At 49.9% G+C, this 55,006-nt stretch carries 37 protein-coding genes (1 of these 37 running past the window's edge); 32 read left to right on the top strand and 5 right to left on the bottom strand.

Annotated elements, in window-relative coordinates; translation table 11 throughout:
- Positions 1-270: 270 nt before the first annotated feature.
- Entirely contained in the window at positions 271-747 is a 477-nt protein-coding gene (locus AC0YN4_RS29870) for an NUDIX domain-containing protein (RefSeq protein ID WP_475837512.1), read from the bottom strand.
- 140 nt (positions 748-887) lie between these two features.
- Between AC0YN4_RS29870 and AC0YN4_RS29865 the strand changes: the two genes are divergently transcribed.
- Entirely contained in the window at positions 888-1,805 is a 918-nt protein-coding gene (locus AC0YN4_RS29865) for an ornithine carbamoyltransferase (RefSeq protein WP_475837511.1), read from the top strand.
- 62 nt (positions 1,806-1,867) lie between these two features.
- On the opposite strand, the gene AC0YN4_RS29860 is transcribed toward AC0YN4_RS29865, so the two are convergent.
- A complete protein-coding gene (locus AC0YN4_RS29860) occupies positions 1,868-2,743 on the bottom strand; it encodes an NAD-dependent epimerase/dehydratase family protein (protein ID WP_475837510.1) in 876 nt (291 codons plus the stop codon).
- 379 nt (positions 2,744-3,122) lie between these two features.
- On the opposite strand from AC0YN4_RS29860, the gene AC0YN4_RS29855 reads away from it, so the two are divergent.
- Together AC0YN4_RS29855 and AC0YN4_RS29850 are read left to right on the top strand one after the other, a co-directional pair.
- On the top strand, positions 3,123-5,315 hold the full coding sequence (locus tag AC0YN4_RS29855) for an ABC transporter ATP-binding protein (RefSeq protein ID WP_475837509.1): 2,193 nt from the start codon (positions 3,123-3,125) through the stop codon (positions 5,313-5,315).
- A complete protein-coding gene (locus tag AC0YN4_RS29850) occupies positions 5,315-5,821 on the top strand; it encodes a DUF1854 domain-containing protein (protein WP_475784580.1) in 507 nt (168 codons plus the stop codon). Before AC0YN4_RS29855 ends, AC0YN4_RS29850 begins: the two co-directional genes overlap by 1 nt.
- Positions 5,822-5,868: 47 nt before the next feature.
- Here AC0YN4_RS29850 and AC0YN4_RS29845 read toward each other — a convergent pair whose 3' ends face one another.
- Positions 5,869-6,867: a GntR family transcriptional regulator gene (locus AC0YN4_RS29845; protein ID WP_475784579.1), complete on the bottom strand. Its 999-nt coding sequence runs from the start codon at positions 6,865-6,867 to the stop codon at positions 5,869-5,871.
- A 648-nt stretch (positions 6,868-7,515) separates the two neighbouring features.
- Here AC0YN4_RS29845 and AC0YN4_RS29840 point away from each other — a divergent pair.
- The 17 genes from AC0YN4_RS29840 to AC0YN4_RS29760 all read left to right on the top strand — a co-directional run bounded on the left by AC0YN4_RS29840 (position 7,516) and on the right by AC0YN4_RS29760 (position 38,295).
- Positions 7,516-10,800 carry a S8 family serine peptidase gene (locus AC0YN4_RS29840; protein WP_475837508.1) on the top strand — a complete coding sequence of 1,095 codons (3,285 nt, stop codon included), beginning with the start codon at positions 7,516-7,518 and terminating at the stop codon, positions 10,798-10,800.
- Positions 10,801-10,845: 45 nt separating this feature from the next.
- The gene (locus AC0YN4_RS29835) at positions 10,846-15,018 is read left to right on the top strand and encodes a S8 family serine peptidase (RefSeq protein WP_475837507.1); all 4,173 of its coding nucleotides are present in this window, start codon (positions 10,846-10,848) and stop codon (positions 15,016-15,018) included.
- A gap of 80 nt (positions 15,019-15,098) precedes the next feature.
- Entirely contained in the window at positions 15,099-15,665 is a 567-nt protein-coding gene (locus AC0YN4_RS29830) for a TetR/AcrR family transcriptional regulator (protein ID WP_475837506.1), read from the top strand.
- 204 nt (positions 15,666-15,869) lie between these two features.
- On the top strand, positions 15,870-17,429 hold the full coding sequence (locus AC0YN4_RS29825; protein WP_475837505.1) for a response regulator transcription factor: 1,560 nt from the start codon (positions 15,870-15,872) through the stop codon (positions 17,427-17,429).
- On the top strand, positions 17,426-19,147 hold the full coding sequence (locus AC0YN4_RS29820) for a sensor histidine kinase (protein WP_475784574.1): 1,722 nt from the start codon (positions 17,426-17,428) through the stop codon (positions 19,145-19,147). Before AC0YN4_RS29825 ends, AC0YN4_RS29820 begins: the two co-directional genes overlap by 4 nt.
- A gap of 181 nt (positions 19,148-19,328) precedes the next feature.
- On the top strand, positions 19,329-20,270 hold the full coding sequence (locus AC0YN4_RS29815) for an ABC transporter permease (protein ID WP_475784573.1): 942 nt from the start codon (positions 19,329-19,331) through the stop codon (positions 20,268-20,270).
- Positions 20,271-20,358: 88 nt separating this feature from the next.
- The gene (locus AC0YN4_RS29810) at positions 20,359-21,195 is read left to right on the top strand and encodes a carbohydrate ABC transporter permease (RefSeq protein ID WP_475837504.1); all 837 of its coding nucleotides are present in this window, start codon (positions 20,359-20,361) and stop codon (positions 21,193-21,195) included.
- A gap of 70 nt (positions 21,196-21,265) precedes the next feature.
- Complete coding sequence (locus tag AC0YN4_RS29805; protein WP_475837503.1) at positions 21,266-22,918, top strand: extracellular solute-binding protein; 1,653 nt, start codon at positions 21,266-21,268, stop codon at positions 22,916-22,918.
- Between the two features lie 76 nt (positions 22,919-22,994).
- Positions 22,995-25,355, top strand: a complete 2,361-nt coding sequence (locus AC0YN4_RS29800; protein ID WP_475837502.1) for a hypothetical protein — start codon at positions 22,995-22,997, stop codon at positions 25,353-25,355.
- Positions 25,352-28,720: an endo-alpha-N-acetylgalactosaminidase family protein gene (locus tag AC0YN4_RS29795; protein ID WP_475837501.1), complete on the top strand. Its 3,369-nt coding sequence runs from the start codon at positions 25,352-25,354 to the stop codon at positions 28,718-28,720. The genes AC0YN4_RS29800 and AC0YN4_RS29795 overlap by 4 nt, the downstream gene beginning before the upstream one ends.
- A gap of 26 nt (positions 28,721-28,746) precedes the next feature.
- Positions 28,747-31,302, top strand: a complete 2,556-nt coding sequence (locus tag AC0YN4_RS29790; RefSeq protein WP_475784568.1) for a GH116 family glycosyl-hydrolase — start codon at positions 28,747-28,749, stop codon at positions 31,300-31,302.
- 191 nt (positions 31,303-31,493) lie between these two features.
- Positions 31,494-32,189 (top strand): copper homeostasis protein CutC, encoded by a 696-nt coding sequence (locus AC0YN4_RS29785; protein WP_475784567.1) that lies wholly within the window; start codon positions 31,494-31,496, stop codon positions 32,187-32,189.
- Positions 32,190-32,223: 34 nt separating this feature from the next.
- On the top strand, positions 32,224-33,228 hold the full coding sequence (locus tag AC0YN4_RS29780; RefSeq protein WP_475784566.1) for an asparaginase: 1,005 nt from the start codon (positions 32,224-32,226) through the stop codon (positions 33,226-33,228).
- A gap of 24 nt (positions 33,229-33,252) precedes the next feature.
- Complete coding sequence (locus AC0YN4_RS29775) at positions 33,253-34,125, top strand: sugar phosphate isomerase/epimerase family protein (protein ID WP_475784565.1); 873 nt, start codon at positions 33,253-33,255, stop codon at positions 34,123-34,125.
- Positions 34,126-34,174: 49 nt separating this feature from the next.
- Positions 34,175-35,458: an alpha-L-fucosidase gene (locus tag AC0YN4_RS29770; protein WP_475784564.1), complete on the top strand. Its 1,284-nt coding sequence runs from the start codon at positions 34,175-34,177 to the stop codon at positions 35,456-35,458.
- 11 nt (positions 35,459-35,469) lie between these two features.
- Complete coding sequence (locus AC0YN4_RS29765; RefSeq protein WP_475837500.1) at positions 35,470-36,960, top strand: arylsulfatase; 1,491 nt, start codon at positions 35,470-35,472, stop codon at positions 36,958-36,960.
- A 192-nt stretch (positions 36,961-37,152) separates the two neighbouring features.
- A complete protein-coding gene (locus AC0YN4_RS29760) occupies positions 37,153-38,295 on the top strand; it encodes an acyltransferase domain-containing protein (RefSeq protein ID WP_475837499.1) in 1,143 nt (380 codons plus the stop codon).
- A 375-nt stretch (positions 38,296-38,670) separates the two neighbouring features.
- On the opposite strand, the gene AC0YN4_RS29755 is transcribed toward AC0YN4_RS29760, so the two are convergent.
- Positions 38,671-40,749, bottom strand: a complete 2,079-nt coding sequence (locus AC0YN4_RS29755; protein WP_475837498.1) for a copper amine oxidase N-terminal domain-containing protein — start codon at positions 40,747-40,749, stop codon at positions 38,671-38,673.
- A 245-nt stretch (positions 40,750-40,994) separates the two neighbouring features.
- Here AC0YN4_RS29755 and AC0YN4_RS29750 point away from each other — a divergent pair, with 245 nt between their 5' ends.
- Positions 40,995-41,372, top strand: coding sequence for a nuclear transport factor 2 family protein (locus AC0YN4_RS29750; protein WP_475837497.1), 378 nt, complete (start codon positions 40,995-40,997; stop codon positions 41,370-41,372).
- 73 nt (positions 41,373-41,445) lie between these two features.
- On the opposite strand, the gene AC0YN4_RS29745 is transcribed toward AC0YN4_RS29750, so the two are convergent.
- Entirely contained in the window at positions 41,446-42,957 is a 1,512-nt protein-coding gene (locus AC0YN4_RS29745; RefSeq protein ID WP_475837496.1) for a peptidase G2 autoproteolytic cleavage domain-containing protein, read from the bottom strand.
- A 225-nt stretch (positions 42,958-43,182) separates the two neighbouring features.
- Here AC0YN4_RS29745 and AC0YN4_RS29740 point away from each other — a divergent pair, with 225 nt between their 5' ends.
- The 11 genes from AC0YN4_RS29740 to AC0YN4_RS29690 all read left to right on the top strand — a co-directional run.
- Positions 43,183-44,079 (top strand): phosphotransferase, encoded by an 897-nt coding sequence (locus AC0YN4_RS29740; protein ID WP_475784558.1) that lies wholly within the window; start codon positions 43,183-43,185, stop codon positions 44,077-44,079.
- A gap of 16 nt (positions 44,080-44,095) precedes the next feature.
- Positions 44,096-44,812: a hypothetical protein gene (locus AC0YN4_RS29735; RefSeq protein WP_475837495.1), complete on the top strand. Its 717-nt coding sequence runs from the start codon at positions 44,096-44,098 to the stop codon at positions 44,810-44,812.
- 99 nt (positions 44,813-44,911) lie between these two features.
- Positions 44,912-45,811 (top strand): SPL family radical SAM protein, encoded by a 900-nt coding sequence (locus AC0YN4_RS29730; RefSeq protein ID WP_475837494.1) that lies wholly within the window; start codon positions 44,912-44,914, stop codon positions 45,809-45,811.
- Positions 45,804-46,607, top strand: coding sequence for a class I SAM-dependent methyltransferase (locus AC0YN4_RS29725; RefSeq protein WP_475784555.1), 804 nt, complete (start codon positions 45,804-45,806; stop codon positions 46,605-46,607). Before AC0YN4_RS29730 ends, AC0YN4_RS29725 begins: the two co-directional genes overlap by 8 nt.
- Before the next feature lie 140 nt (positions 46,608-46,747).
- Positions 46,748-47,287, top strand: a complete 540-nt coding sequence (locus tag AC0YN4_RS29720; RefSeq protein ID WP_475784554.1) for a sigma-70 family RNA polymerase sigma factor — start codon at positions 46,748-46,750, stop codon at positions 47,285-47,287.
- Positions 47,280-48,620, top strand: coding sequence for a DUF4179 domain-containing protein (locus tag AC0YN4_RS29715; RefSeq protein ID WP_475837493.1), 1,341 nt, complete (start codon positions 47,280-47,282; stop codon positions 48,618-48,620). The genes AC0YN4_RS29720 and AC0YN4_RS29715 overlap by 8 nt, the downstream gene beginning before the upstream one ends.
- Before the next feature lie 120 nt (positions 48,621-48,740).
- Positions 48,741-50,330, top strand: a complete 1,590-nt coding sequence (locus AC0YN4_RS29710; protein WP_475837492.1) for a stalk domain-containing protein — start codon at positions 48,741-48,743, stop codon at positions 50,328-50,330.
- Between the two features lie 30 nt (positions 50,331-50,360).
- The gene (locus tag AC0YN4_RS29705; RefSeq protein ID WP_475784551.1) at positions 50,361-51,278 is read left to right on the top strand and encodes an aminoglycoside phosphotransferase family protein; all 918 of its coding nucleotides are present in this window, start codon (positions 50,361-50,363) and stop codon (positions 51,276-51,278) included.
- A gap of 41 nt (positions 51,279-51,319) precedes the next feature.
- The gene (locus tag AC0YN4_RS29700; RefSeq protein ID WP_475837491.1) at positions 51,320-52,336 is read left to right on the top strand and encodes a phosphotransferase enzyme family protein; all 1,017 of its coding nucleotides are present in this window, start codon (positions 51,320-51,322) and stop codon (positions 52,334-52,336) included.
- 264 nt (positions 52,337-52,600) lie between these two features.
- Positions 52,601-54,211, top strand: a complete 1,611-nt coding sequence (locus tag AC0YN4_RS29695; RefSeq protein WP_475837490.1) for a copper amine oxidase N-terminal domain-containing protein — start codon at positions 52,601-52,603, stop codon at positions 54,209-54,211.
- Positions 54,212-54,438: 227 nt separating this feature from the next.
- Positions 54,439-55,006 carry the 5' portion of a phosphotransferase gene (locus AC0YN4_RS29690; RefSeq protein ID WP_475837489.1) on the top strand. 422 nt of this gene lie beyond the right edge of the window, so 568 of the gene's 990 nt are visible here — the first part of the coding sequence; it begins with the start codon at positions 54,439-54,441; the stop codon falls past the right edge of the window.

Here is a 55,006-nt window from a genome sequence, read left to right as displayed (position 1 = left end):
CTAATCGGTCGAGGGCTTATCCTACGAACATCTGCTCGGATGTTCAACTTCGGACAACAATCAGCTAATGAAAACCTTCGCAAAGGTTCGTATCCAGTTTTCAAGGCGTAAACGGAATAGATTTGAAAGCATCCTTGATGAGGGTGCTTTTTTTGTTGTTTGTAATCTATAAAAAGTGCATGTAACCTACAATATTCTGGCCTACCCATTCCTGTAGAAATACTTTATTAAAGGGTTGGTTCTGGGGAGTAGTGCAGGCCTTCTCTATTGTTAGTTCATATCGCCGACATAGCAGTGACGTGGTTTATTGCCGTTAGCAACTTCAATTAACTGAGGAATTAATGTCTTCGGATAGAAGGGGAGATTCGCTATTTCGTGAATGGATATCCATTCTGCTCCGATTTGGTCAGGATCGGGATTGGAGGGAGTTGAGGTGAGCCTGTTGCTCGATTGGATGCCGCATAAGAAAATGGGACTGACGATATGGAGATTGTTATTATTCGTGCTGGCATTATCATGATTGGCACCGATAAACTCTCGCAGGAACAGAAACTCTTTGACACTTACGGTTAGCCCCGTCTCTTCGAGTACCTCGCGACGCACGGCTTGTTCGATCGTTTCGCCAAACTCTTGTTTGCCGCCGGGGAGGATATAAGACTCCTCTCCAGTTGCATCATCTCTCTTATGGATCGTTAGAATCATATTCTGACTCAGAATAACGGCTTGTACCCCTACACTAATCTGCACCTGTTGTGCGCCTCCTTGTGTTTATTTCTACACATCTACCGCTTATACTCTTAGTTCTACAGTTGACGTGGATAGCCTGCCTATCATAATATTGTATTTATATACGTTGTTATGTATAAGTATTCATTAGGGGTGAGCTCGTGAAGCATTTGCTATCCTTACAAGAATTTAGTCCAGACGTTCTGCAGTCCATCATCGAAATGGCGGTTGAGATCAAGGGGAACCCCCAGCGCTATGATCACGAATGCGATAGAAAAGGCCTTCTTATGTTATTTCGGAAGACGTCGACTCGAACCAACTTATCCTTTCAGTCCGGCATGAATCAATTAGGTGGATATGCAGTGACGCTGGATTGGGACGCTAGCAATTTCAGCATTTCTCCCATACAATATGAGGCCAGGTATGCATCAAGAACCTGTGATGTCATCATGGCAAGATTAAAGAACCATTCCGATCTGCTTGAACTAGCAAAGTACTCTAAGGTCCCGGTAATCAATGGTTGCTGCGATAAATATCACCCTTGCCAAGCGCTTGCAGACTTGATGACCATTTATGAGGTAGCAGGAACATTCTCGGGAGTGACACTCACCTATGTCGGTATACATAATAATGTGGCTAATTCATTGATAGCTGGCTGTGTCACTTTGGGAATAAAGCTGCTGCTGGTGACCCCTATTATAAACACGCCGTCATGGGATGAAGAACTGATGCAGAATGCCTGCCAGAGCGGGTTTGTCGAGCACGTAAGCAGCTTGTCTGAAGCAGCCTCCAGGTCTGATTTCGTATATACGGATACATGGGTTGATATGGAGTTTGTCCAAGAAAGTCGTTACGAAGAGGAAAAGAATCGAAGAATCGAGCAAATGCTCCCCTTTCAGTTAAACAGAAAGAACCTTAGTGGCTACTCTCCTTATATCATGCATGATATGCCTATTCATCCCGGGTTCGAGATTGAAGAAGAGTTGATTGAGTCCGATAAGTCAATCATCTATCAACAAGCGGAGAACAGAATGCATGTTCAAAAGGCGTTACTGCTGCATGTACTGGATAAGAGTTGATTGTATAATAAGGGCCGCCTCAAAAGTTGCGATGCATACTTAGGAAGCGGCCTTTGATATGGTTATAGATCTGCTGGTAATTCGGATGGTACGAAGAGGCTGGCTACATCGATTCCGCGTTCATCGCGGATCTTGAGATCACGTAGGAACTCAACAAACCCGGTCGCCGGCTTCCAGCCAAGCGCTTGCTCTGCTTCGGAGAGGTCGTGCTGCTCAACAGAGCCTGGCAGGCTGATTGCATATTTCTCGATTAACTGACGTGCGCCGGGCACTTGCGCTTCGCACCAGTCGGGGCCAAGCTCACGGAAGTTGTTCACGACTTCCTCAGGCATGCCGTGATTGGTATGTACAATTGTGCAGAAAAGTCCGATATCCCGATTAAGGGCGGCCTTCACGGATGCTACGGTAGCAGCGGCCACATCTCTGCGGTCGACGCCATTGCGGAGCAAACGTGATCCGAATTCTAAGTAAGGACGAGGAATGAATTCATGATAGCGAAGCATGGCGATCGATGCACCGGTCATCTCGTGATAAGCCCTGCACAAATCTTCTCCGATTACCTTCGAAACGCTGTATACGGAGCCCCACCCGTAGGCCATTGAAGAAGCGTATACGATGGATTGGATACCTGCTTGCTTACATGCTTCCAGGACGTTGAACGTACCATCCACATTCACAGCAAAGATCGTTTCATCACTTACTGGCGGATTATGAGCGCAATGCCATGCTGCCAGATGAACGACAGCATCCATTCCTTCTACAGCGCGGCGAACATCGCCGGCTGTACGGCTGTCACAGCGAACAAATTCCACACCGGAGAAATCTGCCCCCGCCGGAGGCGACACATCTGCCATACGAACCGTATATCCCGCTTGAATAAGCGCTCTGCTAATCGCTTGCCCGCCATTGCCGGAAGCACCGGTAACTAATACTTTCATTATGGGAATCCCTCGCTTCTATGTTCTGATTCTAGCATTATAGCATGAGCCTGCCTTTGTATACCCGGTACTTTAGTTCGTCGATAGGGAGAAAAAAGTTCTAATACCCCTGTGGGATTTAGAATCTCCGATGGTATTGCAGCATCCACAGTCTATACTATCATTTCGGAGGCGGAGTGGTACTTGCTAGAATGTGTGGTATCGTGCGAAAAGTGGGGATATTTTTGCGCATAGTCATAATTCTGGTTAAAGTTTACAAAGAAAGAAGGAATTATAAAGTGAATATAGAACATATATTCGTAGTGGCCGACTCGAAATTGGATTGTCGGGTCTAAATTGGAGTCAGCCCAATAATTGTTTGGAGACACAGGAGGGCACCATGTCGATTCAAGACCAGCTTCCGGAAGTACTGAGGAAGCAACTAACGTCTGAACTTCTGTTCAGCGCCAAGACCGATCTGCTGCAGGATGGCCGATTCGGAGAGCAATGGATAGCTGTCACGGAGCAAGACATCGTGGTATGGCAGCAAGACAAGACGCAGCTGCTCAAACAGCCGTTAGCGGAGCTGAAGGATGCGCGGGCTGTAAGTGCAATCGGTGGAGGCACGCTGCTGGCTGACACGGGCAAAGGACCGGTCGTGATCGCGCGTTATACAGCTGCACAATCGCCGGTGTTCGGTTTTGCGGCGAAGCTGCTCGGCGCGATGGCGAAGAACGAGGAGCGTCCGGTGCTTTCGGAGCGCGAGCTTCCGCGAAGCTGCCATAGCTGCGGCAACCCGCTGTCTGAAGGGACGCAGATCTGCCAGATATGCACACACAATGGCAAAGTAGCCGCTCGAATGCTGAGCTACACCAAGCCGTATAAGCTGCAAATGATAGCTGCCGCTTGTCTATTAATCACAACAACACTCGTAGAATTGGTACCGCCTTACTTAACGAAGGTCATTATCGATGACGTCCTTGGCCCTAAGGATATTGGTTCGACACTGCTGTATGTTGTGCTTGGGTTAGGCGTAACGATGCTTCTCATGTCGGTTATGCAGACGATTCGCGGTTTAATCGGCGTATGGGTTGGATCGAAGCTGATGGGCGACTTGCGCAAAGATGTTTACAGCTCGCTCATGCGTCTTTCACTTGCGTTCTTCGATCGCCGCCAAACATCGCAATTCATCGGCAGGGTCAACAACGATTCAGAAGCGATGAGGCAGTTCATGACGGATGGCGTCGTGTTCATGTCCGCTGAGGGACTGCGGATCATCGCGATCTTCATCATTATGTTCGGACTCGATTGGCAGCTTACGTTGTATGCGATTCTGCCTGTGCCGGTCATGATCGCCGTATCGATGACCATCTGGCCGAAGATTGGACGGCGTTGGTACCAGCAATGGCGATCGATATTTCGGTTGAACACACTTGTCGGCGATTCCCTCCAAGGGATACGCGTTGTTAAAGCGTTCGGCAGGGAGCGGGATGAACTATCTCGTTATGCAGATGCGAATGTTGAAGTCGTACGACGCAATATCCGCATGGAAGGTCTCTGGTCATTCATGTTCCCGGCTTTTGCCTTCATTGCCGGACTGGGTACGCTGCTCATCTGGTATAACGGCGGAAGCAAAGTACTGAGTGACGATATGCAGCTTGGTGTACTGATGGCACTTATTGCTTACCTCGGGATGTTATTCGGCCCGCTGCAATGGATCAGTCAAATGATCAGCTGGGCGAGCAATGCCATGGCGGCTGCGCATCGTGTATTCGAGATCATGGATACACCGCCCGATGTGCCTGACGTTCGTAATCCTGCAGCAATTGGCGTCATTAAGGGCGACGTTAACTTCGAGAAAGTCACCTATGGCTATGAGAAGCATCATCCGGTGCTCAAAGACGTCAACTTGCAGGTTAAAGCAGGTGAAATGATCGGCCTGGTCGGTCATTCCGGGGCGGGTAAGTCGACGTTCATTAACATGATTTGCCGCTTCTATGACACCGATGAAGGTGCCATCTTCATTGACGGCACGGATCTTCGAGACATTAGTCAGGTTGACCTGCGTAAGCAGATCGGCGTCGTGCTGCAGGAGACGTTTCTCTTCGACGGTACAATTGCTGAGAATATCGCTTACTCCAAGCCAGACGCAACGCCGATGGAGATTATGCGAGCAGCGAAGATTGCCAACGCGCATGACTTCATCGTTCGTCTCCCGGACGGCTACGATACACGCGTAGGCGAGCGTGGGCATAAGCTCTCCGGCGGTGAGAAGCAGCGAGTGGCCATCGCTCGTGCCATTATTCATGATCCGCGTATTCTTATTCTGGATGAAGCAACGGCATCGGTAGATACCGAGACAGAACGTCAAATTCAAGAAGCGATTTCGCGGCTGGTGAAAGGCCGTACGACATTCGCGATCGCGCATCGCCTGTCGACGCTCCGCAATGCAGATCGGCTTGTTGTACTGGATCGAGGCAAAATCGTTGAAGTCGGCACGCATGAGCAACTGCTTGAGAAAGAGGACGGCGCCTACCGGAAGCTCGTGGATGCGCAGAAAGAGCTGTCCAAGATCAAGGGGGTTGAAGGCTGATGACTGTTGAAGTCGACAAATATGATATTCGGTTATTCTCGCCGGATGATGTTTATTTCAGCCGCGGTAATGGCGGCGTATTCCAAGGTATTATAGAAGGCGTACCATACGAAGAGCTTGAGGTATACCGTGCGTTTCCGTTTCTCTATACCACTCAATATATTTCGATTCGAAATACGAAAGGCGAAGAGCTTGGGATCGTTCCGGACATTAAAGAGCTGTATGAAGAGAGTGCGAGAGAGCTTGAGAAGGAGCTGCAGCTGCGTTATTTCATGCCGCGCGTGACGCGTGTTGAGAGCGTGAAGTTCAAGTCTGATCTCTGGATGTGGGAGCTGCAAACCCATCTGGGCGCGACCCGGATGGTCATGCGGAATCTGCATGAGCATATGCAATATCCTGGTGGCGGTCGAGTCATTCTGACCGACATGAGCGGTAAACGCTGCGAGATTACGGACTGGCGTGAGCTGGATGCACATAGCCGCAAGCTGCTGGAAGAAGTGTTGTAATCTTGTGAGTTGGGCAGATAACCTCTGCCCAACTCTTTTTGTATGCTTTAAGTTGCAAATCCAGTACCGTATCGATAATGCAGGTCCGAGGCAGCCAGCTCTCTCAGCAGGCTTTCGCTGCTTCGTTCCAATCGTAATTTGAAGAGTTGGACTTTGTCCGGAGCCAGTTGTTTAAGCTCCGAGTATACAGCCTTGGAAGTATATATTTTAACTGAGCGATGAAGGGCCTTCTCCAGATTGTCGTGCTCATCAATGCCGATAATGACCGGATTTAAGTGAGTAATGCCGTCATCACGAATGCGCTGGAGCATCCACTCCCCTCCGGTTTGACCATGAGAGACGAAGGATATATGCGAATCTCGTTGCAGCGTAGCTAATTCAAGCACGATAGAAGAATCGACCGTGACTCCGACGACATGCACTTTTTTGTCCAGAGGAGCCAGTATCGCTTTGGCGCGATTCGCCTGGTTCAAGCTGGTCACCCATATATCGTTCGGGCGTGCCTCTTTGATCGTGCGAGTTCCTTCCAACAGATCCTCGAGGAAAATCGTACAGACCTCAAGTCCGGTCACCCGCTCGATTTCTTCTTGATAGAAATAAAGATCATGGTCCTTGCTTTCCACGAGCAGGATGCGAGCCGGAACGGTCGGAAGGCCGCTCTGCAGCAGACTATAACCCAGGCCGGCCATGAAGAGCTCCTGCAGATCAAGTTTTTCTGCTCGGGCTCCTTTGATTATGCCATCCAGCAGCCTCTTCATAGGTACAGCTTTCCTTCGGAGCCGCTCTGTCGCCGCGCCGCCAAGCACTTGTGTCCCTTTGCCCTTCTGCATGGAAACAAGACCTTCGACTTTCAGCTGGCTATATACCCCATTTACGGTATTTCGGTTAAGCCCCAGCAGATCAGCCAGGTGGCTTGCGGCAGGCAGAGGATCGCCGGGCTTCAGTTGCCCCGTTCCGATCAGCCACTTGAGCTGTTCTTTCATTTGGGTATGTATCCCAAAATTTACTTGATGGTCGACTGTTAAGCAGAAGCGATTCGAAATCATATCAACACCCTCATTTACCTATATATCTATGCATAATGCATGTATCTCATTTTCTGATTAAATAAAGATCCAAGAATGCTAGTTAGCGAGATATTCTTCATGTTCTTGGGAAATAACCACGACCTCTAGAAGATTTACGAGAAATTTCGAAGTTTAAATGTATAGGCAAGCATGCATGGCTTTAAATATTGGTTTGACTATTTACGTTAGGTTAATGCCACCTCCGAATCGAATCCTCAGTATACTGACGCAAACTTTCTTTAAAAAGTTATAGAAATAAATAAAAAGTTAAAAAAATAAATAAATTGACTCTTTTGATTAAGTAAATATATAATCATCTCAGAATTCGCTGTAAAGAGTATGTTAGATTAAGTGACACGATCTTTCAAATCGTTAACATGAGGGATCAAGCCGCAGAATCGTTTGAAAGGTAGAAGCGAAAGGGGGCATATGCCTATAAATATTTTTATTAATTAAATAAAATCTGTGTATGAAAATTCACGATACTCATCTATTTACTAGTAGGTAAGTTAAATGAATTGTAAGCGTTTCCTATGTTTTTATTATTAATTTTTCAATATTTTAGTGAGGACGTGATATGGCTTGATCAGAAAAAGTAAGCGAATGGCTTCCGCACTCCTGTCGACGATGCTGGTATTTGGAGTTGTAACACCTGTATTGGCCAAGCAATCACAACAAACCGACCCGATACGTAAAAGCCAATGGACTGAAGGAGAGATTTCCCTTGACCCATCTATCGAAAATTCAAACACGAATGCCGCACGGCAAGCTTTCATGCAGTTGCCTGCTTTCGGTAGCACACTGCCTGAGAAACCGGAGTATGCCGCTGATCGCGTCATTGTCAGATATCGGTCGGAGCAGAAGTCCGTATTTGCCTTATCACTAAGCAATCAAATAACAGAGTCCAGCCCACTCTCCGTACCTAACGCGGAGCTGCTTAAGCTCACGGCTGGAGCTGATGTACATAGTGTCATCGAAGAGCTGCTTAAGGATCCGAACGTTCTCTATGCAGAACCTGATTACAAGGTGTCCTCCGCTTTGGTCCCGCAAATGATACGTCCGGCTGACCTGTCGAACGAGGCATCCTTTTTAGAAGCGGACGCCGGTCAATCTTCCGTATTGCCGAATGACCCGCTATTCCATGAACAATGGGGGTTACACAATACCGGGCAAGATCTCAATGAAGGCTCGGTGCCTGGCGGCTTGGAAGATATCGACATGGATTTGCCGGAAGCATGGGAAATTACGACGGGCAGCAGGGACGTGACTGTCGCAGTCATCGGCACCGGTGTCAAGATGGATGCTCCCGATCTGGTCGGTCAGTTCTGGACCAACGACAAGGAAATTGCGGATAACGACATCGATGATGATGATAATGGACTTATCGATGATGTGAACGGCTGGGATTTCGCTCACGATGACGACACGTTGTTCGATACGAGCGACGGCCTAAATGATACCTACGGCACGACGATTGCCGGACAAATCGCCGCTGCGATGAACAATAACGAAGGCATTGCCGGTATTGCGCCTAATGTTAACGTCATGCCGCTTAAGGTGGCTTCCGAAGAGCTCGGTTACTTCTCGGATGTCGTGGATGCCATTCACTATGCCGATGAGCACGGCGCCAAGATCGCTACGCTCGGACTCGTATATCTCTACAGAAGCAAACTGGTTGAAGATGCGATCAACGGATCTGATATGTTGTTCGTAGCTCCGGCCGGTGAGAGCCAAGGCTTGACCGGAAAATTAAATACGGATGTACAACCGGTGTACCCGGCGGCCTACCCAAGTCCAAATATGCTGTCGGTTACCGGGGTTAATATTCTAGGAGATCCGGCTTTGGGCGCTGCGATCGGACAAATGTCCGTCGATGTGTCTGCACCGTCCGAACTGATCCTCTCGACAACGCCTGACGTTGATGCCGGTTATGCGGCACAAATCGATAGCGGTACTTATAAAGCGTATTTCAACGGAATTGGGTTTGAAGAAATTCCGATCGAGGACCCAAAATATGCCGGTCAACGGCAGGATATGTTCGATCGCGCTTTGGATTACCTCATGCCGGCGGGCGAAGTCGAACCGACAATCCTCCTCGTCAATGACAGTAAGCGCAGCTTTAACAACGGCGGCGGAGGGGTCGGACCCCTATACGAGAGCGATCCTATGGCCGTTTATGAAGGGCTGCTTCAACAAGCAGGCTACTCCTATGATAAGTTCACGACGGAGGACGAGACCTTCGATGGTCCTGCTCTTGATGGGGAGAAAGGGCTGCAGCAGTACGATATCGTGATCTGGTTCACGGGAACGGCAGGGGCTACCAATGATAACAAACTGATTACGGACAGTGATCAAGCGAACTTAACCAGCTATCTTACCAATGGCGGTCACTTGATGCTCACGGGACAGGACGCGATCGACCAAAGCCCGAAATCTGCCTTTGTAAGGGATGTATTAGGCCTTAAGATCGTCAAGGAAGGCGGGTACATTTTCAAAGGTTGGGGTGTTCCCGGCACGATTTATGAGGGACAAGAATATAAGCTCATGGATTTCTCGTTATTTTACGACACCGTCATTAGCAATAAGCCGGAGATGACCACGGTCAATATCAAGAATAGCAAAGGCAGGTACTCCTATTCCCAAGGTACGTTATACGCCGCCGCCTATGCTACAGGTGTGGCTGCCCTCGTTGGAAGCCAGAATCCGGATATGAGTGCGCTAGATATAAAGCAGCGCATTGTGACCAGCGGAAAATCGCTTCCAGTGTTAAAACCCCTTACAGTAAGCGGGAAACTGATCAGTGCATATCGCGCGCTGTGGAACAAGGACATCCCGGGCATGTCGTTAATAGATACGTCTGTTACGGGCAAGCTCGATCAGGTGAATGATCCGAATCATGTCTACTCCGTAGAACTGAATGCCGGCGAAACGGCAACCTTCACGCTCACGGGCGCAGAGGGGACGGACTTCGATCTTATTCTATACGATGATTCCGCAACGACAGTGCAAAGCAAAGATGGCGCGGTTGCCTATTCTGAAACGGCTGGTACGTCTACCGAAACAATCACTTATCGCGCTACCAAGGCGGGTACGTATTACATGAACATCTTTGCCGTTAAGGACGCGGGTACCTATACCTTGAACGTGCAGTACGGAAATTCGTCGGGCACGATCGAGGACGGCGACACGTCACTTATCTACGATGGTAACTGGACCACACAAACGGGCTCTTCTTATTCGGGTGGAACGATGAAGCAGCTTACCGGAGAGGGCTCCGTCAAGTTCGGCTTTAGAGGAAATCTGTTCGAATGGATTGGCACGAAGAACGATATGCAAGGCACCGCTGAGATCCGAATCGATGGATTGCCTATGGGTTACGCCGAATTGTCCAGCATGACGCCTCAATCAAAGCAATCGTTGTTCAAAATGATGCTGCCTAATGGGCATCACGACGTAGAGATTCTATCCGTAAAAGGTGTAAACCAGAAATTGGCAATAAACGTGGATGCGTTCGTGTTCTCCAGCTTAATTTCGCCGACACATCCTTCCGCCAATTACGAGGGACCTTGGGCCATTCGGTACGGCAAGAAATATGCCGATGGTGTGCAGACCTATACCACGACCCCGGGCAGTTCCGTCGACTTTACATTCACGGGTACGAAGGTCACCGTTTGGTCCTCTACAGGCAGTAACCGCGGCAAAGTGAATATCTACATCGACGGCAAGTCAGTGACGGCAGCGCCTATCGATCTGTACAGTGATAAGATCCACTATCAGGTACCTGTCTTTACGTCAGCTGAGCTCGCAAGCGGCGTGCATCAGGTCATAATCGAGCATGCCGGTGAAGCGAATCCCAAGTCGAGCAACGCCATCGTTACCATCGACGGTCTGGACGTCCTGAACTTAAATTAGCCTGCAAAGCAGCTACTATTCTGAACCGAAATGGGGTACCTGAACGTGAAACGATCACTTCTCAAAAAATCACTTTCGCTCGCAACGGTCTCGGTGCTGGCCGGAAGTATGGTCACGGCCGGCTTGCCAGCCGCGCATGCCGCTCCGCGCGACAAGACATTCATAACGAAAGAAGGGCTGCAAGCCGTAACTCGGCTGCTGCAGCAAGCGAAGCCGGAGGCCGGGATTGATGCGATCCCGGGTGAAGCTTACATTGCCGATGACATCGATACTTCTTCTGCGAAGGAAATGAATGTCATCATCCAACTAAGCGGCCAGCCTGCTGCCGTTGGTACCTATGCCGCGAAGCTCGGCTATAAAACATTGGCTGTGGAAGCAAGCGAAGTTCATGTGCAATCCGAGCAGAACGCATTCGTTCGCAGCGCACAGGCGAGCAGCATTCCGTTTAAGATCAACCGCAGCTTCGATACGGTGCTCAACGGAATGGAAATTACGATCCGCGCTGACCTTATTCCACAATTGGCCAAGCTTCCGGGTGTGAAATCTATTCATAACAATGTCATCTATTACCCGATTGACGAGCCTGACAGCTATCAAGGCGCTGCCGGTTCATCGGATTTCGATCCGGTTCCACTAGAGCAAATTGGTGTTCTAAAGGCGTGGGGCCGCGGATTGACAGGCAAAGGGTTGAAGGTCGGCGTCATTGATACGGGCATCGATTACCTGCATCCGGATCTCAAAGGCAATTATGTCGAGGGCGGTTACGATGCCATTAATCAGGACGACGATCCGTATGAAGATTTACCGGAAAAAGGCTATGAAGACTCAACAGGCTCTATCCATGGAACGCACGTATCCGGCACCATTGCCGGTACTGCTTCCAACCCGACGTCCGTGCATGTGCAGAAAGGTGTTGCCTATGAGGCGGATCTGTATGCCTATAAAGTGCTCGGCCCGGAAGGCGGCACATCCTCCCAGGTTATCGATGGGATCGAACATGCCGTCGATGACCATATGGACGTCATTAACCTTTCCTTAGGGAGCGATCTGGAGAAGGATCCGGATTCGCCTGACTCCATCGCGGTGAACAATGCCGTCTTAGCAGGCGTTGTAGCGGTGGTCGCGAACGGCAATGCCGGCGGCGGCAATCAATATTACTACTCCATGGGATCACCGGCCGCTTCGCAAATGGCGATCTCCGTTGGTGCGGTGACAAGCGATAGCAACCGCGTCCAGGGGACGATTCACAGCGCAGTTGGGTCAGAGGTTTATGACACGAATATGAGTTTGATGAGCTGGACGACGGATAAAGAGAGCTTTAACACCATGTTCGGCACCAATCCGATTCAAGGCGTTTACGTCGGCTTGGGCAGGGAAGATGATTATAAAGGCCTTAAACCGGAGTTCCTGGCTGACAAAATCGTATTCATCTCCAGAGGACTCTCCAGCTTCGACGAGAAAGTGAAGTTGGCAGCCAAGCACGGCGCGAAGGCGGCCGTCATCTTTAATGGCAATTACTCTTCCAGTGATCAGAATGTGCCTGACTTATCGGAAGAAATACTGTCTCGTGACGGCGCGATCGGTCCGCTTGCTTTCCTTGGCGACGGCTACGATTACATTCCCGCATTCGACATGCCGGGCAAGATGGGGCGTGCATTAGCTCGCCAGCTGAAGGCGCATCCGGATCAAAAGTTGCAGTTCACGATGAAGAATGACTTTAAGACGGTTGTGGTAGCCGGTGACCGAATGGCTGATTTCAGCTCCAGAGGGCCGAACTCGGATGGCAACTATGGCATTAAGCCGGATTTGAGTGCTCCCGGCGTGTCGATCTTCTCTTCGATTCCTGCATATGGGCAAGCAAATCCGGATGCTAACTATGACAAAGCCTATGCCAAGTTAAGCGGTACTAGCATGGCTACCCCTCATGTGGCCGGACTTGCGTTGTTGATTAAGCAGGCTCACCCGGATTGGACACCGACTGACATTCGCGCAGCGCTGGCGAATACGGCGGAGGAGATCCATGATGAGAATGGCACGATGTATGATGTCTATTCGCAAGGCGCAGGGCGCGTCAATGTCATGAACGCCATTGACACGCGTGCCATTATTGAATCGATGGACGAAATAACGCTTCGCGACGATAAGATGAACCCGATCGTTATGCCTAGCGAAGGCAGCAGCGTGAGCTTCGGCATGATGAATCCAGGCGCCAAAGAAGCAGTTAAGAAGCCGCTTCGCGTTAAGAACCTCTCGGATGAATCGGTGACGTATAAGGCGAAAATCGTGATGCACCCTTCGGTAACGTCCGATCCGCATCATCCAATCCCGACGCCGAATTCCGGCGAGATCATCATGGGACTTGAGGGGGTCACATCCAACCAAATTACGGTAGGAGCCGGCGGCGAGTTCAATTTCAACCTGACTGCGAAGTCGGTTCCGCGTGCAAAGGTCGGCGTATATGAGGGTGAAGTCTTGCTGGAGAGCAAGGGACTGCCTTCCCTGCATCTGCCCTTCGTCATTCATATTGGCGATGAGTCTGATGATAACGACTTCCTGATTCAGAACCTGACACTCAGCAATACGACGGTGTCCAAAGACGCGCCAATCGACATTACGGCATCGCTTCCGACAGGAGAAATTAATCACTTCTATGCGATGATACTCAACTTGAATAACGAAGTGTTAGGCTTCTTGGCTGAAATCTATGATCGGGATGAATCGGACATTCTAAAACCGATTCCGTCCAACATCATTATCCCTGAATTCGATGGCTCTTATAACTTAGGTATCCTTGTGCAAGATGGCAGTAAAGTAAATGAATATCTTCCGGAAGGGCGGTACAAGCTGGCAGTTGTAGGTAGGGTCATAGATAAGAACTACAATGTCGTCGATGAATCTGTCGCATTCAAAACGTTCTACGTGACGAATGAGTCTGCCGTTGACGAGCCAAACCCGCCGACAAACCCGCCATATACAGGGGGACCGATTATTACCCCTAATGATGAGGCGTACAACAAGGATGTCGCTGCCACCGTCATCGAGAAGGGGCAAACCGGCATTGCAATCGCACCGCAATCGACTTTAAAAGGCACGCAATTGTCTGTGTCCGTCACGGATGCCGATTTGCAGAAAGCGATTGCCGACGCGAAGCAGTCTGTCGCACTCACCATCGGAGCAGCTTCCAAGGACGCTTCCTCCGCACAGCTGCAATTAACGGCTGCGCAGGTGAAGCTGGTGAAAGAAGCCGGGCTGAAGGGGACCATCGTCTTCAACTGGAACGATGCATCCGTCGCATTGCCGCTCCTTGCCTTGGGACAAGGGTCCGATGGAACGGACATCGTAATCACAATCAAGAAAGATGAAGGAAGCAAATCCGAGTTTACGAAGCAAGTAAAAGATGCCACTATACTGGGTACGCCATATGTCTTCGAAGCAAGCAGCCTGAAGGATGGCGTTGCTGCACCGCTTAAACTTAAAGCGGACCAAACCGTGACCAGATCGTTCCTTGTCGAGAGCAGTGCAAGCGCAGCAGGTGCGTTGTACCTTGACGGCGGCCACGTGTATCCTGTACCTGCCAAAGTCACGGCTGCAGGCGAAGGCAAGTCCATCGTAACGATTCGTCGACCGGGCTTCTCGACTTATGCCGCTGCATCGAGGCATGTCATGTTCGCCGATATTGATAAGTCTTGGGCGCATGATCAAATCCAAACGCTTGCGGATAAATTCTTGTTGAACGGCACTTCCGAGCATGCCTACTCGCCGAAGGCTAATGTGACTCGCGCGCAATTCGCGTCGATGCTCACAAGAACGCTTGGACTGCAAACAAAAGCGGCGGTCAATCCGTTCAGTGATGTACGCAACAGCGATTGGTTTGCTTCCGATGTGCTGAGCGCTTACGAGGCAGGACTTGTAACAGGATCGGATGGCCGGTTCAATCCGAACGCAGCCATCACCCGTCAAGATTTGACGGTCATGCTGGCTAGAGCGATCAAGCTGGTTGGACTGCAGCAGTCGAACCAACCGGCTCATCACGTTTACGTGGATGCTGCGCAGTTCAGCGGCTATGCGCAAGAAAGCATTCAAATCGTAACGGATGCCGGATTGATGAGTGGCGTCGAAACGAAAGGCAGCTTCTACTTCCAACCAGCCGGCGCTACGACGCGTGAAGCAGCGGCGAAAGTACTGTACGAGCTGTTGGCGGCATCTGGCCGTATCTAGTTTAACCTGTATGACGGAAGGAGCTGCCGAGATGTTCTCGGCAGTTCCATTCTGATTTATCCAATAGCGAGGTGCGCAACATGGAAACCGCAAAACGTAAAGAGCAACTGCTGCATTTGGCTGAATCGTTGATTCGACAAAAAGGTTACACGGCTTTCAGTTACGACGACCTCTCTAAGCATCTTGGCATATCCAAAGCGAGCATTCATTATCATTTTGTGAAGAAGGAAGACTTAGGTCTGGCCGTGCTAAATCAGATCTATCAGAGACTGGTCGATTTCTCTTCAAAGATGCGAGAATCGAAGGAATCGGTCGAAGAAAAGTTCATCCAATTCTGCCATCTGCAATCCGAACAGCTAGCTGATAATGAGATTTGCCCGATTTCATCGCTGCAAGCGGATTTCGAGCTGCTGCCGGAAACGATGAGACAGAAAACACAGGAGCTCAGTCAATTTGAGCTTTCAGTTATGGATGACTTGATTAATTCAAACGTTTCGGACTCTCGCGACGATGAATCTGATTGTTGTCCGATCGCCCTGGCCATGTTGTCGGCAATTAAGGGCTCCATACAATATCGCCGCGTAAGAGGTGGAAATTCCTTGAAGGATACTTGGATGGGGCTCAGCCGTATGTTAATCCATCCGTAGAGATTGAATCTCGTTTCAACTGTCGTCCATATCAACCTCCCATTTTAGCCGAGAACCTAGATGTTATAGGGCTAATGGGAGGTTTTTTTGTGCTGACATGAGCCAGCTACTGGAAACGATTCGCATTGGCGCGAACACGCGATTCAGTTACAATGATGAAATAAGTTTTGGAGAGAGTCTATCCTCACCGGGGGGGCAGTGCCCATGTTCAAGATGCTCATCGTTGACGACGAACAGTTCGAAAGAGAAGGCGTGAAATTCCTTATCGACAAATATGATTTGCAGCTTGAAATTCATGAAGCGGATAGCGGAGAGAGTGCACTTGCTTTCATGAAGCAGAACCATGTGGATATTTTATTTACAGATATCCGGATGAAAGGCATGGATGGCCTTCAACTGGCCGCCACCGTTCGGGAACTGGCTATCCCGGTTAAAGTGATTTTCATGAGCGCCTACGGAGATTTTGAATACGCGCAGAAGGCGATTGATGTGAATGCGATCCGATATATTCTGAAACCGGTTCAAGTCAACGAATTTCTGAAGGTCATCTCGCAAGTCATCCACATGTGCGAGAAGGAAAAGCAGGAAGAGGAGCGGCAAGAGCAGCTCGAGAAGGCTTATGGGCAAGGAATCATCCGTCATGAGAAACAGAGGCTGGTTTCGCAGTTGATTCACGGGGAAATTGACGATCTCCAGCACGAGTCATTCGAATTGCAGGCTCCGATTCCGATGTTTAACGGTTCCAACCCGCTGCGCATCGTTATTTTGGACGCACGCAGTCGTGTTTTCGATTTATCTGATCTCGATCTCGAAAGCATGATCAGCGAATGTGTACAACGGCAGCATGAAGGGTTCAATCTCAATGAATTTCAGAGCTTGCTTTTCATGGAGGTTCTGGACGGGGATACAACCGCTGATATGGAAGAAATCGGGAACCGTATCGTACAAGAATTCAAGAAGAAGTACGATACCGACCTTTTTGCAGCATTTAGCGGTCCGATCGAGAACATCGGCAGCCTTCGGGTCGCCTATAACGAGATCGAATCGATATTGGAGAGCAAGTTTTTCTATGATAAAGGTGCCGTATTAATTGCAGAAAGCGCTTGGATAGACGGGCATTCGTCCGACAGCGTGGAAGAGAAGATGTCGGAAATCGCAAGAGATGTGGAGCGCAAGGATTTCCAATCCGCGCGCATGCGATTTGAGAAATTATATGAGCTGCTAAAGGCCGGAAAGCAGATTTCCTCGATTTATTTGAAGTACAGCTGCATGGAAATTTTGAAAATGATGTTCGACTATGCGCCGAAGAAAAACACGGAGCAGTTCAAAAAAAACCTCGAACAGATCTATAAATCGAACAAGCTGAGCGAGCTTTGCATGCTGATGATATCCACGCTTGAAAGCTGCGAGACGACAGACGGACAGACGGCTGATTCGAACAACCGCAAGGTGACGGAATCCATCCTGCGAACGATTCATAACGAGTATAAGCGGGATTTATCCGTCGAAGAGCTGGCGGAGAGTGTATATTTATCTCCCAACTATTTAAGTCATTTGTTCAAGAAACAAGTAGGCGTCAGTATTATCAAATACATCACGAATACGCGAATGAAGAAAGCCAAGGAGCTGCTTGCCGAAACCAACAAAAAAGTAGCCGACATCAGCGAAGAGACGGGATACTCCAATATGGCTTACTTTTGCTCGTTGTTTAAGTCCCATTTTGGAATGACGCCGACACAATTCCGGGAAGAGCTTGGCGTATGATCAGCAGAATCGTTCATAAATGGAATGGTCTGCGTCTGAAACCGAAGCTGTTTCTGTCTTATTTGTCGGTCATCATCATTCCGATCCTGGTACTCGGCATCTATTCCTACTGGCAGTCCAAGCAGCTATTGAACACGCAAGCCGAGCAAGCATTAGACCGCAACGTGGATACGATGGCCGGCTATTTTAATTACAAGGCGGAATTGTACAACCACACGGCAAACATCATTCTAAACAACAGCAAGATCCAGCAGATCATTAGTACCCCCTATATGGACTTTGTGAATCTCTACTACGACCTGAACCGATACTTCTATCCGAATTTCAATCAAATACGGATCGGTAACAAAGAAATCAACCAATTGACCGTGTATACGGAGAACGACATGCCCGAGTCAGGATACGCCATTATGTCTGCCCGGCGATTGCCCTCGTTTGCTTGGTATAAGGAGCTTGGACAAGGAGACGTAAGGCCGGTATGGATCCGACACTCATCCGACCTGTACTTTATCAGTACGTTTCCGCGTCTGCTCGTGAATGGTCAGAACGACATCCTCGTCATGCAGATCGATATGAAGGATCTATTCGGACGAGTTGCCGAACTGATGCCGGGGAACGGGGTCATCGTGACCAATGCCAAAGGCGGCATCCTCTATTCGAATTCCAAGGAATCCGTTAAAGCATTCCGATTAAACAACTTGAATGACGCTGATATTATCCATGCGGAAAGCGGAACGGTAGAAATCAGCGATCAGAAATTACTTGTGCTCAAGAAACAAATTCCGGAGTCGGGCTGGTTGATCTACACCTATGTGCCGGTGAAGAACGTATCGTTGAACGCCGATAAAATTTTGACCGCAACGTCCATCGTCGCCGGGTCTTGCATTCTGCTTCTCCTTATCCTCATAACGGCGATGTCCAACAATCTCATGAAGCGGATTCATACGCTCGTCTCCTGGATGAAGCGGGTGGAAACCGGGGAGTTGGACCTGCAGGTGCACACGGGAGCGAAGGATGAAATCGGCGAGTTAATGATTCGGTTCGGGCATATGCTCAAAAGGCTCAATGAGGTCATTCAAGAGTCGTATGCGAGCAAAATCATCCAGAAGGATGCCGAGCTGCGCGCGCTACAAGCGCAAATCAACCCGCACTTTCTGTATAATACATTGTCGTTTGTCAATTGGAAGGCGCTGCGAAGCGAGGAGCATGATATTAGTCACATCGTCGTCTCGTTGTCGAAGTTTTATCGAACGGCTCTGAACAAAGGCGGGCAAATTATTACGGTCCGGGAAGAGCTTGAGAACATCAGGTCTTACTTGGAAATTGTGCTCATCATGAAAAATTACAGCTTCGATGTCGTGTACGAGATTGATGAACAGGTTTATGCGCATAAAATGATCAATCTCGTCTTGCAGCCGCTCGTAGAAAATGCGATCCAGCATGGCATTGACAAGAAAGACGAAGGCCGAGGACAAATCAAACTCATTGCTCGCATAGAGGCAGACACGGTCGTATTTACTGTAGAGGATAACGGATCGGGGATATCAGAGGACATGATCGGAAATTTGCTTACGGTTCAGTCTTCCGGCTATGGCTTGAAAAACGTAAACGAACGGCTTCAGTTAAAGTTCGGTGACGATTACGGAATTACAATAAGCAGCACGATCGGTGAAGGTACGATTATGAAAGTTACCATACCTCTGTCGATAGAGGCATAACGATTGAAGCATGCTGACTCTGTACCTGATCTAGGGTACGGAGTTTTTTTGTAAAAGTACGTAGAAAACTGATAAGGATCGAAGATATGTGATAATTACGACCCCTGGGCCCGCTGTTATGATAAGTACAAGTAAATAAAAGCGCTGTCATGACAACTGGTGCAAGGAGGTTAAGCCCGCAATGGCTATCGCCGCTTCGAGGAAATCGGCCGTTAAGAATCAGAAATGGAGCAATTGGAGAAAGTATCGCGTTCTGCTTCTGATGATGATACCTGGAATGATTTATTATGTTGTATTCAATTATTTTCCTATGTATGGTGTCGTTCTTGCTTTTAAGGATTACAGATTTATGGATGGGATTATGGGAAGCCCGTGGGTTGGCCTTAAACATTTCGATAAGTTATTCGCCGACCCTTATTTCTACACGGTGCTCAAGAACACGCTCATCATTAGTTTCTATAAGCTGTTGTTTGGCTTTCCGGTTCCGATTATTTTCGCTTTGTTATTAAACGAAATTTCGAATGTGAGATTCAAAAAAATCGTGCAAACGGTGTCGTATTTACCGCACTTCATCTCATGGGTTATACTCGGCGGTATTTTCTTCTCCATTCTTTCTTGGGAAGGGCCAATAAATACGCTTATCACCTTGTTCGGAGGCACCCCCAACCTGTATCTGGCCGATGCCCGATATTTCCGGACGGTGCTCGTCATCACCCATATCTTCCAAAGCTTTGGCTGGGGTTCCATTATCTATTTCGCGGCGTTGTCCGGCATCGATACGCAAATGTTCGAAGCAGCTGTTCTGGATGGAGCCGGTCGATTCAAACGGATGTGGTACATTTCCATTCCGATGATTGCTCCTGTCGTAGCGATCATGCTGATCCTGTCCATGTCAGGTATATTGGATGCCGGATTCGACCAAATTTTCAATATGTACAATGTCAAAGTTTATAATGTGTCCGACATCATTGATACGTATGTTTACCGAAAAGGATTGGTGGATATGAGTTACAGCTATGCTACGGCGGTCGGATTATTCAAGTCCATCATCGCGCTCATCCTCATCTTTGTCGTAAATAAGATTGTCAAAATGATCGGTCAGAAAGACAGCGCGATATGGTAAATGTACGTTTGGTTGGAGGTGCTTCGTTGTGATTGCCGTGAAGAAGACGCAGGGCGAAAAAAGCTTTGACGTCATTCTATATCTATTCATGTTGGTATTATTGGTGGTTACGCTTTATCCTTTCTGGACGCAAGTGATCATTTCGATGGATGGTGGAGGGGCGAAGAGCACAGCATACGCTTCAGGTCTCGTGTTATATCCAGCCAAGTTCACGCTTGAAAGCTATAAGCTGGCTTTTCATTACGATGCTTTATGGTACGGGTATAAAAATACCGTTGTGCGTACCTTGCTTGGCGTATCCTTGGCGGTTGTGTTCACTTCCTTGACCGCGTATCCGCTGGCGAAGAAGGACTTGCCGATGAATCGTGTTTTTACCGGGATCATCTTGTTCACGATGCTATTTGGCGGCGGACTGATCCCTTCCTACCTATTGATTAAAGGACTCGGCATGTATAACACGATATGGGCGCTTGTCGTGCCGGGTATGATCAGCGCGTTTAACGTGCTCATCATCCGCAATTTCTTCCGCTCCCTGCCGGAAGAGCTCGAGGAATCCGCTCGCGTCGACGGAGCCGGATATGTGAGGATATTCTTGCAGATCGTGATTCCGCTATCCAAACCGGTGCTTGCAACGATTGCCTTGTGGGTTGCAGTGGGCCATTGGAACGCATGGTTCGATAGTTTGATCTACATCTCAGATCCGAATCACCAAGTGCTTCAGGTCATCTTGCGCAAAATCATTATTGATAACAATACGTCAGGCTTGATGCTAGCCCAGCAAAATTTAACCCATCATTCCGAATTTTCCGGCAGGCAGCTTCAAGCGACAATGATTATGTTCTCGATTATTCCGATGCTGGTTATCTATCCATTCGTACAGAAGTATTTCGTAACAGGCGTCATGGTTGGTGCTGTTAAAGGGTAAACCCGCATCATGCGGATGAAGCCGTTAATAGATAGATAGATACATATCATGGGAAGGGTTGATTGTGAGGATGAACAAGAAATTTAAAGTGCTGGTTTATGGAGGCGCAAGTATTTCTTTGCTGGCGAGTTTGCTGGCAGGCTGCGGCACGAGCAACAACAACAGCAGTGGCAACATCAATAGCAGCAACAACAGCCAGGCCTCGGATTCATCGTCGAACAATGCAGCGGCGTCGAATTCGGCAACTACGGAAGATAAAACGGATCATCTGACCTTCTGGGCGTATTATCCGGATCAAAACAAGGTGGATTCACCCGGGGTAACCGCACTTGCTAAAAAATTCAATGCTGAGATAGAGCTCGTTCCGACAAGCGGCGACACGTACAAAGAAGACGTAAACTTGAAAATCGCTTCGGGCAACATTCCGGACTGGATTAAAGAGCCGGCTCCGACAGACTATATGAAGTTTGTCGATCAAGGTGTCGTTGCGGAAATTCCGCAAGATATGATCGAGAAGTATATGCCGAAATACGTAGAATGGATCAAGCGCTTCATCGATAAAGACGATCCGTTCAAATACGTTCGGGTAGACGGTAAAATTTATGGTTTGCCGGGCATTTGGGATATCGGTATCGACGGCCAACAGCTGGGTTTCCGTGAAGATTGGCTCAAGAAGGTAGGTATTAACAAAATACCGGAAACGATCGAAGAAGAGGAAGCAGCTTTGACGAAATTCCGTAATGAAGATCCGGACGGAAACGGCAAGAAGGATACTTACGGTCTGACCGCTACTGCGGAATCGCTGGACATGATGTTTAGTTCCGTATTCGGTGCCTATGACGCTTATCCGGGTATCTTCCGCGAGAAAGACGGGAAAATCGTTCGCGGCGAAATCGAGCCGGGAGCTAAACAAGCTTTGACTACGCTTAACCGTTGGTATGCAAACGGACTGATCGATCCTGAGTTCGTCGTGAATAAGGGTAACAATTTCGAGGATAAAATGTTAACCGGAAAAGCCGGCGCAGCGGATTACTACTGGTGGGTCTATTATCCGGGCAATGCATTCCTCGGAGGCGAAACGTGGTATGACAAGCTTCACAAAGTAGATCCAAACTTCAAATGGCTGACTGAGGGCGGTATTAAAGGACCGGAGGGCAAATTCGGTATTTCCCAATCCTCTCCAAACAATGCATCCGGTCTCATGTTCGGCAAACAGCTTGCAGATGACCAAGAGAAATTAGGTAAGTATCTGCAGATTTTCGAAGCGACTCAGTTTGAACCGGAATTCTATGAGCTGCTCAACTTCGGGGTTAAAGGTACGCATTGGCAGCTGAACGAACATGGCGTTGTCGAGTATATTGCTCCTTATGATAATGAAGATGAGCGCAAGAAGCTCGGAATCGCCGGCGGCTATTCGATGGCTGGATCGTTTAACGATTACGATTTCCAAACCTCGTATACTGCGGATAAAGATCTTCGTCCAATTGCACAAGAAGCAAGAGCAAAAGGTGTCAAAGTATATGACATCCTGAACGCTTACCAAAAACCGCTTTATAACGAAAACAAAGACCAGCTTACTCAGTTCACGCTGCAATCCTATATCGATTTCATTACGGGCAAAAAGCCGATTGACGATTTCGATAAATTTGTTGAAGATTGGAACAAAATGGGCGGAGAGAAAGTAATGACGGAAGCTCAGCAAGTTTACGATCAGAACAAATAAGAATCGGTTCATGAGGTATGAACGGGCATCGGGGTTCCGGTGTCCGTTTCTCTATTTATTGGAAGGAGAATGAAGAATGAAAATTAACGCAGGCGCATGCACAGTTGTACTGAATGAAAGAGGAGAAGTTATCGGCTTGACCTCAGCTGCATCAAGCAAGACCTATACGAACGCGAGTTACGCGGCACCGCTCATTCGAATTTCGATCAACGGTCAGATTGAACGTCCTGTTTCCGCTCAATATGGGGACTCTACCGCGATATTCCATTTCGGAGACTCCGGCGTGAAGGCTGAGGTTGAGATCGTAAACAAAGAGAAATATGTCACATTCGAGTTGAAACAACTATCCGGTGATGGAGTAGATGCAGTCATTTGGGGTCCGTTCTTAACGTCTTTGTCTGAGTCTATTGGAGAGTCTGTCGGCGTTGTTCACGATGGCGAGTTCGCCATCGGAATCCAAGCCCTTAACTGGAAAACAATTGGCGGTTGGCCTGTCGAACTGGAGAACCTCGAATTTGCCAATCAACCGTATGAAGATAGCAAGTTCGAATACGACAAAAGCACGGCATGGCCGACAATCGAAGGAAGTCTGTTACAGGCTTATACGCGAGATCGCACGAAGGCAGCGCGTCGTCCGGCGTGGAACTTGAAAGAAGTCGAAGTGCCTGCGCTAAGTGGAGAAGAGGCGCTAATTTGCGGGTCCAAAATCGCGTTGTTCGGCTGTGCGGCGAATGAAGTGCTGGATACAATCGAGGCGATCGAGCTTGGCGAAGGGCTGCCGCATCCGATGATCGATGGTGTCTGGGGCAAGAAGTCACCGGCGGCGACGCAGTCCTATTTAATTACGGATTTCTCTGAGTCCTCCGTAGAACAAGCGGTGGATTATACGAAGCAAGCGGGTTTGAATTATGTGTACCACCCGGATCCATTCACGCAGTGGGGACACTTTGTACTGAAGCCGGGAAGCTTCCCGAATGGTGATGTGGGGATGAGAGCTTGCGTTGCGATCGCTGCAGAGGAAGAGGTTAAGGTCGGCGTACATACGCTCTCCAACTTTACGACGCTCAATGACTCGTACGTGACCCCGCTGCCGGATCCACGGCTTCAGACGGTCGGAGCTGCACGATTGGTCGAGCCGATTGATGCTTTAATGACGGAATTGACGATCGACAACCCTGAGCCGTTTCGAATTAATTTGTTTCGGCAAACCGTCATTATTGGCAATGAGCTGATCGAATACGAGAGCGTTTCGCCGTCGGCGCCGTGGAAATTGCTGGGCGTTAAGCGAGGCGCGAACGGAACTTCAGCTATAGCACATGAGAGCGGTTCTGTTATAAGCCGGTTGTGGGATCATCCCTATGACGTTTTGTTCCCGAACATCGAGCTTCAGGAAGAATATAGTTTGAGAATTGCAGAGCTGTTCCAGAAGACGGGACTAAGGCAAATCTCTTTCGACGGACTCGAAGGTTGTTATGCGACCGGTCATGACGATTACGGCGTGAACCGCTTCGTCAAGCGCATTTATGATGGATGGGATGAAGATGTCATCAATGATGCAAGTATCGTCGTTCCGAATTATTTATGGCATGTTTTCACGCGTTTCAATTGGGGCGAGCCATGGGGCGTCTCGACTCGCGAAGGCCAGCTGGAATGGCGACTTAGCAATCAACGTTATTTCGTTCGTAACTTTATCCCGTCCATGCTCGGTTGGTTTCTCGTACGATCTGCTTCGGATCGGTTTGAAGCTACATCACCTGATGAAATCGAGTGGGTACTGTCGAAGGCGGCGGGCTTCAATGCCGGCTTCGCGCTATCGGCTGATCAGGCGGTGCTTCAGCGCAACGGTAATATTAATGCCCTTCTGGATGCGGTTAAGCAATGGGAAACGGCTCGTCATGCCGGTGCGTTTACGCCTGCGCAGCAAGAGCGGATGCGCGATCCGAAGAGCGACTGGCATTTGGAGGCCTTGGCATCTGGCATCTGGCAGTTGTACCCTGTCCATATTTCGAATCCACTCGTCTGCAGTACGGAAGAGCTGCAACCCGGTCAGCCGGGCGGCTCGGATTGGGCGTTTTACAATAAGTTCTCGGAGCAGCCGCTGCGATTATGCCTGCGCGTATCGCCATCCTATGGCAACGTGGACGCATCGGTAAAACGGCCAACCTTCTATACAGGCGGGGAGTACATGACATTCGATACCGAGGTGCGCGCGAATCAGTATCTCGTGTGCGACGGAGATCGAACCGGGAAAATTTACGATATGAACTGGAACTTAATAAGGACGGTTGAAGCTTCTACAGATGCGCCGGTTGTGCGGAAAGGCGGACAGACGGTGTCGTTCAGCTGCAAGTTCGAAGGCGATCCTAAGCCGGTGGTGAGTGTCAAAGTGGTTACTTGGGGCGAGCCGGAATCCGTGCGAAGAGGGAATACACCATGATGATAGTGGAGGCAAATGGTTCCGATACAGTGGTGTTGTTAGAAGATAGCCCTATCTTAGGCGACGGGGAATTGGCGTTTACGCTGACACCGCTCAATGCCGCAGGCAAAGTTGGTGCAGTTATTCGCTATACGGCACCGGATAGTTGGATCTTCATCGGCTGCGACACGGCGATGGACCCGTTCGGCAGAAGTACATGGATTTGGGCCGCGCCTTGCGGCAAGCAAGGCGTACTGTATAAAACAGATCCGTTATATGAGGGCAAATCTTATCGCGTAGAGATCCGTTTTGTCGGTTCGGTTCTGATGCTCTCCTTGGATGGATATCCGGAATATCATGGCGATATTCCGGATTTGCAGACCGAAGCGGGAGCCATCGGCTTCCGTGCTTGGGCGAACGGAGAGGGAGAAGAAGGGCACGCTCATCTTGATGAAGTGATGGCGACTGTCCTAGACGACAAGTACCGTTCGGACAGTTTTGTGCAGGATGAAGCTGACGATGCAACTGAGGCTGTGCCATCGTGGAAGTTGGAATCCGATCTGCTGGAAGTGGATTTGGATACCTCCTTCCCGCGCGTGCTGCAGTATCGTTGGAGAACAAACGGTGCTGTGCTATTCGGACAAGAGGATCGGTTAATCTATGTGGATCTGAACGGAGAGCGGTATATTCCTGCCGTTTATTTGGAATCGAAGTCTCAGACCGTTGCTTCGTATCAACTTGTTTTCGCGTCCATTCAGGTTGAGATGGTCGTTTCTTTCGTTCTATCCGGAGCAACGCTTGAGATGAGAATGACCGATATCCAAGAAAAGGGCTCGTTCCGCATTCGCACGATCGCCATTCCTGATCACGGGCTCGTTTCGGTTCGCGATACACAAGAATGCGCGCATGTTGCATCCTCCGAAGGGATCAAGGGCGACGATTTTGCAGGTGCATCCGAATGGCGTGTGTCGGGAGCACCTGTATATCGCGCGATTGCGATTGTGAATACGAAGCAATTGGCTGCGAGTGTAGTCGGGAACATGCTGCACAACCGCAGGCGATTGTGTGTGCAAACCGTGCAGCGAAACGGATACAAACGGACTGCTGTCTGGAATGCCTATTGGACTTATCGGGGACCGGATATGGAAGTGATCGGCGAGCCTTGGTCGAAGGTCGTCCTAACGGACGACCGGAACAGCGATGGCATCGTCGATTGGCAGGATGGCGCGATTGCAGTTCGGGAATTGCAGAAGCCAATCCCAGGGGCCGAATTACTGAGAAACAGCTATTCGCATATTGTTATGAATTTTGCCAGCATGGCTCAATTTCCGTTTCTCCGAATCTTGGACAATATTAAGAAATTTCACTTATACACGGACGGGTTCGGACAACTAATCGAACTGAAAGGCTATCAAAGTGAAGGGCATGATAGCGGGCATCCCGATTACGGCAACAACTTCAATGAACGGGCCGGAGGAGCGCAGGAGTTGAATTTCCTGGCAGAACGAGCTCGTGATTTCGGAGCGGTTATTGGCGTGCATATCAATCATAGCGAAGCCTATCCGGAGGCGCGCTCCTACTCGACTTCACTCGTCACGAGCACGCCGGGATGGAAGTGGTTGGACCAATCCTACTATATCGACAGGGAACAAGATATTCTATCCGGTGACTTCGATCGGCGTTTGGATGAGCTGAAAGAACATGCACCTCATCTTGGTTTCGTTTATGTGGATACTTATCGGGATGAACATTGGGCTGCTTGGCGGCTGGTTAAGAAGCTGCACGGAAACGGGTGGACAATCTGGACGGAGGAAGCGGATGCGCTTGATTCGGATGCCGTATGGACACACGATTCCACAGGCGACAGCCGCATTTCTAGGTTTATCCGTCACACGGACAAAGACGTTTATGCGGAAGATATCTTGTTAAAAGGCGGCTATGCAAGGTACAGGGATAACGGCTTCATGGGGTGGCAGCGGGAGCGGGATTTAAAGGCGGTCATACGTTCCTTCTTTACGAAGCAGCTGCCCTATCGGTATTTGATGCATTTTGCGATCATGAATTGGAAGGACTCGGAAGAGGTTATCTTGGAAGGCAACGTTTCGTCTAGGCTGGAGGAAGGCGTTGCGGTCATACGCAAGAATGATCGAATCATCGCGGTCGGTGATACCGTCTTTATTCCTTGGGATCCGATCGGGGAAACGAAAATTTACCACTGGAACGCCGCCGGCGGGGAAACTGTCTGGCAGCTTCCGGATAGCTGGCCTGTCGACGGGGTAGTGAAGCTGTACCGATTAACGAATTTAGGGCGCGAATTTGTTCATGAGCTGCAGGTTGTTTCCGGTTCCGTCACAGTGGCAGCAGAGGCTTGTACGCCATATGTTCTTTATAAGTCGGAAGCGCCTCCGGTTCCCAAGATGGCATGGAGCGAGGGCAGTCCGGTAAAGGATATGGGCTTCGATAGTCAAGGGTTCGACTGGTGGTCGAAATCATCACAGTCGAGCAATACGGACCATATCGCGATTGCCGAAACGAGCTACGGTCAATCTTACTTGCGAATTAGCGGGAATAACGGCGCCGATGGACGGGTTTACCAAGCGCTCTCCGGACTAACCCCAGGCAAGTGTTATTCTGCTTCGGTATGGGTGGAAGTGTCAGAGGGAAGGAAAGCGGCGATTCGTATCGACGGCTATGAGGGATTGGAACTAACACGAACCATTAGCCGAACGGCAGTCGTCAATTGCGATGTGGATTCAGATAAGCGGGGTACGTACTATCAGCGATTGCAGCTTCGATTTGAATGGCCGCATTCCATGGATGAGCATGAACCGGTACTATCTCTTCTGGCAGAACAAGGAGAGCCGGATTCCTTTGTCCATTTCGACGATGTGCGAGTGAGAGAGGTAGGTTCGCGTACGCAGACGAATCATTACTTCTATGAAGATTTCGAGCATGTCGACGAAGGTTGGGGGCCGTTCGTCAGCGCCAATCCCAAAATCGGCAAGACGCATCTCGCCCAATTTCATGAGGGCTATACGGAAGATACCATAGCAGGAGAATGGTCGCTCAAAACGATGGATGAACTCTCCGGAGAGCTGTTACGAACGTTGCCATCCAGGCTACAGCTTAAGCCGAATCATAGCTATAAGCTGACATTCGATTACAGGTCGGACAATGAAGCTCAATATTCGATTTCCTTGCGGACGACGGATGGAGGCCCATCGAGTGAAGTCTACACGGCGCCGCTTCAGAAGGGACTGCATCCATTTACTGCAGAGCTGGTAACCGGGCCATTCACGGATTACTATTTGGCCATCGTTCGCAACGACGTTAGTAAAGGTTCGTTAGTGATCGATAACGTTACCGTCGACGAGCTGACGGAATAATAAAATGTCTGGTTGAAGGAGTCTATATGGGACACTTTGTTTATAAAGACGCCAAACTTAAAGAGATCGTCTTTCCTCTTGGAGGGATTGGCAGTGGATCGATCGGACTAGCCGGCAATGGCCGGCTAGTGGATTGGGAAATTAAAAATCGCCCGAACAAGCAAAGCATGAACGGCATGAGCCACTTCGCAGTCAAAGCGGAGTCGGAGGGGAAAGTGCTGGATGCGCGAGTTCTGAATGGCAAGCTGCTGCCGCCCTATATGGGAAATAAGCGAATTAAAAATCATAGCGGGTATGGATTCGGTCCGAGTGAGGCTACAATGGGCGGTTTTCCTCATTTCGAGGACTGCACCTTTGTTGGCGAATTTCCTATCGCTGATCTTCGTTTCCGCGACAAGCGTTTCCCCGGTGACGTGAAGCTGACGGCTTACAATCCGTTCATTCCGTTGAACGATCGGGATTCCAGCATCCCGGGAGCTTTCTTCGAGATCGAGTTTCATAATCCTACCGACAGCATGATCACCTACACGGCATGTTTGTCCGTTGCAAATCCGCACCATGGAAGCCCGCACTGGAATCGGTACGAGCAAATCGGTTCCGTTCACGGCATCCGCATGGGTTCGGACGCTTATGATTCGAACAGGCCGGAGTTCGGTGAACTGACTGTCGCTACGGACGCGAAGGAAGTCAACTGCCAATGGTATGAGGGTAGAGACATGTACTGGCGGACATTTAGCTCTCCGGGCAGATTTGGGAGCAGCTTGGACGAGCCGACTTCTACCAAAGACTTGGGGCAGTTATCCGCTCATGTGGAGCTACAGCCAGGAGAAACGCGGCGCATCCGTTTCTTGATCACCTGGCATTTTCCGAACTGCTACAACTACTGGAATCCCGAGACGGGCGATGCAAAGGATTCTAATCAGCCAGTGACATGGAAGAACTACTATGCGACATTATTTAACGATTCCTTTGCCAGCGCTTTATATGCGTTCGAACATTGGGAACGTTTATATCAGGAGACGCTTCTGTTTAAACAGTCCTTATATGCATCTCATCTCCCTAAGGAGGCGCTGGAAGCAGTAGCGGCAAACCTATCGACGCTGAAATCGCCTACGGTGCTGCGCTTAGAGGATGGTTCCTTATACGGATTCGAAGGCTGCATCGGTACAGAAGGCTGCTGTGAAGGTTCATGTACACATGTGTGGAACTATGCCTACGCGGCGCCATTTCTGTTCCCGAAGCTGGAGCGGTCGATGCGGGACTTGGACTACAAGTATAATATGCGCGCCGATGGACGGATGTCGTTTCGTATCCAGCTGCCGTTAGGCCGGGCTAACGACTTGTATGCTTGCGCGGACGGTCAATTTGGAGGCATTATCAAAGTGTACAGAGAGTGGAAACTATCAGGCGATTCCGATTGGCTGCGATCGCTATGGCCATCCGTTCAACAATCGCTAGAGTATGCTTGGGCTGAGACGAACGAACATCGCTGGGATGCGGACCGAGACGGCGTGCTGGAGGGCAGGCAGCATAATACGCTAGATGTGGAGCTGTTTGGTCCCAACGCCTGGTTGAATGGTTTTTACTTAGCTGCGCTTAAAGCCGGCGCGGAGATGGCGGCTTATTTGGGGTACCCTGAGAAAGAAGAGGAATATCGCGCGCTTTACGAGAGAGGGAAGTCTTGGACCGATCAGCACTTATTTAACGGGAACTACTATATCCAGAAGATCGACTTGTCCGACAAGTCGCTGTTAGAGACATGCGATGAAGAAGCACTCGAATACTATTGGAATGATAGATTGAAAGAGATTAACTACCAGATTCTAGATGGGTGCTCGATCGACCAAGTCGTGGCGCAATGGCACGCTAATTTATGCGGTCTGGGCGAAATTTTTGATCCTATACAAACACGGCAAGCGCTTAAGTCTATTTACGAGCATAACTTTAAACAGATGTCCGATTTCACGAATCTATGGCGATTATATAGTTTGGACGAAGAATCCGGACTTATCATCTGCTCATGGCCCGAAGGCTCGAGAAGGCCTGCAATTCCGATCGCTTACAATTCGGAAACGATGAACGGGTTTGAATATCAAGCCGCGATTCACATGATTCAAGAAGGAATGGTCGAGGAAGGCATGTCGGTCGTGCGTGCGGTTCGAGAGCGATATGATGGCGAGAAACGTAATCCGTGGAACGAAATAGAGTGCGGCAGCCATTATGCTCGGTCGATGGCCAGTTACGCACTCTTGCTCTCTTTCAGCGGCTTCGACTATGACATGGTACGCGGATATGTGGGATTTAATCCCATTGATCGTCGCGAAGATTATGAAACCTTCTGGTCGCTTGCGGCCGGCTGGGGCGTCTTTAAGATGGAGACTGGGAAAGCAGAGCTGCATGTTCAATATGGCGAACTGTTGCTTTCATCATTTGGACTTCCGTTCTTGTCGGAAGACGACATTGTAGAGATAAGGATCGAAGGTTGTCAGGTAGAGTGGAAGTGGGAGAAAGGGAACATCCTATTCTCGCAGAAGCGATCCGTTCCACAGGGTGCAAGATTGGAGATTGAACTTCGACATTAAGGGAAGAACACATCGCCCAATAGGGATGAATGGGTTGAATTCGAGGAGAAAATTGTAGAGCGAAAAATGGTAAACGAGCAAGACAGCGTTTTGGAAGGAGATTGCCACAGCTGCTAGAAGTTATAGTACAAGCACCGGAGATGCTGGGCAGCCAACGCATCCGGCGCAGATTGAATCGAGGGAGATTGTCTATGCTACTGGAAGTTATTGCTCTATCACCGGAGGATGCCAAGCTTGCTGCCGCAGGCGGCGCTGATCGCATAGAGCTTGTCTCGGTCATCGAGGAAGGCGGGCTCACGCCTGCTCTGGCCATTCTGGAAGAAATCGCAGCTGAAGCTGCGATACCGGTTCACGTCATGATTCGTCCGCACAGCAGAGATTTTCGATACTCGGAAGAGGATATGGAGCAGATGGTTCGCGAGATGAAGCTGCTTAGATCCCCCTGCATCGGCGCGTACGTGCTTGGCGTATTGACCGCAGAGCAGACAGTCGACGAAGACAAGCTGAAGCGGCTGTTGGATGCGGCAGATGGTGTTCCGGTTACGTTTCATAGGGCGTTCGATGAGGCGAGGAATCTGGAGGAGGCATACGAGACGCTCGCTCGTTATCCGCAGATTCGCACGGTGTTGACGTCCGGCGGGAAACCGAGCGTATTAGATGCGGTCGATTCCATTAAAGAGCTCGTACGGCAAAGCGGGAACGGTTCGTCGGGACCGGAAATTATGGCGGGAAGCGGACTGACGCTTGCGTCAGCAGCTGAATTCGTGAAGCAAACCGATGTGCGTGCCGTTCATTTCGGCTCAGGCGTGAGGCAGAACGGATTGTCTCAAGCCCCCATTGATCCGGCTCGGCTGGCTGCGCTTCTGGCTGTTCTCAAACCGCAATAAGCACAACAACGCAATAGGGTAGGAGGAGTAAACGATGTCTGAGGTATTGGTTAATGAGTATCGCGGCGGTTATGTGGAAAATGTGCACTACGGCCATATTTGTGGCGTAGATGCTAATGGTATCCGATACGGTACGGGGAATGTTCGTCACTTGACGTTTCTACGCTCTTCCGGGAAGCCGATTCAGGCGCTTCCTGCACTTATACATGGCGCAGATGAAGCATTCGGATTGTCGGAGAAGGAAACGGCGATCATGTCAGGCTCCCACTGGGCGGAGACGTTCCATGTTTCCGAGCTGGAATCGATGATGGTGAAAATCGGCATCGAGGAGGAACAGCTGGTATGCTCGCCTACGTATCCGTTAAACGGAGCAGCCAGAGATGAGCTATTCGTCAGCGGCTCGCCGAAACGGAGAATTTATCACAATTGCTCCGGCAAGCATCTCGGCATTCTGTCGTTATGCAAGCATAAAGGCTATGATCTGCAGGGCTACACAGATACCGATCATCCTGCGCAGCTAGAGATCGCTGCTACGCTTGCTTATTTGGGAGCTATGCCGGTCGAAGAGGTCGTGACAGGTGTGGACGGCTGCGGCTGTCCTGTGTTTGCCATCCCGCTAGACCGTCTGGCGACGGCATATCTGAAGCTGGCTCTGCCGGAGCTTATCGAGGATGAAGCGGTACGCCGCGCAGCGATTAAGATTTCGGGCCTCATGAACCGCCATCCTGAGATGGTGTCCGGATCCGGACAAATTTGCTCGATTCTGCTGTTGGACGACAATATTGTTGCCAAAGGCGGGGCGAAAGGTGTTTATTGCTTCGGCTTGCGTGAGGAAGGGCTCGGGTTTGCCCTGAAGGTGCTTGACGGTTCGCAGGAAGAATGGCCGCTCATTATCGCTTCCATCCTGGAGCAGATTGGCTATTCCCGGCAGGAAACGATTGACCGGCTGCGTGCCTTGGCACCTGCAGATATGCTTAATGACAACGGCATCGTCGCCGGCCGCAATGAAGCGGTCTTCAAGCTGCAGCGATACGAATAATAACGCAAACGAGGGAGTAAGAGGATGCAAATCGGATTAAGCACATATAGCTTGTTAAACGCATTGAAGTCGGGCGAAATGACCGTCCTTGATGCGATTCAGTGGATAGCGGATAACGGCGGGGAGCATATGGAGATCGTTCCGTACGGCTTTACGCTCGTCGATAATCCGGAGCTGGCGGATGCGGTTCGCAATAAAGCAGCGGAAGTTGGCATTGCATTATCCAACTATTCGATGCCTGCCAATTTCGTGCAGCCGGACGACGAGGCGTTCGAGGCCGAGATGGCGCGCGTGAAAGAGCATGTCGATCTGGTTCACCGCCTTGGCATGAAGCATATGCGTCATGATGTAACGGCTTTTACAATTCCGAAGGAACAAATGACGATTGCCTGGTTCGAGGAGAACCTGCACCTGATGGTGAAAGGCAGCCAGATCATTGCTGATTATGCAGCGCAATACGGGATCACTACGACAATTGAAAATCACGGCTTCAGCGCGCAAGCGAGCGATCGCGTACAACGCGTGCTGCATGCTGTTAACCGTCCTAATTTCAAAACAACGCTGGATATCGGCAATTTCATGTGCGTCGACGAGAATCCCGTTATCGGCGTGATTAAGAATCTTCCTTATGCATCTCTGGTTCATTACAAGGACTTCTATTTCCGTCCATTCGACGAGCCGCCGGGCGGCGGCAATTGGTTCCGCACGAGCCATGACAACTACTTGCGCGGCGCTATTGTAGGTCACGGTGAAATCCCGATTCGCAAAATCACGAAGCTGATTAAGCAATCCGGCTACGACGGTTATATTACGGTTGAGTTCGAAGGCATGGAAGAGTGCAAAGAGGCGTCGCGGATCGCGATGGACAACCTGCGCACACTGTGGAAAGAAGCGTAAGAACTGCCTGGCACAAGAATCAGATGAATGAAAATTAGAGAATCGATTGATGAAGAGAGAGGCGGTAGTAGAGATGCAAACGATTCAGAAGCCGGTACCTTCGGCGAAGCAGCTGGCTTATCAGGATATGGAATTTGGCTTGTTTCTTCATTTCGGACTTCGTACGTTCTATGAAGGGTATGCGGATTTCGACGAGCGTCCGATGTCGCCGGCAGACTTTAATCCCGTAAACTTGGATTGCGAACAATGGATCCGCACCGCGAAGGAAGCGGGTATGGAATATGCGGTTCTGACTGCGAAGCATCATGACGGTTTCTCCAACTGGCCGTCCAAATACAGCTCTTTCTCGGTGGAAGCTTCCCCGTGGAAGGACGGACAAGGCGATGTCATTCGCGAGTACGTGGATGCTTGCCGGAAATACGACGTGAAAGCTGGCCTTTACTATTCGCCATATGACGGTTCTGCCAACTTCTACACTCAGGATGCCAAAGCCTACGATGATTATTTCGTGAATCAAATTACGGAGCTGCTCGGCAATTACGGCGAGATCGATATCTTGTGGTTCGATGGCTGCGGCTCTGAAGGCCATACCTACGATTGGAATCGGATCATCGGCGAGATCCGCCGCTTGCAGCCGGGCATTCTGATCTTCAACATGGGCGATCCGGATTTCCGCTGGATCGGCAATGAGGACGGCGTAGCATCGACGCCAACTTGGAATGTGGTTGATTCGACCGACTTCTCGATTCTGACCGATGAGAAAGAGAAGCTTGGCGCGCAAATGTGGCTGCCTGCCGAATGCGACGTGCAATTGCGGTATAACCGGATCAGCTGGTTTTACAGCGATGAGGACGAGCATATGGTCAAGAGTGTCGATGAACTGATGGGCTTGTATTATTTGTCCGTCGGACGCGGCACTAACCTGCTGCTCAATATCGGACCGAACCGCGAAGGGCTGCTTCCGAGCAAGGATACGCAGCATCTGACGCAATTCGGCGAAGAGATTCGTCGTCGGTTCGAGCAACCGGTCGCGACGCTTGCGGCATGTAAGCAGGAAGGGCGTACTTGGACATATGCCGCGCAGGAGAAGCATCTGATCGACCATATTATCATTAAAGAGGATTTGACGCGCGGCGAAAGCGTGCAGAGGTTCAGACTTACCGTCCTCACGGAAAAGTCACATGGGCGTATCGTCGTACACGAAGGCTATAATATCGGTCATAAAGCAATCATCCGCATTCCTACTATTAAAGCGTCAGGTGTCATTCTAGAGATACTGGAAAGCGACGGGGAACCGGTTCTTCGCGAACTGTCCTTCCATTACGCAGGCTAGGAGGCGGCGGGATGCAAGCAGGTAAGCAATCGCAAACGAGACCTAATATTCTATTAATCACGGTGGATCAGATGCGCGGCGACTGCTTAAGTGCTGTCGGCCATCCGATTGTGGAGACACCGAACCTGGATCGCTTAGCGCGATCCGGAGTTCTGTTTCGCAATGCGTATTCGGCAACGCCGACTTGCGTTCCGGCAAGAGCGGCGCTCTTAACCGGCATGAGCCAGCGTTCGCACGGACGCGTCGGGTATCAGGACTGCGTGCCGTGGGAATACGAGCATATGCTGGCAGGGGAGCTTGCCGGTGCCGGTTACCATACCCAGTGCGTTGGCAAAATGCATGTCTATCCCGCGCGCAATCTATGCGGGTTCCATAACATCGTGCTGCATGACGGCTATCTGCATCATAATCGCAGCAAGCATAATAACACGGTTGATGGACATTTTGACCAAGTGGATGATTACTTAATTTGGCTGCGTCAGCGTGCAGGCGCGGATTATGATATCACGGATAACGGACTCGATTGCAATGCATCGGCGGCCGCAAGGCCGTGGCATCTGGCGGAGGAGCTGCATCCGACGAATTGGACGGTTACGCAGTCGATTGATTTTCTGCGCCGCCGGGATCCGGGCAAACCTTTCTTCTTGTACACGTCATTTGTACGTCCGCACTCCCCGCTTGATCCGCCGCAGGTCTATATGGATATGTACAAGGATCTTGAGCTGCCTGATCCCCCGATCGGGGATTGGGTGGATGTAGAGGCGGCTAAGGCGAATGGCTCCGACCCGACTACGCATTTCGGCATTGTGCCAAAGCGCAGGCTGGATCGTGCAAGAGCTGCCTATTATGCGCTTATCACGCATCTTGACGATCAGATTGGCCGGTTGGTGAATGCCTTGCAGGAATATGGTGTATCGCAAAATACAATTATCCTGTTCGCGTCTGACCACGGTGAGCTGCTGGGGGATCATCATTACTACCGCAAAGCGCTCCCGTATGAAGGAAGCGCGAAAATCCCGTTTATCGTCAGCGATCCTGGTGGCGGGCTGGGGTTACGCCGAGGCGGCGAATCTGCGGAAGTGATTGAGCTGCGCGATATCATGCCGACCCTCCTCGATATCGCCGGTGCTCCGATACCGGATACGGTAGAGGGCAGCAGCGTGCTGCCGCTATGCCGAGGCGAGCAGGCTGAGTGGCGGCCGTATCTGCATGGCGAGCATTCGTATGGGGCGCTGTCGAACCATTTTGTCACGGATGGTCGGGAGAAATATCTTTGGTTCTCGCAATCCGGCGAGGAGCAGCTGTTCGACTTAGTCAGCGATCCGCAGGAGCTGGTGAATCTAGCGGCAGGTGTTTCTGCGCACTGGCAGGGTAGATTAGCGGTGTGGAGGCAGCGTTTGGCAGCGGAATTGGACGGACGCGAAGAAGGTTATGCGGAAGAGGGCCGGCTTATTGTCGGTCGTCCGCCGCGGCAGCTGTTGACGAGTGTGTTTGGAGGGTAAGAGGATAGGCGGGGGCTGTTGGGCTCCAGCTTTTTTGCGCGTAGTAATAAACCAATCGTCATCTAGTCAGGTGAATCTCGCATGAGGTAAATTAGTAGCAAGAGACATATGCTATAATCGACAAAACAACGCAATGCGAGTGCAGAATGTGCTAGATGCGAGCACCGCCGCGCTATAAGGGGAGAAGCAGGAATGAACGGGCAAGGGCGGCAACTGATACAGGATGAGTTATGGTTTCTGCAAGATGAAGCGCTTCGAGAAGCGAACCTTGTCGCAGAGCTTGCGGATGAGGCATGGGATGCTCTGCAGCAGGCAGCGGTGAAGGTGAGGCAGGATGAGAGACTGCGTGCGCTGGCCGTGAGAGGGCATCAATTGCTGTTCTCGGATGAGACCGGCGAGACCTCCAATGGGGAAACATTCTCGGGCATCCTCGCCGAGATGGGTGAAGGGGCGGAGCTGTATCAGCCGCTTATTCTGCTTAGCGGACTGAATCGGCTTCAAGAACTCTACGCGGAGCGAGGAATTCCGCAGGAGATTCTGAAGCATACCCTCAGCGACATGGCGCTGTGGATGCGTGATTATTACGGCCGGCACAATCGCTGGGGACTCCGCAACGAGTGGCTCGTGAACCATCTGTCCTTCCGACTGTTCCGAGTCGGAAGGCTGCAGTTTGAGCGCGGCCGCTTCGGTGGCGGCAGGCGTGTGCTTCGCCGCCTCGATACTCGCGAGGTGGTCGTCTTGGCGGAGAGCGGCGTCCGTTTCCGCGGCGACGGACTGATCGACGGCACGAACGACCGCTTCGATGAAGCGGGAGCATGGGAAGCTGTGCTCGAAGATGGCGATGCGGTTATCCTAGGGCATCGGATTACGGATGGCGGCTTCGCTGTTCGTCAGCCGGAGACGTTCCGCACCGACGAATGGGAAACTGTGCTGCGCGCAGGCGATCCGGTTCTGGATGTCCATATTGCCGCTGATGGGAAGATGGATCATGCGCAGTGTTTGGACTCCATGAAGGATGCAGTCGGGTTCTTCAAGCGGTATTTTCCGGAGGAGACACGACTCGCATTCGTCTGTACCTCTTGGCTGCTCGATCCTCAGTTCGAGCAACTGCTTAGTGGATCCGCCAATATCGTCCTTTTCCAGCGCGAATTCCGCCTCTTTCCGGTAGGCGGCGACGGCAAAGAAGGGCTGCGTCGCATCTTCGGCACGCTATACGACGACTGGTCGCAAGCTCCAGCCGATACGTCTCTTCGTCGCGCTGTACTTGGACATCTCGCGAACGGCGGCGCGCTGCGTGATATGGGCGGGTTTATTTTAATGGACGATCAGGCGTGAACCACCCCGTGATAAGTAGGGAACCTCGGCACAAAAGTGAGGATCATCGAGGAAATGCTGCTTAATCTGCAACATTTTCCCCTCAGCATGAGCTAAAACAGCCAAATGTTGCACGATTTGCAACATTTGGCTATGGAATGGCGGTCAGGAGGCTAGTTTGGACGAAAATGTTGATTTCCGTGCAACATTTTGTCCAATAGCCTCTCTTTTCGTTAGAAATGCTGCATGTTCTGCAACATTTCCTCTAGAGACGCGACTGTCAGGTGGATGTTGGGGGAGTTACTTGGAGATGAGTGGGTAGGGACAATTGACATAATAAAACGCCGCACGGCGAAGAGAACTTCGCTGTGCGGCGTTGAGATTTATCCGCTGCTGTTATTGACGGAGCTGCGGCATAGGTTGGAAGGTCATATTAATCGGCAAGTAGCTGCCGGATGCGAGCGTGAAGACAATGTCGAGCGTTTCCGCTGCTGCGCCGGTACGGTAGAGCACGGCGGTTTCATTTTGAGTCAGAAGCGCACTGTCGGTTGTAACCGGCACGAGCTTCCCGTTAACGATGAAGGCTCCTGCATAGTGGCCGCCTCTGGCATTGATGCCGACAATCGTGTTAGGCGCGACTAGCACCTTCATTTTGTACAAGACACCGAAGTTGCCGAAATCGTACTCGAGCAGGCCGGTCATCTCGTCAATCCCATCCACGAGCTTGTCGATCTTGCTGTCTCCAAGTAAGATACTCTGCGGCTTCGCACCGACTGCTTCGGAGGTGCTGAGATCGATCACGCGGTCGGCGTAATCGAATGTGCCGCGAACATGCTTATTATCGCGAGGCATAACCGTCAAGGAATCGAGAATCGGCAGCGGATCTTGTTTATCCTGTACGACGACGATCCGGTAGCGAATAGTTGTCGTCGAAACGACATCGGCATAAGCGGAGAATACATCCCCCGGCTTAACCGGCACATTCGACATTTCAGGGACCAGTACCTTGGATTCGCCGGGAGCTAGGGTCACGTAGTTAGCCGGTACATTTTTGCTTAGCGCATCCATATAGCGGATCGTGGCCATTTTGCCTGCCATAATGGTGGATTTGTCCGGACCGCCTTTGCCCCATGCGCCGATACCGACGGAAGCTAGGCCGGTACTGCTTGTGTTGGTCGCAATAAGGAACATTTTGACCGGGTAGCTTGCTCCATTCTCGTTATAGAAAAGGAAGCGGGTAGCTCCGGAAAGCTCCGTATCATATACAAGGCCGGTCGTCATCCAACGTTCAGGACTGTTGCTGTGAACAAGTCTTGCCGGTTCATTCGTGTAAGTATAGGAGAGGGTCGGGTAGTTGCGCACAGCCGTTCCATCCATCGTATATTTGCGTCCAATCGGCGTGAAGAGCAGGTTAAACTCATCTTCGGTGTACAAGATTTCCGGAATGACGGTAACCATCTTCGTAACAGTGCCGATCAGCTGCCCGCCATCTTTGACTTCGAGCGTGACCGGGAACTGACCTTCAGTGAAGAAAGCAGGCGAGTTACCCGTATATTTAGCAGATTTGATGTCATTACGGTCGTCGGTGCTCAGATCGGTATAGGTGACAGGCTCGCCGATGCGATAAGTCGTTTTATCCGTTGTAAAATCAGCTACCGGCGGTTGATTCGGCATTTGCACGTTAACCGTAACGCTGAATGGCTCGCTCCATACGCCGTTCTCACCTTGCACCCAGTGCGTTACAACATGCATGCCGGCTTCCTGGAAGATGGACTCTCGTCCTTCCCAGCGCTCATGGGTGTTGGTTTCATCCACTACGGTAGGAACGCCGTTCACCAAATAATCGACAAGCGTTTGTTGTGCGAAAATCTCAGTAGGCTGCACTGCGAATTCCGCAGACGGCGGTGCCCCCCAGGTAATGACGGTGTCGATACCGCGTGCTGTAATGCGGCTTCCGGTCAAATTGGACCACATGCGAAGCGGTACCATGAGCGAACCCTTCAGGAGGAAGGTCGGGCCAGGTCCTTTCACGGATTCGCCGTTGCGTTTAATGATATCGCTGCCCGGCTTGAATCGAAGCTCGATGTCTCCGGCTTTCGCGATGGACTCCTTGGTCTTCGCATCATAAGAAAGCTTGTAGCCGAAAGGACCTGCAATCCCGTTCAGCGCGGCATAAGAAGAGCCGTTCTTGATCGTTAACGGCTGCGCGGCTTTCAGCGGCTTCTTGTTGAACAGCATCGCGGTGCTGTTCTTCTTCAGCAGAAGCTCGTTGTCCGGTGTGAGCATGCCGCTAATCGGGGCGACGTCCACAATCGGATTCGCGGTCGTTGAGTCCCCCGTCGTAGTTGGAGTCGTTATTGGTGCATCGGTCGTAGATGCGGGTACATCGACCGTTCCTTCCGCGGATAGCGGCGACGTTTGAAATAAAGTGAGTAGTGCCAAAGTACAGACAAGATACTGCTTAAGTGGTTTCATACGCGACTCCTTCTCTATTGTGAATCGATAATTTAGATGACCACTGTTTAAACGACTTTATTTACCAGAAAGTTGCGATGCTTGGAAAAGAATTATTATAATCGTAAATGGAATAGTGGGAGCCGGATCGGCTTGGTGCTTATTTGTGTTAAAATAGGTGGAAAAATTCGATGTGCCAAAGACGCATTCACATCACCGGGTAATTCTAATAGAACCTGTACTTTCTCATTGAAAGGATGATTGCAATGAATACGAAACCACTTAAAGAGAAGGCTGTAACGTTCTTAAGTCTGGTAGCCTCGGGGAAGGTGCGCGAGGCCTACGAGAGTTATGTAGGAGAGAGCTTCCGTCATCACAATTCCTACTTCCGCGGCGACGCAGATTCGCTCATGCTGGCAATGGAAGAAAACGCGAAGTTGAACCCTCATAAGACCCTTGAAGTCAAACGCACCCTCGAAGAAGGGGATTGCGTTATGGTCCACTCCCATGTGAAACAGAAGCCTGAAGACCTCGGAGCCGCTGTGGTCCACATCTTTCGCTTCGAGGACGGCCGCATCGTCGAATTGTGGGATTTAGGTCAGGCCATACCGGAGCATTCACTTAATGAGAATGGCATGTTCTAGCTGCGACAGCTGGCCGAGAAGAAAAAACCGCCGATTTCGGTGGTTTTTTCTTCTGCAGATGAAGGACGTGTCTCTAATAGCGGTTGCCCAATATCACTAGGATTTGATTCGGGCGAGTTCTTCTGAGCACATAATACCCGCGGTCAGCACTGGTGGCTATTCCGGTATTGCTCGGCGCACATAGCCCGCCTGGCTGACAAGTTCCATCATCTCGCACCAGCAATTTGCCAACCATGCCTACAGCTACCCACTCCGGCCGATTTAATCGTGGAACGTAGTCTTGAAGCGGATTCCATTCGGGATTCAGGATAGGTTGCCGTTCTGTGCGTCCAGGCGAAAGCAGCTGTCCCGACGCATCCAGCCACTCTGGAATCCGTACATCCTGATAGAGGGTTCGTCCCCACTCATCGGTCAAGAATTTGTGATGCCAGCCCAGGTCTGCGCTATCGGATAGAAAAGCAGGCTTGCCGCTGGTAATGCCAACAATGTAGCGATCAGCAGAACTAGCTATCCGAACCTTGTCTTCGACGAGGGCAAGGAAATATCCCGGATCGATTGGTTGTCCATCAAAGGTTTCAAACATCTCCGCGTAGTCTGCAGCCGGACTGCTCACCGTTCCGTCGATTTTCACATCGCCGCTGCTTAATATTTTCGCTGCCAGGCCGGGCGCTTCCGGACTGGTTCCATTGGCCAAATACCACGAGTAACTCAGCTCGTTGGCAGAGCCGAATTTCCCCATGATGTGTACCCCTTCCAGCGAGTTTGTGGACGTATTTAGCCCTTCCGCGTGCGAAAAGATACCGTCAGCGACCGTATTGACGCCTTGAGCATGGGCGGTAAATCCGCTTGCGGTCGTAATGGCTCCTTCTGCGTGCGAGGATTGACCGCTTGCAATGCTTTGGTTTCCTTCGGCATGCGAGACATCGCCGCTTGCGATTGTGCGTTGTCCTTCCGCATGCGCGAATATGCCGCTGGCTAGGTTCAAATTGCCTTCCACATGCGATGCTCTACCGCTCGCGGTGTTGCTCTCTCCTTCGGCATGCGCGCCTTGTGCGGAAGCGTACGTCTCCATTCCTTCGGCGTGAGAATTCAAGCCGGAGGCTTGGGTCAACTCCCCTTCGGCATGTGCATTCATCCCATCGGCTATTGTATTCATTCCCTCTGCATGCGAGCGGTCGCCGATGGCTTGTGTTACTTCACCTTCTGCATGCGCATAGATACCGGACGAAGTCGAGCCGCCGCCTTCCGCATGGGAAGCAGGTCCAATTGCAATCGTAAAGTAGCCCTCAGCGTGCGCGGCAAAACCGCTTGCAACGGACAAAAACCCTTCCGCATGTGAAGCCTCATTGGCGGCAGCCGTTTCTCTGCCTTCGGCATGCGAATAGATTCCCTCCGCGAGCGTACTTCCGCCTTCCGAATGGGAAGCGGGACCTTGGGCCGTATTTGCATAGCCTTCCGCATGAGAGGCAAACGCGCTCGCCGTGGATTGAAACCCTTCCGCGTGAGAGGCGTCCCCGCTTGCTAATGTATCTGAACCTTCAGCCTCGGAGCATGTCCCCGTGGCTTGTGCGTTACATGGTGCCATGTTGCAACATCTCCTTTGGTAAGCCATAATGATGGTGAATCTATTTCCATATTATTACATGAGCGAGATTATGCTTGGATGCTAGAGTTCTTTTTCTGAACGTATATAGAATTGAGTCACGGCAAGGAGGCGAGCAGTGTGTCACACGATAGCTGGAGCAGTATAGACAATACAATGTTGGGGATTCCTGGGGGAGAAATCGAACTAAGGGACGGAGGTCCAGCTATGACCACAGACCATCAGCTTCAGCAGCTCTTTGATGAACCGATTGAACAGATTACGGCTCTCGATCCCGGTTACTCCGGGCATGCCAGCGACGTCTGGCTGGTTAAGACCGCTGCTGGGGAGCAAGTCGTACGTGCATCCAGAATGAAGGAAGCGCCGACCCATGAGTTTTGGTGGGGATGTTATGATTTATTCGGGATAGATCCCAGACATATGTGCCACTTCATAGCGAATGCTGCAATGCTCCGTACAATCGCAGAAATTCCGGCACCGCGAATACATAAGCATCAGATCAACGAGGGCGGAGAATATCTCGTCGTCGAGCGAATGAACGGACAAACACTCCGCTCGTTCACCCAGCAATCCGATGCGGTTCTGTATCAATTAGGCGTCTGGCTGGCGCGCGTGCATGCGCAGCGTTACGACTATTTCGGCAACCTTGCCGGCACTCAACGAGTTCCACAGCCAACATTCCATACACACTTGGCGAATACCATGAGGCAGCTCGTCCAAATCGATTATGCGAATGATATCAAGATTAAGGCGCAGCTCGATGCGATGCTTCATGCACTTGACGTTCTTCCGGTCCCGCAGCACTTCTGTCCTATTTTTATTGATCTGGATTCGTCACAGTTCCTATGCGAGGATGGGTTGTTGTCCGCGGTCGTCGATGTTGAAGCTTATGCAGCAGGTCCTCGTGAGCTTGATTTTGTCGGATTGGAGTATGTGCTCGATGAGCGCTCTGCGGCTTCTTTCCTCAAAGGTTATTCATCGATTCTCGCCCCTCCGGATTTAACTGACTATCGCACCGTGTATCGTTATTTCTATCGGTTGTTAGGCGTGCAAGGATCTGTTGATCTGGATCTATGGCTCAACCAGCAGGTGTTATTTGAGTGAAACGGAGAATCGCCCCATGAAGAAAAAGAAGAAAACCAGAGATATGGTTTATGTCAGCCAAATGCATCCGAATAACTGCTTCTATTCGTATGGAATTGAATTTCATGAGTTTATGTATAGTGTGTCTCCCAGACCGGAGAACCTGATCCTGCTCCAACATCAATTTTCGAATGAGCAATGGAATCCGCACTCTCGGCTCGATTATGTGACGCGGGAAGAGCTCGATGAGTTGATTGAGGACGATGTTTATGGTTATGGGGATTTTTGTTGGGTGGATTTCGCGCGAGAAGAGGATCTGGATGCATTAAGCGACAATCAAATTGCCGAATTATTATTCTTCGGGCATTTCGCCAGACCGTTGCACCAGGTGCCTAAGTTGAGATTTGCGTATTACGCGCATGATGATGGGTGGTTCAACAAGCTCTTTGTGACGGACCTGCATGATTATGAAGAGCTTCTCGCCAACGTGATTGTCGAGAAGCTTCGGAAGTTAACGGGAAGAGAATTTGGACCTATTCCGACCGAAATCTCTACGGTACTATTGGAATCTACCCGAGATGGATTACTCATTGATTTGTCCAAAGCGATCAAGGATACTGCTGAATATAAAATACCGATTGCGGCTGTTGGTCATTTCACGGATATGGACAACGTCTATGAGTTACGTAATGAGATTTGTGATTATAGCACATGGCTGGTTTATTCAAAGTCGGTTTGGAAACTTATCAATTAACTTTGAGGATCGAGTAGATCCACTTCCCAGAAACAAGGAAAAATGTTATTGTTCATATAGGAACAAATGTTCTTTTTTTCTGTGGGAGGGCGAAGTGAAATGCAAGCTGTTGAAGCCAAGAGTATTCTAATTCCTAATAAATACCCTGCCGGTTGGTTTGGGACTAAATATACCATGAATCTGTATCGCGGCTGTGACATCCAGTGTATCTACTGCGATTCGCGAAGTGAGCGGTATGGGATCGACGACTTTCACAATGTTACGGTCAAAACAAATGCGCTGGAGCTGCTTCGTAAGGAGCTGGCTGCAAAGAGAAGCAGAGAATCGACGATCGGTACGGGTTCGATGAGTGATCCGTATACGCTGATGGAACGCAAGCTGCTGATGACGCGGCGTGCACTGCAAATGATTGCCGAGTTCCGGTTTCCGGTACATATTACAACGAAGAGCGACCTCATTCTCCGAGATTCCGACGTCCTGCAGCAGCTAAGCACGAAGTATGCCTCGGTTGCGGTGACAATTACGACTGCTGACGACGAGCTGGCCCGCAAATTGGAGCCTCATGCAGCTTCCTCAACAGAGCGATTCCGCACGCTTGCTGAACTTGAGAAGCTTGGAGTCGTGACGACGATGACGATGATGCCTATTCTGCCCTTCTTGGAAGATCAAATGGATAACATTGATCAGCTTGTTGAGCGGGCTGCGGCCGCCGGTGTCAAACATATCATTGCGGCTTTCGGCGTTACTTTGCGAGACCGGCAGCGGGCGTATTTCTATCGAAAGCTGGATGAGGAATTTCCGGGATTGAGCAATCAATATAGAAGGACATTTGGACTTGCCTATGAGTGTAAGTCGAAGAACGAGAAGGAATTGGAGCTTCGCTTCCGTGAAGCCTGCTCGCTGCACGGAATATCAACCGAAATGCCCTATTATCAACCGCCGGTTGCGGATTCGTTCCAAATGAGTTTGTTCGACGATGAGGAGTGTTCCTATGGATGACCTTGACATTGTACGCCAATTCTACGATGATACCGTGCATTATGAATGGGAGAGGCTCGATCGGCACAAGGTTGAGTTTGAGCTTAGCAAACGATATATGAACCGCTATATCAAGCCGGGTGATAAAGTTCTTGATCTCGGCGGTGGTCCGGGCAGGTATTCTCTTTATCTCTCGGAGCTTGGCTGTGAGGTGACGCTGGCTGATCTGTCGCCAAACAATGTGAGCTTTGCTCGGAACAAAGCGCAAGAGCTTGAGTTACCCCTTGAAGTGCTGTGTGCAGACAGCCGCGACTTATCGAGCATTGCGGATGAGCAGTTCGATCATGTGCTGTGCATGGGTCCGATGTATCATCTGAAAGAAGAGAAGGATCGAGCTGCGACCATTCAGGAATGCCTTAAGAAGCTTAAGCCGAACGGAGTCCTATTCGTATCCTTTGTTTCTTCTTATTCATTCGTTTGGGATTACTTCATCCGCAACCCGGCATTCATCCTAGCAGATGATCGCAGGTCTGAGCTTCAAACGATGATTGAGGATGCGAATTTTGCCGGACATGGATTCACGGACAACTATTACATCCGTCCCCGAGATGTAGCGCCGTTCTTTGAGGCCTTTCAACTGGAGAAGCTGCACGTGATCAATTGCGAAAGCTTCTTATACTTGCGGGAGCCGGAGCTTCTTGCGCAGCCGCCCGAGGTGGTATCGGCTTGGCTTGACTTGGCGGAGCAAGTTTGTGAGCGCGAGGAGCTATTGAGTTTAGCTGAACATTTCATGTATGTGGGTAGGAAGAAAGAATAGATGATCGTTACGTGGAGGGCTGCCGATCAGGTGGCCTTTTGTCATGCCGATAAAAGAATTTATGATAAACGAAAACCGTTTGCCGCTCTGCACAGTCTAACTTGTAGAAGAAGCATGATGGCAGGAGAGGAAACGCACGTATGGATAACGAATTGCTGGCTCTTGCAGCTAAACGCGGTGACGATGCGGCCTTCTACAGCCTCATTACGCAGCACAAGGATAAACTGTACCGAATCGCCTATTCGTATTTGAAGAACGAGAACGACGCTCTTGAAGCTGTGCAAGAAGTGACCTGTCGGGCCTACATGCAGATACACAAATTGAAGGAGCCTGGTTATTTCGGCAGTTGGCTGATACGCATACTGATGAACTACTGCGCGGACGAGACCAAGAGGCGGTCTCGCCGGAATGAGATACAGCAAGTAGCGGCCGGTGCCGAAGAGCTGCATGTGGCGAGCGGCGAGTCTGCTTTGCTGGAGAGAGTCATGCTTGAATCAGCGGTAGAACGGCTGGATGCCAACTATCGGACCGTCATTGAGCTGAAATATTATCATGATCTAACGATCACCGAAATTGCGAGAACGTTAGAGAAGCCGGAAGGTACGATCAAAACATGGCTGCACAAAGCACTCGGCGGACTGCGGAAGCGGCTGGAGAAGGACGGTGAACCTCATGAATGACTTTCGCGATTCGAGCGAGCAGGAGTGGCCGCAGTTGGAGGCAATGAAGGAAGAGATTAATCAAATTGCGGTTCCCGGGACGATCGATGAGAGGATTAGGAATGGCATGCGTCTTGGCCGGCAACGCAGAAGGCGCCGCACTGTAACTAGATTCGCATCTTATACAGCATGTCTGCTGCTTCTGACTATGGTAGCTTCAGTCCGCTTCTCGCCTGTTGTTGCGGCCTATGTCGGTGATTTGCCCGGACTTCGGTCACTCGTGGAGCTTATTAATTATGACAAAGGGCTGGAGCTGGCATTGGAAAATGATTTTATGCAGCCGGTCGGCCTCTCCGAGGAGCATGACGGTATTAAGGTGACCGTGGATGGTGTACTAGCCGATGAATCGAGAGTAATTGTTTTCTATACGCTCACGAATATGGATGGACGGAAGCGGGTCGTCAATCTTCAGAAGATCGATCTACGTAATGGCATAGAGTTCAGCAGCGCGCATGGTTCCTCGAATTTCAGCGAAGAGTGGGTAAGCAAGCAAGGGACCTTCGAGTTTAACTTTCAAGAGGGAGCTGAGATTCCGGATACGCTCAATCTGGAGCTTACGGCCGGTAAGGACGAGAAGACAGCTACCGGTCAAGTATGGAAGTTTGCGGTCCCTGTGGACAAAGCGAAGTTTGAAGGCTTGAAGGAAACTATTGCGATCAATAAGACAGTTACCGTGGAAGGTCAACATATTACCTTTGAGAAAATGACCGTATATCCGACCCGGATTGGGCTGGAAGTAGCTTTCGATCCTGCCAACACGAAGAAGATATTCTACTTTGACGATATCCGGATCGAGGATGAGCGCGGTGAAACATTCGGGACCATCACTAACGGCGTATCCGGTTCGACCATAAGCGAGTATCGGCAAGTGCTCTACTTCCAGAGCAACTATTTCCGCAAACCGGACCGGCTTTATCTAAAGGCCGGCAGCATTCGGGCATTGGACAAAAACAAGCTGGAAATCAAGATTGATCTTGATCATAAGAAGCTGCTGTCGGGTCCGGACGATAATCTAATTCTTCAAGACATCGGCACCAGCAAGGAAGACGGTCAGCGCATACTTGTCTTTAAGTTAAAGAGTGATAATCCGCTCGATAAGAACCGTGGGTACAGCTTATTTGACATGAGATTCAAGGATGCATCCGGTAAATCCTTCGAATCGGGTATGACGGGAACGTCCGGCGACATGTTCCAATATTTCATGAAGAAGGCGAACTATCAGAGTCCGCTGACGCTCACGATTACCGATTATCCAATACGAATCGAAGGGGATATTAAGCTGAGAATTAAGTAGTCCATTCTTGAAAGGCCGCCATTCGTGGCGGTCTTTTTAATAGGTCAGTAACCTTTTTGACGCGTAAACGTCTAAGATCTATGAAGATATCCTAATTCATGGTACTGGGGTGGAGTGGAAGTGAGACAATCTCGTTTACTAAAGTTGATCGTGCTCGTTTGTATGGCTAGTTTCATGCTGCCAATAGAAGCTTCGGCGGAAAGCCTGCAGGAGCCATCGATGACAGTTGGAGGAAACGTAATTACGAATGTGAAACAAGTTGCTTCCGGATACGCAAGTACGCTTGCGCTGAAGAATGACGGGACGGTCTGGTCCTGGGGGGCTAACCTTGCGTCTCGCCTGACAACGACCGCCGTTCAAGTTCCGGGCATATCGGATGTGGAGTCCATTTCGTTTTCTTCGACTTATTCGGATACGGCCGCTTTCGTGAAGAAAGATGGGACGGTATGGATGTTGGGGAGTTTACGTTATGGCACTTTCGACGGCGTAACTTATTCGTCAACCGATTCCCTATTCACGAGAGTTCCCAAACAAATGGATGGACTTCAAGACGTGAAGGCTATTGAATTAGGTTATCATGCTGCGTTCGCGCTGAAGAAGGATGGAACGGTCTGGGCATGGGGAAGCAACGAGTATGGCGAATTAGGGAATGGAAAAGTGAAATCCCTCGCCGCACCGGCCCTTGTGGCGGGTTTGCCTCCAATAACAGCCATACATAGCGATGGTATTACAGCCTTCGTAATCGACAAGAACGGTCAACTCTGGTACTGGGGATCACCGTATTGGTATTATTACCAGACGGGGAAACAAGCCGTCATTTCGAAACCAAGACGGTTCGAGAAGCTTGATCATATCAAGGCAATTACAAGTTCGGGAAGCTCTACGCTGCTTCTGCGCACGGACGGTACAGTGTGGTCGTTTGGAGATAATTACGGCGGCGTGCTGGGTAGAAACAAAGATCCGTTGGAAGAGCCGCTCCATCTCGTGCAAATCCCAGAGCTTCAATCGATAGATAAACTATCTTGCGGTTATTTGCAATGTTTGGCGCTCGATCAGCTTGACCAGGTATGGGTATGGGGTAATAACTCTTACCGTCAGATCGGAGACGGTTTGCAGCCGCATCGATTCGATCACCCCGTCAAGCTTGCGAATCAGCAGGCAGTAGAGGTTGTCAGCGGATTTCGGTCTTCTTTTCTCATTAAGAAGGATGGTACATTGTGGGGGGCCGGCTTAAACCGCTATGGTCAGATTGGCCGCGGGTCATTAGGTCAGCTTGGAGGAGAGGAGGGCTTCGGCGTTCCGCCTTACTCGTATGAACCGTACTCATGGGGAACCTTCTCCGTTACCAAATATGAGCCCGTATTGGAGGCTCCACGTGTGCTGGTGAATGGGAAGCAAATTGTCATGTGGTCGATGCAGGTCGATGGTAGCGTTTATGCCTCTGTCAGAGGAATGATGGAAGCGATGGGTTATCGAATGACGTGGAACGCTCAGGACAAAATTGCTGTTGCGCTAAAGGATGGCAAGGAGTTCTCCTTCCATACAGAAGAAACAGGCGGCATTTATGTGAATGGGCAGTCTACCGCCATAGGTAAGGAAGTATATAGTGTAAGAGGTGAATTGCTGGCGCCTGTCCGTGAACTCGGTGCGGCATTTGGCTGGACTACGGGATGGGAGACCGATAGCAATACGATTCGAGTGTCGGAGTAGAATGGAGCATAGTGGAGGAGAAGCCTTAGTATGAGCAAGCAATATCAGTTTCGGCAAAATGAAATCGAACAAATCGTGAGTCACTTTGGGCAAGCGTTCTATGAGAAGGTGTTGCGGGATCTCGAAACCTTCGCCGATCAATGGGCGCTCAGCGCAATTCAGCTCATTCCTTCCTATTCTGCAAACCTGGTGTTTACATGCGAATCAGAGAGATTCGGAAGCGCCGTACTTAAGATCGGCAGAATTTCCTCGGAAGAGATAAACACGGAATATCATACGCTGCACCATTATGATGGCAGACGATTCTGCAACGTGTATGCGGCGGATGTGGTTCGAGGCGTGCTGCTTGAAGCGTGCGTCAAGCCGGGCAATCCGCTAAGGGAAGAGACTTCGCTTGCGGCAAGATTGGACGTATTCAGCTCACTGCACACAGACCTGCACATAGCGGCAGATAACGCAGAGTTATATCCGACTTATGTAGATTGGGTCAGCAGAATAACCGAGTACATGAGCAAGCAGCAAGATTGCAGCGAATTAGCAGCCTACATGAAGAAAGCAGAAGATATCTGCCTATCGGTGGCTGCAGTGTATACACGGCAGATGCTGCTGCATGGCGATTTTCATCATGATAATATTTTGCTTGGGCAGGATGGCGTCTATCAAATCATTGATCCGAAAGGTGTAATAGGCGATCCGGTGTTTGACGTTCCGCGCTTTATCCTAAATGAATTTGATGATGATTATTCGGAGAAAGGCTATGCGAAAATCAACGAGATTATCGTCGTACTTGAGAAGAAGCTGGGCATTCCGAGCGCGATCATCAGACAATGCCTCTTCGTCGAAACGGCGATGGGCTCATGCTGGAGTGCAGAGGATGGTGCAACAGCGGAGGCGTATTCGGATCTTGTCAAACAGGTTGCTTTTGCTGAATCGATCATGAACGGTTGATTGCTCACTTGGATGCAGGTACAGGTTAGGGGGAAATTGAGATGGAAAAAACCATTACAGACCTCTTTCATCGTCATGGCGTCCTTGCTATTGCGGCGGAGAGATATGGGATCAGCATGGAAGAGGTAACTTTAATCGGTGGTTTTCAAAACTTCGTATACGAGTTTCAGCGTAATGGGCGCGAATATATATTGCGAATAACGCCGGGAAGCCGACGTACAGTCGGAGCGGTAAAAGCAGAGCTGGAATGGATCCAATATTTGGTGAGCCACGGCATTTCAGCTTCGATGCCGATTCATTCTGCAGCCGGTGAGTGGACGGAAGTGATTGTGACAGCAGAGATGTTCTTTACTGCGGTTTCCTTCGAGAAAGCGTCAGGGCAGAAGGTGAATTATCCGGCATGTCTGGATGACGATGCGTTATATGAAACTCTTGGTAGAATCACGGGCAAAATGCATGCTTTATCGAAGCTGTATCAGCCTGAAGACGACAGCACTCGCAGATTGGAATGGCATCAGAACGATTACTTGAAAGACATCGATATTCTTCCTCCCTCCCATCAGCGCGTGAAAGAGAACTACAGTCAGATGGTTAGCCGGCTGAACGAAATGCCAACGGATCGCGATGCTTATGGACTTATTCATGGGGATATGGGAGTCGGTAATTTTGTCAGAGATAAAGGCGATGGGAAGATCACGCTGTTCGATTTCGACGAAGCGCAGTACAGCTGGTTTGTTGAGGATATCGCGATCCAGTTGTACTATCTGGTTTATGTCTATGGAGGCGAAGATGGACGAGAGCTGAGGGAGGATCAGGCTCGCAGATTCATGCGTTCATTCATGAAAGGCTATAGCCTCGAAAACACGTTGGGTGAAGAGGATTTGAAGCAAATCCCGTTGTTCTTAAAGCTGAGAGAGTTGATTGTTTACATCGGGGCATTTCGCGACTATGACGGGGATGAAACGTTCAGCAGCTCGGATAATCAGTGGTTTAAGGATTGGATTGCTGAGAGTAAGGTTAGGTTGGAGAGTAACGATCCTATTGTGGATATTTGGTAATTTAAGGTGAGGAGGGCGTAAGCAGCCAAGGTTGCGGCTTGGCGCGGCCAACATGCTGCTTGTGGCGGTTGGCCCCCTCCTAATAAGGAAATGTTGCATAATTGGCAGCATTTCATGACATTATCAGTTTGTATCACCCCCCCCGCCTGTGCCAGATCGTTGTTTCCTCTCGCCAACTTATCCATTTTAAGGTATTTAACGCAACATTTTTCAGGTGCACTCGTCTAATGGTCATCCGGCTTTAATAAACAGGAGGATGATCCCTTGCTTCTTTATAAAAGAGTATTTCCCTTTCTTGTCACCACCGTGTTAGTTGTAACGATACTGCTTAACATCCCCATTTCAGCTTCTGCAGAAGACAGTTCCGGAGCTGTTAATACGTCCAAAGCGAGCGGAATTAAGGTGATGATGAACGGATCCATGCACGAGTTGGACTCCGCTCCGATCGTTTCCAGAGGCAATGTGTACTTATCTGTACGTGATATGGGCCAACTGCTTGGAACGATTGTGTCCTGGAATGCTGCAGCCAAGATGGTGTCCATGAAATACCCGGAACTCTCCGTGAAACTGAGTTACGGTTCTAAGACCGCAACCGTTAATGACCATCAAGTCGCACTAACAGAACCTCTTCTTAACTTACAAGGACGAATCTACGCTCCGCTTCGTTTCTTCTCTGAAGCTACTAAGGCCGAGGTCGTCTGGGATCAAACGAGCAAAACCGTTCGAATTACACGCAAGGATACATACATCAGACCAAGCTCGTGGAGCTATATTTGGCTGAACCCTGTGACGAGTGAGATTTATAGAGCGCTCAGTGAACAGCATCCTGTCGTTCTTATCGGTAAGTTGGAAGGCACTGTGAAAGGCGATCTATCCTTCTATAACGGGGGAGTAAGCGGCCCGAGCAACATCCTTACAGCTGTAGACAAATATACAGACGATAAGTTAGTTCTTCACTATGATGAATATAGCATGCTTGTTCGAGACAACAAGATTGTGAGCCAAAAGAAAGCATCGTATGTGCACAGCTATGAGTCCAATGTAACCTACTTCCAACTGTATCGACCGGATGGCTGGTTACAGCGAATCGTACTATCCGATGGCAAAATCGTGACCGTGGTTGATGAACAAGGCACTACGATAAACGACTATGATTTACCGGCACTTACTGGCAGCGATGAGGTATTTACCGTACTTACAATCGGTGATGATTATTTGGTCGTTCGGCCGAATCGATCAGGACTCCTCACGCTTATCGACCTGAAAGATCACTCCGTCGTTGTGTTGGCGGATAAGCTATTGACTGGTGAAGAGCGGACGAATGCTTTGAACAATAAGGCCTTGTACAGTCTAGATGGGCTATATTATGCCGGCGATATAGGACATGGTTCGCTGGAGTTCATGTACTACAATCCCTTGGATAAGACGAATCGCTCTGTTCGTTTAACTTACGATCGGCCCTCTTACGAGGAGGAACGGAATAATCTGCCGAAGGCCAAAACGCTCAGTGAATTAGCGGCTGCATGCAGTCCGGAAACCATAACATCCGTAAATCTACAGGAGGGGGATCTCTTATATGTTCCACTAATTAGTACCCATAAGGCCGACCATGAATCGATAAACAAGGTCTGCCGGATGCTGAAGAAATTCGTTAAGAGTGGTGTCGAGGAAGCTGCTTCCACTGCTGAAGTTGAAACATTTTTTCACGGGATGTCGATCAGTTTCGCGGACGGGAGCTACTTACAGGTGTATGAAGCGGGGCAAGGCAGATTGGCTACTGGATTAGGACGCGGGAAACAGCTAGTACTGGACGACCTAGAGGCTTATAAGGATTTCAAGCATCTGAAAATACTTCCGCCGAGAGATGGGGGTTGAGAAGATTGTTAGAGGTTAAAAGTGGTTGCGATGTTCTGCAGCGAAGCTGCCTTATGTTGATGCGGTGTTAAGCTAACGAACCCACAGGGCGTTATTAATATCGGACCAACAATAGTCGAGAACATTTTATAAATAAACTCAATCTAGTTGGATTAGATTTCCTATGGCATGATGTAGATGCTGAGTTAAAATCAAATCCATCATGAGCCACCGAGGGGGATCGGTAAATGCTAAAACTTCCTGTCTATCATTCTGTTATATCTTCTGATGCATTAGCTATTGCAATAAACGATCATTATGAAATAGGAGACGTTAGGGAATGCCGGTTTCTATCGAATGGGCTCAATGATACTTATATTCTGAAGACCCGAACAAGCAAATACATTCTTCGGATTTATAAAGAGCATTGGCGGAATAAACATGACGTTGATTTCGAAGTGGGATTATTGAAATATTTGGATAACAAAGAAATTCCGGTATCGGCGCCAGTCCCCAGAAAGGACGGAGGTTACGCAATTGAACTAGATGCCCCTGAGGGTGAGCGCTACGCGGTTCTGTTTACGTATGCGGAAGGCGGCTATTCCGATACTAAAGCGAGCTCGGAGCTGTATGGTGAGCAGGTGGCCAAGATGCATCTGGCTATGGACGATTTCATTTGTGGTCAGGAAAGATTCAAGGTTGATCTGGAGCATTTGCTTAAAGAACCACTTCACAACATTCGACAATCGAAATTGTTATCTCACAGACCAGAGGACATCGATTATCTGGAATCATTGTCTCAAGTATTGTCGAGTC

This window comes from Paenibacillus sp. J22R3 (assembly GCF_056269305.1).
Note: the sequence above shows the minus strand (reverse complement) of the source record. Positions and strands in the feature narration are given on the sequence as shown.

Coding starts and splice junctions, on each gene's coding strand:
- AC0YN4_RS29860 (WP_475837510.1), bottom strand. CDS start 2,743: ATGAAAGTATTAGTTACCGGTGCTTCCGGCAATGGCGGGCAAGCGATT.
- AC0YN4_RS29855 (WP_475837509.1), top strand. CDS start 3,123: ATGTCGATTCAAGACCAGCTTCCGGAAGTACTGAGGAAGCAACTAACG.
- AC0YN4_RS29850 (WP_475784580.1), top strand. CDS start 5,315: ATGACTGTTGAAGTCGACAAATATGATATTCGGTTATTCTCGCCGGAT.
- AC0YN4_RS29845 (WP_475784579.1), bottom strand. CDS start 6,867: ATGATTTCGAATCGCTTCTGCTTAACAGTCGACCATCAAGTAAATTTT.
- AC0YN4_RS29840 (WP_475837508.1), top strand. CDS start 7,516: ATGCTGGTATTTGGAGTTGTAACACCTGTATTGGCCAAGCAATCACAA.
- AC0YN4_RS29830 (WP_475837506.1), top strand. CDS start 15,099: ATGGAAACCGCAAAACGTAAAGAGCAACTGCTGCATTTGGCTGAATCG.
- AC0YN4_RS29825 (WP_475837505.1), top strand. CDS start 15,870: ATGTTCAAGATGCTCATCGTTGACGACGAACAGTTCGAAAGAGAAGGC.
- AC0YN4_RS29820 (WP_475784574.1), top strand. CDS start 17,426: ATGATCAGCAGAATCGTTCATAAATGGAATGGTCTGCGTCTGAAACCG.
- AC0YN4_RS29815 (WP_475784573.1), top strand. CDS start 19,329: ATGGCTATCGCCGCTTCGAGGAAATCGGCCGTTAAGAATCAGAAATGG.
- AC0YN4_RS29810 (WP_475837504.1), top strand. CDS start 20,359: ATGTTGGTATTATTGGTGGTTACGCTTTATCCTTTCTGGACGCAAGTG.
- AC0YN4_RS29805 (WP_475837503.1), top strand. CDS start 21,266: ATGAACAAGAAATTTAAAGTGCTGGTTTATGGAGGCGCAAGTATTTCT.
- AC0YN4_RS29800 (WP_475837502.1), top strand. CDS start 22,995: ATGAAAATTAACGCAGGCGCATGCACAGTTGTACTGAATGAAAGAGGA.
- AC0YN4_RS29795 (WP_475837501.1), top strand. CDS start 25,352: ATGATGATAGTGGAGGCAAATGGTTCCGATACAGTGGTGTTGTTAGAA.
- AC0YN4_RS29790 (WP_475784568.1), top strand. CDS start 28,747: ATGGGACACTTTGTTTATAAAGACGCCAAACTTAAAGAGATCGTCTTT.
- AC0YN4_RS29785 (WP_475784567.1), top strand. CDS start 31,494: ATGCTACTGGAAGTTATTGCTCTATCACCGGAGGATGCCAAGCTTGCT.
- AC0YN4_RS29780 (WP_475784566.1), top strand. CDS start 32,224: ATGTCTGAGGTATTGGTTAATGAGTATCGCGGCGGTTATGTGGAAAAT.
- AC0YN4_RS29775 (WP_475784565.1), top strand. CDS start 33,253: ATGCAAATCGGATTAAGCACATATAGCTTGTTAAACGCATTGAAGTCG.
- AC0YN4_RS29770 (WP_475784564.1), top strand. CDS start 34,175: ATGAAGAGAGAGGCGGTAGTAGAGATGCAAACGATTCAGAAGCCGGTA.
- AC0YN4_RS29765 (WP_475837500.1), top strand. CDS start 35,470: ATGCAAGCAGGTAAGCAATCGCAAACGAGACCTAATATTCTATTAATC.
- AC0YN4_RS29760 (WP_475837499.1), top strand. CDS start 37,153: ATGAACGGGCAAGGGCGGCAACTGATACAGGATGAGTTATGGTTTCTG.
- AC0YN4_RS29755 (WP_475837498.1), bottom strand. CDS start 40,749: ATGAAACCACTTAAGCAGTATCTTGTCTGTACTTTGGCACTACTCACT.
- AC0YN4_RS29750 (WP_475837497.1), top strand. CDS start 40,995: ATGAATACGAAACCACTTAAAGAGAAGGCTGTAACGTTCTTAAGTCTG.
- AC0YN4_RS29745 (WP_475837496.1), bottom strand. CDS start 42,957: ATGGCACCATGTAACGCACAAGCCACGGGGACATGCTCCGAGGCTGAA.
- AC0YN4_RS29740 (WP_475784558.1), top strand. CDS start 43,183: ATGACCACAGACCATCAGCTTCAGCAGCTCTTTGATGAACCGATTGAA.
- AC0YN4_RS29735 (WP_475837495.1), top strand. CDS start 44,096: ATGAAGAAAAAGAAGAAAACCAGAGATATGGTTTATGTCAGCCAAATG.
- AC0YN4_RS29730 (WP_475837494.1), top strand. CDS start 44,912: ATGCAAGCTGTTGAAGCCAAGAGTATTCTAATTCCTAATAAATACCCT.
- AC0YN4_RS29725 (WP_475784555.1), top strand. CDS start 45,804: ATGGATGACCTTGACATTGTACGCCAATTCTACGATGATACCGTGCAT.
- AC0YN4_RS29720 (WP_475784554.1), top strand. CDS start 46,748: ATGGATAACGAATTGCTGGCTCTTGCAGCTAAACGCGGTGACGATGCG.
- AC0YN4_RS29715 (WP_475837493.1), top strand. CDS start 47,280: ATGAATGACTTTCGCGATTCGAGCGAGCAGGAGTGGCCGCAGTTGGAG.
- AC0YN4_RS29705 (WP_475784551.1), top strand. CDS start 50,361: ATGAGCAAGCAATATCAGTTTCGGCAAAATGAAATCGAACAAATCGTG.
- AC0YN4_RS29700 (WP_475837491.1), top strand. CDS start 51,320: ATGGAAAAAACCATTACAGACCTCTTTCATCGTCATGGCGTCCTTGCT.